The sequence below is a fragment of the Nocardiopsis sp. NPDC058631 genome (assembly GCF_042716955.1).
Lineage (GTDB): Bacteria > Actinomycetota > Actinomycetes > Streptosporangiales > Streptosporangiaceae > Nocardiopsis.
This window is the reverse complement of the sequence record NZ_JBHXQY010000038.1, coordinates 1-55,271: the sequence shown is the minus strand read 5'-3', so window position 1 is coordinate 55,271 and position 55,271 is coordinate 1. Positions and strand designations below refer to the sequence as shown.

Below are 55,271 nucleotides of genomic sequence, written 5' to 3'. Positions count from 1 at the left end.
CCCGTTCGTTGAGTGGAGCCCGGGATGAACAATCCCCCCAGTACGTCCGGAGGCGGGCCCTCAGGCTCGCGTCCGGCAGTCCTCCGATGGCTGGACAGGTCACTGCATGCGCAGGATTTCGTGGGACATAACGAAAGCGAACCTATGTGCCAGTGTTATGGCAACTACCAGCGTGGACTCGGCGTCCTGCTGGTATAACGAGTGATCCGTGCACCTGCATGGTGACAGCGACCGCAATGCTCCGCAGGAGGCCACCATGGCCGGTGAATGGACCCGTGGATAACCGTGTCCTCCCTAGACAATCCCCACACGCAGCGGCCCAGGGCCTCGCGCGCTTCCGCACGCCCGGAGGTAGCCGGCATGGGCGACTCCGGTCCTGAGGGACGCCTGCTCATGGGGCGCTACCAACTGGTGTCGGAGATCGCCAGGGGCGGTGTCGGCACCGTGTGGCGCGCCGTCGACCTGGTCATCGACCGCGAGGTCGCGGTCAAGGAGCTGAGGCTCCCCGCCGACCTGAGCCGCTCCGAGCGGGAGTCCCTGCTCCAGCGCACCACCCGTGAGGCCCGGGTCGCCGGGCGCCTCACGCACCCCAGCCTGGTCACCGTCCTCGACGTCGTGGACGAGGACGACCGGCCGTGGATCGTCATGGAGCTGGTCGAGGCCTCCACTCTGGAGGAGATCATCCAGGTGGGCGGCCCGCTGCCCTACCAGCGGGTGGCGGAGATCGGGCTCCACCTGATCGACGCCCTCAAGGTCGCGCATGCCGAGGGCATCGTGCACCGCGACGTCAAGCCAGAGAACGTGATGATCAGCGGTGCCGGACGGGTGGTGCTGACCGACTTCGGGCTGGCCGCCTGGAACGGCGAGTCGGCGTTGAGCGCCTCGGGCCGCATCATCGGCTCGCCCGCCTACATCCCGCCGGAGCGTGCGAAGGCCGGACCGGTGGGTCCGGAGTCGGACCTGTGGTCCCTGGGCGCCACCCTGTACGCGGCGGTGGAGGGCCACCCGCCCTACGACCGCAAGGGCTACATCAAGATCCTGCGCCAGGAGCAGCTGGACGAGCCGGCCAAGGCCGCGAACGCCGGTCCGCTGGCCCCGGTGCTCGCCGGACTGCTCAGGGTCGAGCCCAGCGAGCGGCTGACGACGGAGAACGCCGCCAAGATGCTGAGGATCGCGGCGCTGGCCCCGTGGGCGCCCGAGACGAACGCGGAGACCGCCGCGTCCGGCTCCCGTCCGGCCGAGCCGCGTCCGGGCGACGCGGGCGAGGACGACGAGGAGGAGCCGGACCGGGAGTCGGCCCGTGAGCACTTCAAGGCCGGCGCGCACGTGCTGGCGGAGTCCATCAACGAACGGCTGCGCAACAGCCCCGAGGCGATGAACTCGATCATGACGTCGATCAGGGAGTCCACGGACACGCTGGGGTTGACGAGTTCGGGCCGGCACGCGGAGAAGAGCATGCTGCCGGTGTTCGCCGGAGTCGCCCTCGGTGTGGTGCTCCTGCTGGCCATCGTGCTCTGGGCCCTGCTCGGCCGCTAGGGAGTCCCGGGGTCCCCCCGCGCCGACCGGACGGAGTCCGCCGGGCCCGGGGGCCCACCCGCGGCTCGGAGCCCGTGTCGGGGCGTGTGACGGGCGGACTCCGCCCGCCCGTCGACGTGCGCCTGGTGGGGCCGGCGGGATTCGAACCCGCACTGTACAGCACCTAAAGCTGTCGTCTCCTGCCAGTTGGACTACGGCCCCGTCGGGACAACTGTACCGGGGGCGGGGGCAGACCCGGCCGCCAGGCCCCGGAGGGTCGGACGCGGCCGGGCCCGGGCACCGGGGCTCAGACGCCGAGTTCCTTCTTGAGGCGGTCGACGTGACCGGTGGCCTTCACGTTGTAGAAGGCCTTCTCCACCTTGCCGTCGGTGCCGACGACGACGGTGGAGCGGATGACGCCCTGGACGAGGCGGCCGTAGTTCTTCTTCTCACCGAAGGCGCCGTAGGCGCGCAGGGTGTCCTTGCCCGGGTCGCCGAGGAGGGTGAACGTCAAGCCCTCCTTCTCCCGGAACGCGGCGAGCTTGTCGGCGGTGTCGGGGGAGACGCCCAGGACGGTGAGGCCCGCGGAGTCGAACCCCCGCAGGTTGTCGCGGAAGTCGCAGGCCTGTGTGGTGCATCCGGGGGTCATCGCCGCCGGGTAGAAGTACAGGACGACGCGCTGCCCGGTGGAGGCCAGGACCTCGCTGAGGGTGACGGGCTTGCCGTCGGCGTCGTCGAGGGTGAAGTCGGGGGCCTGGTCGCCGGGTGCCAGGCGGATCGGGTCGCTCACGTCGTGTTCCCATCTGCTCGTCGGCGGGGCCGTGGGGCCCCGCCCGCTCACTCCTCACTACCGTAGCGAGCGCGCGGGGTGCCCCGGGGGGCGACGCTTCGTGACCTGTGTCAGGCTGGGTCGACCGGCTTCGGTTGCGATTCCGGTTCGGTTCATCCGCTCCGGGGTTGACCAGCGGTTCGATCACCTATTGTTGACCGCACTCGTGCTTTCGGTCGACCCGCAGGTGACGCCTGACGCGCACCCGGGCGCCGCGACCCTCCGGTGGCGGTCGGCACGGCCTTTGGGCCGGAACACATCCGCTTCGTGTTGGGGAGTATTGGCGACGATGCCTGGATTCACACTCGACGAGGTTCGGGACCGCACGCTCAAGGAGCGCGACTCCTGGCTGACGGTCTCCCTCGTGGACCCGGTCGCGGTCCGGGCCGTCCGCCTGATCGCCAACCGGACCTCGATCACGCCCAACCAGCTGACCGTCGCCGCCCTCTTCCTGGGGCTCGGCGCGGCGGTCTGCTTCGCCCTGGGCTACCGGCAGTTCCTGGCCCTGGGCGCTCTCCTGTACGTCCTGTGCTTCCTCGTGGACTGCGTGGACGGCAAGCTGGCGCGGCTCACCGGTTCGGAGACCCTGTTCGGCTCGTGGATGGACTACGTGTCCGACCGGTTCCGGGTCCTGGTGTGCGCGGTCGCCCTCATGGGCGGTCAGTACGTCGTGGCCGAGGAGGTCAACCCCGACTCGAACCCCGTGTGGTTCGTGTGGCTGGCCCTGGCCGTGGTCTTCCTGGACATGCTGCGGTACCTGAACGCCCTCCAGGTCTACAAGGTGCGCAGGGAGATGCGCTCGCACCTGGCGGCCGCCCTGGAGCGGGCCCGCGCGACCCTGTCGATGCTCGAACCGGGGGAGGACGACACGGCCTCGGCCACCGGTGGCGGTGGACGGACGATGAGCGACGGCGGTGAGCAGGCGGTGCTCCGCCACGGCATCGGCGTGCTGGAGCAGATCCTGCACAGCCAGACCGAGCGGGAGGCGCGCAACCACCGCACGGCGGGCAAGCAGCCGGACCTGACACTGCCCAAGGTGGACCTCCACCAGGAGTTCAGGTCGCGTTTCCCGTGGTACCAGCGTTTCTGGGCGGCGCTCAGCATGCGTCGCATCAGGACCCACCTGGTGGGCGGCATCGAGTTCCAGCTGGCGGTGTTCGTGGTCGCGCCCCTGGCGGTCGCGGTCGTCGGAGCTCCGACACTGATCGGCTGGATCGCCGCCGTCACGGGCGTTTTGCTTCTCGCCTTCGAGATAGCCATCATCTATAAACTGTGGTTGTCCACGCGGGACTTCTTCCGCGTGGTCGACGGAATCGACGGCGCGCTGAGATTCTCCGGTCCGTCCGACGGCGCGGAGGAGAGCCGGGACTCCGGCTCGGACTCGGACCCGGGCTCTCAGACGACCCTGCGCTAGTGGAGAGAGGCGGAGCCCCATGACGGGACGCGACACCGAACCGCGCCAGACCCCGGCTGAGATCCAGGCCGAGATCACCCGCGAACAGCGGCGGCTGGCGGAGACCCTGGACGAGCTGAGTGAGCAGGCACGGCCCGCCAACATCGCCCGGAGACAGATCGGGAAGGCCCGTGAGCGCGGTGCCCGGATCGTCGACGAGGCGCGCGCCCTCGTGGTCGGCGGAGGCGCGGTGCGTGTGGAGAGCCGCCTCGTGGACCCCGAGGAGGGCAGTATCGTCATCAAGGGCGATGACGAGGTCGTGACCACTTACCAGTCGCGCCGCCAGCTGCCCCCGGAGGCACTGATCCTCGCGGTCGGCGTCGGCGCGGTCATCGCCGTGGGCGTGGTGGCCTGGGCGGTCCGCCGCCGCCGCGGGTAGCCGACCGGCGAGCAGAGGGGCCCGTGCGTGCGCGCACGGGCCCCTCTGCCGTTTCCCTGACCGGGTGCGCGGGTGCTGCTTCGCGCACGGACCGCTGCGCGGTCGGCGGTGGTGCGGTTGGGCCCGGTGTCAGAGGAAGGTCCGGCCCTCGCCCCGGTACGTGGGGACCGCGCCGACGTATTCGCCGGTGTCGGAGTCGACCAGGTGCAGGGTGTCGAAGCGTTCGCACAGCTCGCCCGCCTTGGCGTGGCGCATCCACACCCGGTCGCCGACGGCGAGCCCGTCCGCGGCGGGGCCCACGAGGGGGGTCTGGACCTCGCCCGCGCCCTCGTTGGCGGTGTAGGAGAGTCCGGCGGGCAGATGGGGGGTCGGCGGTCGGTGGGCGTCGGCGGGCCCGGACGCGGGGTAGCCCCCGCCGAGGGCCGTGACCACGCCCGGTGCGGGGCGCCGCACGACGGGAAGGGCGAAGAGGGCGGCGGGGCGGCCCCGGAAGGACCGGTAGTGGTCGAACAGGCGGGGTTGGTAGAGCCCGGACCCCGCCGCGAGCTCGGTCACGGCCTTCTCCCGGCCGGTGGTGTGGAGGCTGCCGGTACCGCCCCCGTTGACGAAGCGCAGTTCGGCGACGGTGCGGACGGCCCGCACGATGGCGGCTCTGCGTCTGGCCAGCTCCAGTGCCGATCTTCGCTGTACGGCGCGCAGTACGCGGCCGTACAGGGGGCGGCCCGGAGGGGCGTCCCCCACGCCGGCGATCTGGCCCTCGTAGGCCATGATCCCGTCCAGTTCCAGTTCGGGCCGGTCGACGACGGCGCGGGCGAGCGCGGCGGCCTGGTCGGGGGTGCGCACGGGGGAGCGGTAGGAGCCGATCCGGGCGCGGGAGCCGAACGGCTGCCAGCTGGTGTCGATGTCCAGGCACACGCGCACGGGCGGGGCCCCGGGGCCGCGTGAGTCGGCGGCGTCGGCGACGGCGGCGCTGATCAGGTCGAGGTGGGCGGTGTCGTCCACCATGAGGGTGATGGTGCGTGCGGCGTCGGGGTCCCCCGCGAGCCGGGCGAGGGCCTCCCGGTCGACGGTGGGGTAGGCGACGAGGATGTCGTCGCTCAGGGGGCCGCCGGAGTCGCCCTCGGCCAGCCAGAGCGCCTCGGGGAGGGTGAAGGCCATGACCCCCTCGTAGCCGGGGAGGTCGAGAGCGGTGCGGAGCAGGGCACGGCTGCGCACGGACTTGCTGGCGATCCTGATGGGCTTGCCGTGGGCCCGGCGGGTGAGGTCGGCCGCGTTGGCGCGGAAGGCGGCGACGTCGACCATGGCGAAGGGGGCTTGGAGTTCGCTTGTCGCGGCCTCGTACTTCTCACGCAGGCTAGTCATGCGTCTGAGGATGCCAGAACATGAATGTGTTTCATATTCCTGGCGTGACACGAGTTGTCGGCCGTGTGTCCCGGGCGACGCCCCGGAACAACCCCACAGGGTGGCACGGGTCGATATCCTGGGGCGTCACGGCTGATCAGCCGGTCCGACCCCAGGAATGGTTCTTTCCCATGAGTGAGCGCGAGTACGTCCTGACCCTTTCGTGTCCCGACAGCAGGGGCATCGTCGCGGCCGTGGCCAACCTGCTGTCCGACCACGGTTGCAACATCACCGAGAGTCAGCAGTACGGCGACCACTTCACGAGCCGCTTCTTCCTGCGGATGCAGTTCCTGGCGGAGCGGGGCGCCGACGGGGTGGTGGGCGAGGACGTGCTGCGCGGGGCGTTCGCGGCACTGGCGGGCGACTTCGGCTCCGGCTCGGGCGACACGTCCGTCGAGTGGACCCTCAGCCCCCGCGACGTGCGCCCGCGCATGATCGTCATGGTGTCGAGGTTCGGCCACTGCCTCAACGACCTCCTCTACCGCCAGCGCAGCGGGCTCCTGGACGTCGACATCGCCGCCGTGGTGTCCAACCACCCGGACCTGGAGTTCCTCGCGGACTCCTACGGTGTCGACTTCCACCACCTGCCGGTGACCGCGGACAACAAGCTGGAGCAGGAGACGCGGCTGCTCGAACTGGTCGACTCCTACGACGTGGACCTGGTCGTCCTGGCCCGCTACATGCAGGTGCTCTCCGAGCAGCTGTGCACGAAGATGTCCGGCCGGATCATCAACATCCACCACTCCTTCCTGCCGAGTTTCAAGGGTGCGCGCCCCTACCACCAGGCCCACGCGCGGGGAGTGAAGCTGATCGGTGCGACGGCCCACTACGTCACGTCCGACCTGGACGAGGGGCCCATCATCGAGCAGGAGGTGTCCCGGGTGGGGCACACGCACAGCCCGGAGCAGCTCACCGCGATCGGACGGGACCTGGAGTCGGTGGCGCTGGCGCGCGCGGTCAACTGGCACGCCCAGCGCCGTGTCCTCCTCAACGGGGAGAAGACGGTCGTCTTCGACTGACACCGGGGCCACGGTTCCGCGCGGCCACCTGCCGTCGGAACCGATTTTCGGACTCAGGGGGCGCCTCTTTGGGCGCCCCTTTCGTTTGCGTCCCGCGCGGGTTTCCTGTGCTGATGTGGGGCTCTCTTGAGAAGAGCCTTACCTTCTCTGACCAGCGAATCATTACTCAAGGTATCTTGTCGACTACACACAGTGTGTATATGGTGTGTTTAGTTCGGAACTCGTCTGGCCATTCCATGGCGCAGATACCGGGTTTCGGTCCGAAATCTCCGAGAGCAACGCGCTCGGAGGAAGGGGCAGAAAACATGGGTAAGCACTTCGACGACGCGTCCGGCAAGGCCAAGGAGGCCTACGGCAAGGCCGCGGGGGACCGCGGCAAGCAGGCCGAGGGCAAGACGGACCAGGCCAAGGCCGGCGCCAAGGACAAGGCCGACCAGGCCAAGAAGAAGTCCGAGGAGCTCAAGGACCGGGCCGAGGGCGCGACCGGGTCGACCGGCGAGAAGATCAAGAACGTCTTCAAGCGTTGACGACCGCTGTGACCACGGGGTTTCTGCACGCTGCGTAGGGGGGACCAGTGTCGGACTTCAAGACCGAAACGAAGGTGCCGGGTGCCCGCGAGGAGGGCCGTGGCGCCAGCTCCCGCAACGGGGGAGGGCGTACCCAGATCGCGGACGGGGTGGTCGCCAAGATCGCCGGGATGGCCGCGCGTGAGATCGGCGGCGTCTTCGCGATGGGCGGTGGCACGGCACGCGCCGTCGGCGCCGTCCGGGACGTCGTGACGGGCGGAGGCGGTGACACCGGTTCCGCCTCGCGCGGGGTCTCGGTGGAGGTGGGCGAACGCCAGGCCGCCATCGACATCGACCTCGTCGTCGAGTACGGGGCCGCCATCCAGGACCTCGCCGCCTCCGTGCGGCGCAACGTCGCCACGGCGGTGGAGCGCATGACGGGCCTGGAGGTCACCGAGATCAACATCAAGGTGGACGACATACACCTGCCCGACGACGACGGCGGGGACGACACCGGCGACTCCGGGCCCAGGGTCCAGTAGTGGTGCACGGCGGTGAGGATCCGGGCGAGGTGGCCCGGCGCGTGGCCGAGGAGGCCGTCCGCTTCCCGGACGTGGTGGAGCTTTCGTCCGGGGGGTTCGGAACGCTGGCCACCCCCGTACCCGGGGGCCGCGTACGCGGCGTCGCCGTGCGCGGCGACGGGGTCGAGGTCGGCGTCGTGGTCCGCTTCGGGAGACCGCTGCCGGAGATCGCCGCCGAGCTGCGCCGGGGGCTCGCCCCGCTGGCCGGCGGCCGCGCCGTCCACATCTCCGTGGAGGACGTGGTCGCCGGCCTCGGCCACGGCACCCGGACAGGTCGCTGAACCGGAAGCATCAGGTGCTGGACAAGAGGGGGAAGCCATGTGGCCCATCGTGGGTCTGGCCTACGGGACGGTGCTGGGTCTCGCCGCTGCCTTCGGCGGGTTCGCTGCGTTCGCGCTGGTCCTGGTTCTGGGCCTCGTCGGGTTCGTCGCGGGCAGGGCGATGGAGGGCGAGATCGACCTCACCGAGATGTTCTCGCGGCGCTCGGCCTGAGGTACGGCCCCCGGTTCGCCGAGGGCACCGCCGACGCACACGTCCTTGAGGGAAGGAACGGCCGTGGCCGGAGTGCGGACCGATACGGTCCCCAGACAGAGGGAGCGCCCGGGAGGTGGACGGGCCCACGGGCGGCACGAGCGGGACGGGACGCCGGGCGGTCGCACCGTCATCGAGGCCGACGTGGTCGAGAAGTCCGCCGCCCGGGCCGTCCGCGAGGTCGAGGGGGCCCGCGCCGCCACGTCGCGGGCGGCACGGGCGCGGGTGAGCGGTGACGTGGTCCTCCTGAGGCTGCGGATCACCGTCCGCTACCCGCGCTCGACGCGGGAGGTCGCCGCACGGGTCCGTGAGCACGTCAAGGAACGGATCGAGCGGATCACCGGTAAGCAGGTCCACCACATCGACATCGAGATCGCGGAGCTGGTGCGCTGACATGACCACCGTGGAAGAGGTGCTCGGCCGCCCTGACCAGGGCGTCGACCGTCGGGCCAAACGGGTGGCCGTCCATACCTTCCGGCCGAGGCGTTCGTGGCCGGCGGTGATCACGGGCTTCCTGATCCTCACCGTCGCCGTCGTGGCCGCCGCGGAGGTGATCTCGGCGCTCGCCGGGAGCCCGCTGCGGCTCATCCCCGTGGGCGCGGCCACGGAGTACGCCGGGGCCACCACCTGGTCGGCCCCGTCGGTGCAGATCGCCTCGGCGGTCCTGGCGCTGATCGGGCTCGCGCTGATCGTGGCCGCCCTCACCCCCGGACGCGGGCACTGGACCGCTCTGCGCACCGACGACCCCGCGCTGGTGGTGGGTCTGACCCGGCCCGCGCTGCGCCGGGCGGTGGCCGCGGCCGCGCACGACGTCGACGGGGTCGACGCGGTCAACGTCACGGTTCGGGGAAACAGGCTCCGGGTGCACGTGCGCACCGGGATGCGTGAGTCGGCGGGGCTGCCCGCGGAGGTGACCGCGGCCGTGGAGCGGCGGTTGGAGCAGTTGGCGCCGCTGCGCAGCCTGCGGATCGCCACCCACGTTCGTTACGCGGAGGGGTGACCATGGCACGAGACAGGTCCCGGAGGTCGGCCCGGGGGAACCGGTGGGGGTTGGCGGTCGTCGGCACGGTCCCGCTCCTCGCGGGAGCGGCGGCACTCGCCGCGGGGCGAGGGGTGTTCGGAGCCTCCTTCGCGAAGAGCCCTCTGCTGAGCGGGCCGGTGGCCGGGTTCCTCGACCAGCAGTGGGTGCCGTACGCGGCGGTCGCGGTGGCGGTCGTGGCCGGGTTCCTCGCGCTGCGCTGGCTGATGGCCCAGGGGCTCAACGACACCGTGGGACGCCTGGTCCTGGAGAAGAGCCACGCCGGCCGGGTGGAGATGTCCGAGAGCGTGGCCCGCGGCGCCCTGGAGCAGGAGGTCGCGGACTACCCGGGTGTGCGCCGCGCCCGTGCGAGACTGACCGAGTCCTCCGACGCACCGCACCTGCGGCTGACGCTCACCCTGGACGACGACGCGGACGTCACGGGGGTGTGGCAGCGGGTGCGCTCGGACGCGCTGGCGAACCTGCGCCGGTCGCTCGACCTGGAGAGGGTCCCCGCCGTCGTGCGGATGTCGATGACCGCTCCGGCCAAGAACCCGCGGCGCAGCCTCGCCTGAGAGGGCGCGGCGCCGATCCGGCCGACCGGTCGCCCAGAAACACCTGTGACGCGAGGGTCTCCGACCTCGATGATCTTGTACCTGTAGCGGGTTCGGGCGCCCGGAGCCGCTACAAGTACAAGGCCACGGCGGAGGGAGCGCGGGCCGGGAGCCCTTTCGGTCACCGCACTACGGCCGGGGGCCGTCCACGTGCCCGCGCTCGTGCCGCACGCGCCCGTCCCGCAGGACGGTGCGTACGTTGCGCTCCGGATCCGCGAGCACGCCGATGTCGGCGAGGGGGTCGCCGTCCACGACCAGGAGGTCGGCCCGGGCGCCGTCGCGCAGGGTGCCGACGACGCCCTCCAGGTCGAGGAGACGGGCCGCGTTGACGGTGGCCGCGCGCAGGACGTCGGCGGCGGGCTGGACCCGGCCGCGGATGGCGAACTCCCGGCTCTGGCGGTCCTGCATGCCGCCGAGCAGGTCGCTGCCGAAGACCAGGTTCACCCCGGCCTCGTGCGCCAGGCGCAGCGCGTCCATGCCCCGGGTCAGGACCGTGTCGACCTTCTCCTGGCTGGCCGCGGGCAGGCCGTTGGCGGCTCCCTGCCGGGACAGCTCCTCATAGGTCACGAGCGTGGGCACCAGGAAGGCGTCGTGCTCCAGGAACAGCTCGACGCTGGTCCGGTCGATGAGGTTGCCGTGCTCGATGCAGCGCACCCCCAGCCGGAGGCCGCGGTTGACGGCGCGGGCGGTGTAGGCGTGACCGGTGACGTAGCGGTTCGCGGCCTCGGCCTCCTCCACCACGGCGCGGATCTCGTCCTCGGACGACTGGGTGGAGTCGACACGGTCGGTGGGGGAGGCGACGCCTCCCGACAGCATGATCTTCAGATGGTGGGCACCGGTGCGCAGCTGCTCGCGGGCGGCCCGGCGGAACTCGACGGGGCCGTCGCAGACCACCCCGGCACCGGGGCAGCAGGCGTGGGTGTCGTTGCCCTGGCGGCCGGGGCCCCGGAAGTCCCCGTGGCCGCCCGTCTGGGACAGGGCCTTGCCGCCGAACATCAGCCGGGGCCCGTCGACCAGCCCCTCCTCCACGGCCAGGGCCAGCCCCCAGTCGCCTCCGGCCACGTCCCGGACGGTGGTGAAGCCGCGCCGGAGCATGGCGTTGAGGGAGCGGCCGGCGTAACTCGCGACGTAGGAGGGCGCGTGGTCCATGGCCGCGCCCAGGTCGGCGCTGAAGGCGGTCGCGTGGATGTGGGCGTCGATGAGCCCCGGCATGAGGGTGGCCCCGCCCAGGTCGACGACCTCGACCGCGTCACCCGTCTCGGGTGCGGGACCGCGGCCGCTGCCGGCGATGACCCCGTCCTCCACGAGCAGCCAGGAGCCGGGAGTCCTGGTGCCCGCCTCCGGGTCGAGGAGGCCGGCTCCGGTGAAGAGGAGAGGCGGCTGGGACTGACGGGTCATGTGTACCTCCGGTGGAACGGCTCCGCGTGTGGACCACGCATGTGCAATATATGTTGCATCAAAGGCGCGCGGGCGGCCAGGGGGTGGTATCGCTTGGGGGACGCGCGGCACGGGGAGCTCCGGCCGCGCCGCACCGGGACGGAGGGGTGATGGCGGACTGGATCGAGGCGGCGCTCGGCGACGGGCGCCTCGGCCGCGCGGCCGAACGCGTGGTCAGGGTGCTCAGGGACGAGCCGAGGTTCTCTTCCTACGCGAGCACCGCGGAGCTGGCCGACCGCGCCGGCGTCAACGTCGCCACGGTGGTCCGTGCCGCGCAGGCCCTCGGGTTCAGCGGCTGGCCCGCGCTCCGCGTCGAGCTGCGCTCGCGCTACCTCGCCTCGCTCACCGCGGGGGAGGTGCTCGCCGAGCACGCCGGGTCCGACGCGGATCCGGTCCGCGCGGCGATCCGCGCCGACCGCGAGGGCCTGCGGACCCTGGAGCTCACGCTCGAACCCGCCAGGGTGCGCGCGCTCGCGGCGGCCATCCACGCCGCCCGCAGGACCAGGGTCGTGGGCTCGGGGACGTTCGCGGCACCGGGTCTGCAGCTGGCGCACGCCGCCGGGATCATGGGTTACGACGTGGAGCGGTTCGAGGTCGGGGGAACGGCACTGGTCAACGCGCTGGCGAGGATGGGTCCGGACGACCTGCTGCTGGCCTGCGACCTGTGGCGGCTGCCCACCGCCCTGCGCGCGGCGGTGGGGGTGGCCGTGGAGCGGTCCGTGCCGGTCGCGGTGATCACGGACCGCAGGGACTCCCCCCTGGCGGAGGGCGCCGCACACCTGCTGCTCGTCCCCAGCGAGGGCGTGGGGATGTTCCCCTCGCTGACCCCGGTCATGTCGGTGATCCACGCCGTACTGGCCGAACTGGCACGGGTCGGCGGTGACGAGGTGCTGCGGGCGGTGCGTGACACGGAGCGCCTGTGGGAGCAGTCGGAACTCTTCTGAGTGACGGCCGGGTGGATGACCTGCGGCGACGGGATGACGCCAAGGTGATGTGATCAGGGTCACGTTCCATGCAATAAGTGTTGCACTTCACTGGTCGGGCTGCTTTCATGGCGGACGGATCACCTCGGTGGTCGCCCTCTTGTTCCCATCCCCTGAACCGAACCTCGCAGGTGGCCCATGCAGACGACCCATCTCGTGATCCTCGCCGTGTACATCCTGGCCATGCTGGGGATCGCCCTCTACTTCCTGCGCTCGGGCAAGCTGCGCGGCGGCGACGACTTCCTCTTCGCCGGACGCAGCCTCCCCCGCCCGGTCATGATCGCGACCATGCTGGTCACCTGGGTCGGCTCCGGAACGATCATCGGCGGCGCCAACTTCGCCTACACCTACGGCCCCACGGCCGGCCTGGTCTTCTTCGCGGGCACCCCGCTGGGCATCCTGGTGCTGCTCCTGGCGGCCCGCCGCATCCGGAGGGCGTCCAGGCACACCATCCCCGAACTGCTGGAGGTGCGCTTCGGGATCGGTGTGCGCACCGTCGCCGCGGTGGTCACCACCATCGCCTTCCTGGGCCTGACCGCCTCCCAGTTCGTCGGCGGCGGGTACGTCGTCAGCCTCGTCACCCCGCTGTCCCCCACCCAGGGGACCGTGCTCATCGCCGTGGTCGTGACCCTGCTGACGATCAGCGGCGGTCTCTTCTCGGTCGCCTACACCGACTTCCTCTCCGCCATCCTCATCGTCCTGGCCCTGTTCGTGTCGCTGCCGCTGGTGTTCGCCGCGGTCGGCGGGCCGGGTGCCTACTGGGACGGGCTGCCGGAACAGGCGAGGACCTTCAGCGGCGGGCTGAGCGCCCTCCAGCTCCTGGGCTACTTCCTCCCGCTCTTCCTGCTGCTCCTCGCCGACCAGAACATGTACCAGCGGCTCGCCGCGGCCAAGGACGAGCGCGAAGCCAGGTCCTCCACCGCGGGCATGCTGGTCGGCAGCTTCTTCGTCTTCGTCCCCGTCGTCCTCCTCGCCACGGCCGCCGCCGTCCTGATGCCCGGCATCAACGGGGACATGGCGGTCCTGAGCCTGGCCTCCGAGGGCTACCTGCCCGCCGTCCTGGGCGGACTGATCCTGGCCGGCGCGGTCGCCTTCGTCATCACCACGGGGTCGTCGTACATGCTGTCCGGGGCCTCCAACGTCGCCTACGACCTGTACGCCCGCTTCGTGGGGGACAGGGTGGGCGAGCGCCGCAAGCTCGTGGTCCAGCGGCTGTCGGTCCTGGGCATCGCGCTCGCCGGCATCGCCCTGAGCCTGTACTTCCCGACGGTGCTCGAACTCCAGATGTACTCCTACACGATCTACGGCGCGGCGATCACCCCGGTGGTCCTGTCGGTGCTGTTCTGGAAGCGCGCGACCACCGCCGGAGCCGTCGCCGCCCTGGTCGTCGGCGCGGCCACCACCATCGGCTGGCAGGTGGCCGGGACCCCAGGGGACCTGAACGGGGTCATCGTGGCGCTGCCCGCGGCCCTGGTGGCGCTCGTCGTCGTCAGCCTGCTCACGAAGGCGCCCGACCCCGGGAGGGTCGCCGCCGCCGTCGCGGCGCCCGCGCCCACAGGAACCGACGCCTGACACGGGCGGGGACCGCGCCCCACCGGGCGCGGTCCCCGTTGTCTTGCCCGTCCCCTGCGGTCGGACCGCCAGATCAGTGTGCTGGTGGCGGGGGAGTGTTCTCTCCCGGAGCCGGGACCTGGCCGGAGAACAGCATGGGTGCGAGAGCCTCGCGCAGGTCGTTCGTGGTGCGGCTGATCTCGGCGTGCAGGTGGGCCTTGTCGTCCAGGGCGTGGAGAGCCGCCCCGATGGCGCGTTGGACGGCCAGAGGTGGCAGGGCGGTCGGAAGTGAGCGCAGGGTGCGTTGCGTGATGGACTTGACGGTGCTCCCAGAGGCGTGTCTGCCGATCCATCTCTGCACCGGGGACAGAGCCAGATAGTGCGCCAGGTAGACCGGGTCGACCTCTGGTGAGGGACGTAGCCGCAGAATCTGGGTGCTGTAGAGCCAGCCCCGCTGCTCGGGTGCGACGACGGCGAACCGGCCCAGAGTTCCCGTCCTCGTGCCGACGATGTCCCCGGTTTCGAGCAGGTAGCGGTCCAGGCGTGCGGCGACCGCATCGGTTACGCGCACTGTTTCGGTCCCGTCGACACGCCGGGCGGCGATGTCCCTCGGCCGTACCAGAGGGGTTCCGTCGTCGGTGAAGCCCCGTGCGGACGTGCCTGCGCCGGAGGGCCCCGCCTGGACCTCGCAGACCTCACCGAGGGGCTGTTCATGCCAACCAGCGGGAAGAGGGCCGATCAGGGAATCCACCGGTGTACCTCCTGGAGCAGGTGGCGGGCTCTGGCATCGGTCTCGTGGGCCCGTGACTCCAGAGCGGTGAGTCGACAGGCCAGGCGGCCGAACTTTTCGGCCGCCCGCGCTTCGGCGTCCTCGGATTTGTGACCTGCCGTGATGTAGGACGGCGGATGGAGTGAGTGGTCCCGGTTTCGGATCTCCTCGATCCCCACGACGCGTCCCATATCGGACCACTCGTCTGCGAGGGTTCCCTCGTGCCTCCAGGACTGGTGGGCGGAGTGGATGGCGACGATGTCATGAGGGCGGAGTACACGGCGGGTCCGGGAGGCCATCGCGCCCACATCACTGGCGTCGATGAACAGCACCTCGGAACAACTTCCGGTGGGGTGGCGCAGCAGCCACAGGCTCACGGGGATGCTCGTCTTCGGGAAGAGCTGACCGGGAAACGCCACCACACCCTCCACGGCCCCGTCCTCGACCATGGCGGAACGGATCGACCGTTCGTCCTGGTGTTCGGAGAAGGCGGCGTTGGTCGGCATCAGGACACCGGCTCTGCCGTTCGGGGCGAGCATCGTCACGACGTGCTGGAGCCAGGCGAAGTTCGCGTTCGACTCCGGGGGGCGCCCGTAGGGAAAGTAACGGTCGCCCCAACGGGCGAGTGTGGGCCAGTCGAGTGGTGGGGCGTCCGGAGGACCGAAGACGATCGGCGGTCGCGCGTTGAACGGTGGGTTGGTGATGACGAGGTCAGCTCGGGGAAGGTCCGGGAGCAGCCCTGGCTCGACGGACCCTTCCAAGAGGTCGGCTTCCACGTTGTGGATGTGGAGGTTCATCCTCGCGGTCCACGTCTGATCGACGGTCTCTCCGGCACCGCTGAACCGTTGGGGTGAGGAGGGACCGGTTCGCAGCAGCCGCTCCGCGGCGAGCAGGAACTCCCCGGTTCGGCAGAACGGATCGTGGACATGGGTGGAAGACACGGTGTCGGTGACGAGCAGTCCGACGATCGCTTCCACCAGGCTGTCCGGGGTGCGCAGGATTCCTGTGGACCTGTCCTCCTCCAGGACCGCGAGTAGGAGGTCGAAGGCGGCGGCCAGTTTCTCCCGGCGGTCATCGCCGGAACCGATGAGCGTGATGTCCCTGAGGGTCGTGTACAGGATCTTCGCGCTCAACGCGTCGAGAGAACGGAGAAACCGAGGGTGGAGGACGGTCGCGACGTCGTCCGGCAGGTTCGCGGAATCGGTCTGGAGCTCGGTGTGTAGCAGTAGTCTGCGCCAGGCGTCCGTGTGCTCCGCGCACATGTACAGGAGGTTGAGAAGGGTGTAGCAGGTATCGGGGGAAGACAAGTGGCCGCGGAGCTCGTCCCGAGCATGCCAGAGCAGGCGCTCGACCTCTCGGACGGTCTCCTTGGAACCCTTCCCTTCCCCGTCGGGTGTGGTGGAGGGAGGAAGCCCTCCTGCGTCCTGGGTCCTGGCGTTGGCACGCACACGGTCGGCGTAGGTGGTACCGGCCGGCTCGTGCGGGTGGCGAGTGTTGGCGGGTACGGCGCGCGAGGAGAGCCAGTCGGCTACCTGGCCAAGGTCGAAGAGCTCCCGTTCGGCGTCCGCCGGTTCGGGGAAGTCGGGTCCGCGCTTGCGCCAGTTGGTGACCGCGGCGCGGCTGACCCCGGCGTACCTGGCCAGTTGCGCGCGTGACACGAGTGTCGGCCTGCTCTCGTCCACGGTGGTTCTCCTCAGTCGCTCGGCGGAAGGTCGCCCCGGCACATCTGCTCCTTGACCCGGAGTACTTCGGGGACCCGGTCCAGGTGCCTGATGCCGCTGGCCGCCTCCGGGTTGACCCAGGACAGGACGCGGTAGATCGTGCTGTGGTCCGCTTCCAGATGGCGGTGGTGGATGGGCTCGTGGTGCATGATCCGGTTGCGGAAGGTGCGTAGGTAGTCCACTTCCTTGCGCAGGTCCTCGCGGGGCCCGCCGTAGAAGGGGAAGGCGCTGTGCAGGGCCGTTCGCCAGAGGCTGCGGTCGTACCGGGCGACCAGCAGGAACGACCAGAATCCGAAGGACAGCTCGGTGACGATGTCGTCCGGAGCCGCGAGGGACCCCCTTCGGAGGCAGGTGTCCCTCGCCTGGTCGACGAGTTGGGAGCCCTTGGAGTGGAGCGGAGCCGCGTGCCACCAGTCCGCTCGCCCGAAGCGGTCGCACAACCGGTCGTGCATGGAGTTGCGCAGTGCCAGTTCGAGGACGTGCAGGGGCTGGTAGAAGGCGGCGGAGACGGCGACGTTCCAGTGGTACAGGTGGGCCGCCCTGGTGGCGTCCCCGTCGCAGCTGGCGATGTAGGGAGTCAGGCGCGGACGCGAGTAGACGGTGTACATCCACTCCGGCATGTCGTCGCTCAACAGGGCCTTCTTCCGTCTCGGCCTGGGGATGGGGGGCTGTCTGCTCCGAGTTCTGCGTGGTACTGTCGAGCACGTAAGCCCCGGGCCGCCTCTGCTCAGCACGCCACCCGGGGCACAGCTGTGTCCGGGGGCGTGGCGGTGCGGGCAGCCCTTCTGGTTCACGGGGCCCTCACGTCGTCCAACTGGTGTCCACGGTACACGTGCTCCCCAGAGAGGGCAAGCGCACTGTGGTGCGCAATTTTTGTTAACACCACATTGGTCGACTGGATCCGCGTCCACCCCTGTGATATCCGGCCTGGTCAACGGGGTTCAGGAGAGTGGAAGCCGTCAAAGCGCCGTTGTCCGCGAGTGTTCGCAGGGGTCATGCCTTCATGTTGTTAACAACGCGTGGAAGGGCGGCCGTGAGAAGCCCCAGGGCCGGGGTCGCAGCGGCGGCCCTCAGCACTCGATGACGTTGACGGCGAGGCCGCCGCGCGAGGTCTCCTTGTACTTGTCGTGCATGTCGCGGCCGGTGTCGCGCATGGTGCGGATGACCTTGTCCAGCGACACGAAGTGGCTGCCGTCGCCGCGCAGCGCGATCCGGGTCGCGCTGATCGCCTTCACCGAGGCGAGCGCGTTGCGCTCGATGCACGGCACCTGAACGAGACCGCCGATCGGGTCGCAGGTCAGCCCCAGGTTGTGCTCCATGGCGATCTCCGCGGCGTTCTCCACCTGCGCGGGGGTGCCGCCCAGCACCTCGGCCAGACCGGCGGCGGCCATCGAGGAGGCCGACCCCACCTCGCCCTGGCAGCCCACCTCCGCGCCCGAGATCGAGGCGTTCTGCTTGAACAGGATGCCGATCGCCGCGGCGGTGAGCAGGAAGCGCACCACGCCCTCGTCGCCGGCTCCGGGGCTGAAGTGCAGGTAGTAGTGCAGCACCGCCGGGACGATGCCCGCGGCACCGTTGGTCGGCGCCGTCACCACGCGCCCGCCCGCCGCGTTCTCCTCGTTGACGGCCAGGGCGTACAGGGTGATCCAGTCGCTGCCGCGCATCGGGTCGGGGTCCACCCCGGTCGGTGCCAACAGGCCGGACTCGTCGCAATTGCCGCCCAGCTGCCGGTACAGGCGGTGCGCCCGGCGCGGCACCTTCAGGCCGCCGGGCAGGCTGCCCTCGGTCGTCACCCCCCGGCGCACGCTCTGGCGCATCGCGGTCCAGATGACCAGGAGTTCGGCGCGGATCTGCTCCGGGGTGCGCCCGAACGCCTGCTCGTTGGCGAGCATCACCGCGCTGATCGACTTGCCGGTGTCGGCACAGATCTCCAGCAGTTCCTCGGCGCTGTCGAACGGGTGCGGGACGACGGTGACGTCCGGTGTGATCCGGTCGGCCCCCGCGGCACGCTCGTCCACGACGAAACCGCCGCCGACCGAGTAGTACACCTTCGCGGCGAGTTCGGCGCCCCGGGAGTCCAGTGCCACGAAACGCATCCCGTTCGGATGGTCGGGCAGGTTCTCCCTACGGCGGAAGTCCACGTCGACGGCCGGATCGAAGGCCACACGCGGCCCGTCCGGGCCGCCCAGGAACAGGGCCCCCTCGTCCCGCACCTTCTGGACGAGCGCGGGCACCGCGTCCACGTCCACGTGCTCGGGTGTGTGCCCCAGCAGTCCCAGCACCACGGCGGTGTCGCTTCCGTGCCCCTTGCCGGTGAGCGCCAAGGACCCGTACAGCTCGGCTCGGACGCGGGCCACGCCGTCGTCCAGGCCCGCCTCGCGCAGTCCGGCCACGAACGTGCGTGCCGCCTTCATCGGGCCGACCGTGTGCGAACTGGACGGTCCGATACCGATCTTGAACAGGTCGAACGCGCTGATGGCCATGGCTGTCCTCCTCATTGAGTACAGGGCCGGGAAAACGCCGTGCGGGGCGCGGAGCCCCGCACGGCGGGGCTCTACAGGTTGGGGTAGAGCGGGTACTTGGCGGTCAGCGCCTGGACCCGGCCGCGCAGTGCGGCCGCGTCGAACTCCGGCTTGAGCGCCTCGGCGATGACGTCGGCGACCTCGGCGAAGTCCTCGTCGCCGAGACCGCGCGTGGCCAGGGCCGGGGTACCGATCCGCAGCCCGGAGGTGACCATGGGCGGACGCGGGTCGTTGGGCACCGCGTTGCGGTTGACCGTGATCCCGATGCCGTGCAGGCGGTCCTCCGCCTCCTGGCCGTTGAGCTGGGAGTTCACCAGGTCCACCAGGACCAGGTGCACGTCCGTGCCCCCGGAGGCGACCTTGACGCCGACCTCGGCCATGTCCGGCCGGGTCAGGCGCTCGGCGAGCAGGCGCGCACCGCTGACGGTGCGGCGCTGGCGCTCGGCGAACTCCTCGCCCGCGGCCACCTTGAACGAGACCGCCTTGGCGGCGATCACGTGTTCCAGCGGCCCGCCCTGCATACCGGGGAACACCGCGGAGTTGATCTTCTTGGCGTACTCGGCCTTGGTGAGGATCATGCCGCCGCGCGGGCCGCCGAGCGTCTTGTGCGTGGTGGTGGTGACCACGTCGGCGAACGGCACCGGGTTGGGGTGCAGTCCGGCCGCGACCAGGCCCGCGAAGTGCGCCATGTCCACCATCAGCAGAGCGCCGACGGAGTCCGCGATCTCCCGGAAACGGGCGAAGTCCAGCTGGCGCGGGTACGCCGACCAGCCCGCGACGATCATCTTCGGCTGGTGCTCCTTGGCGAGCGCCTCGACCTCGTCGTAGTCGACGGTGCCGTCCTCGTCGCGCACGTGGTAGGCCACCGCGTCGAGGATCTTGCCGGAGTAGTTGATCCGCATGCCGTGGGTCAGGTGGCCGCCGTGGGCCAGGTCCAGTCCCAGGATGGTGTCGCCCGGCTTGAGCAGCGCGAAGTACACGGCCGTGTTGGCCTGCGCGCCCGAGTGCGGCTGCACGTTCGCGTGCTCGGCACCGAACAGCGCCTTGGCGCGGTCGATGGCGAGCTGCTCCACGACGTCGACGTGCTCGCACCCGCCGTAGTAGCGGCGGCCCGGGTAGCCCTCGGCGTACTTGTTGGTCAGGACGGTGCCCTGGGCCTCGATCACCGCCTGGGGTGCGAAGTTCTCCGAGGCGATCATCTCCAGGGTGTCGCGCTGGCGGGCCAGCTCCGCGTCGACCGCGGCCGACACCTCGGGGTCCAGTTCGCTCAGGGTCTGGTTGAGCGTGTTGTCAGTAGCCATCGGGGGCCTACTCCTCGCCTTCGGTCAGCTTCGTGTACTCCTCGGCGGAGAGCAGTCCGGAGGGTTCCTCGGTGATCCGGGCCCTGAACAGCCAACCGCCTTCGAAGGGGGCGGAGTTGACCGTCTCGGGTGCGTCCGCGAGGGACTCGTTGACCTCGACGACCTCGCCGCTGACCGGTGAGTAGATGTCGCTGACGGACTTGGTGGACTCCACCTCTCCGCTCGGCTCACCGGCGGTCACCTCGCCGCCCACCTCGGGCAGCTCGACGTAGACGATGTCGCCCAGGGCCTCGGCGGCGAACGACGTGATGCCGACGGTGGCGATCCCGTCCTCGACCACGACCCACTCGTGTTTGGCCGTGTAACCCAGCTCCGTGGGAACGCTCACTTCAACTCTCCTTGGAGGTGTTCCATTTTCCTGCCGTGCGCCCGTACGGCTGCCCGGCCCGGCCTACGCCCGGTCACGCCCCGTGTGTGCCGGTCCCCGGTCCGGGGATCCCGCCGCGCGGGGCGTACGGGCCTTCGGGGTGTGAAGGCCCCTGCTTCTACGACTGCCGCTTGTAGAACGGCAGTTCGACCACGTCGACGTCCTCGCCCCTGCCTCGCACGTCCACGGTGAACGCGCCGGCCGAGGTGTCGAGGTCGCCGTCCACGTAGGCCATGGCGATGGGACGGCCCAGGGTGGGGGAGGGCGCGCCACTGGTGAGTGTTCCGACGGTCACGCCGTCGCGGAGGACGTCCTGGCCCTTGCGCAGCGGGCGGCGCCCGCGCGCGACGAGGCCGATGAGGCGGCGGGGGCGGGAGGTGCGGGAAGCCTCCTCCAGGGCCGTGCGGCCCACGAAGTCGCCGTCCTTGTCGAACTTGACCACGCGGCCCAGCCCGGCGTCGAAGGGGGTGAGCCCGTCGTTGAGCTCCTGCCCGTACAGGGGCATCCCGGCCTCCATGCGCAGGGTGTCGCGGGCCGACAGCCCGGCCGGGACGAGCCCGTGCCGCTCGCCCTCGGCCATGAGGGCGTCCCAGACCTGGGGTGCCTTCTCGGCGGGCCGGACGAAGATCTCGAAACCGTCCTCGCCCGTGTAGCCGGTGCGGGCGAGCAGGACGGGCAGGCCGGCGACGGTGTGCTCGTAGCCCGCGTAGTAGCGGATGTCGTCCAGGTTCGCGTCGGTGAGCGGAGCCAGGATCTCGACGGCGCGCGGCCCCTGGACCGCGATCAGCGCGTGGTCGGCGGACTCGTCCGCGACCTCGACGTCGAAGCCCTCGGCGCGTTCGGCCAACGCGGCGGAGACCACGGGCACGTTGGCGGCGTTGGCCACGACGAGGTACTCCTCCTCGCCCAGCCTGTAGACGATGAGGTCGTCCAGGACGCCGCCCCCGGCGTTGGTGATCATGGTGTAGCGGGCACGGCCGACCTTGACCTTGGACAGGTGGCCGACCAGGGCGAAGTCGAGGGCCTCGGCGGCCTGCGGGCCTGTGAGGCGGATCTCGCCCATGTGGGAGAGGTCGAAGAGCCCGGCGGCCTCGCGGACCGCCTTGTGCTCGGCGGTCTCGCTGCCGTAGCGCAGCGGCATGAGCCATCCGGCGAAGTCGACCAGCGTGGCTCCGGCCTTCTCGTGGACCTCGCGGAGCGCTGTGGCGCGCGGCGCTGATGCGGGATCTGACATGGGCACTCCCGAGAGGATGGGCGTCGTGTCGTGCAGAGGCGTTGCCATCCTCCCCCTCTGTCATCTGTGCCTGAGAGCTTCACCGCGCGCTCGGCGTGGCTTGCACCTTCGGCGAGGGACACCGGTCCCTGCTTTCCAGAGTGGTCTCGCCCGTACGGTCCGCTGTGCCTGAGAGGTTGTCTTGGGGAGGGATTGCTCCTTCGGCGGCCCGCGATGGATACGCGGGCACTCTCCCGTACGGGGTCAGCAACACGTTCAGACTAGCAGCGGGCGAACACGGCACCCAAGAGAGCCCGTGCCGGGGGCGGGCCCCGGTACCGCGGTGCCGGGCGGCGGAGGAGCCGTGGCCCGGGCGCGGGCACTCCGGCCAAACCCTTCGCGTCGGGGAGCACCGCGGGTTAGCGTGAACCGGGAACGGGCTTCCTGCGTGGGAGGGATGACGGGTGCGAACCGACGGGCACGGGATCCGGACGACGGGCCGACCGCGGGAGACGGAGGATCCGGTGGCGCGGGTGAGGTCGCGGCGGACCGGCGCGGCGCTGCTCGCCGCCGGGTGCGCCCTCACCCTGACCGCCGGGACCGCGTGCGCGCAGGGCGGCGACGGTGGGACGGGGGCGCCGGACGAGGGCCTGGCGGGGGCGCGACCGCCGCAGCAGCGCGGCGACGTGGCCACGGTGGAGCGGGAGGACCTGGAGTCGGTGTTCGCCGAGGCGGGTGTGGAGGGCACGTTCGTCCTCCACGACACCCGGGCCAGGGAGTCGACGCTGGTCGGGGCGGAGGCCGCCCACGTGCGCGCGGTACCCGCGTCCACGTTCAAGATGGCCAACACCCTGATCGGGCTGGAGACGGGGGCGGTGTCGGGCCTGGACGAGGTGCTGCCCTACGGCGGGGAACCGCAGCGCGTCCAGGCGTGGGAACAGGACATGTCCCTGCGGGAGGCCTTCCCCGCCTCGAACGTCCCGGTCTACCAGGAGCTGGCCCGCAGGGTGGGGCACGAGCGGATGGCGGCCTGGGTGGACCGGTTCGAGTACGGCAACCGCGACGTCGGCGGGGAGGACGTGCGGGACCGGTTCTGGCTGGAGGGCCCGTTGGAGATCTCCGCCGTGGAGCAGACCGAGTTCCTGGCCTCGTTGGCCCGCGCCGAGCTGCCGGTCGACGCGGCGCACCAGGAGGCGCTGCGTGAGATCGCCCTCGTGGAGGAGGGCGACGGCCACACCCTCTACGCCAAGAGCGGCTGGGCGGGGGACGTCGACCCCGCCCACGGCTGGTGGGTCGGCTGGGTGGAGCGCGGTGAGGACCTGTACACCTTCGCCCTGCGCCTTGAGATGGACGGGGACGCCGACGCCGAGCTGCGCGAACCCCTGGCCCGTGAGCTGTTGGTGGAGTTCGGCGCGCTTCCCGGGGAGGCGGCGGGGGACTGACCCCGGGCGGCGCCCCGACCGGCCCCGCAGACCTGGGCGGGCGGGGCCGGTCGGGCGGGTGTGTCAGGCGGTGTTCTTGCGGCGCTGCCGCACGGCCTCGGCGAGCTGGGTCAGCACCTCGCCGGTGGTCTCCCACCCCATGCACTTGTCGGTGATCGACTGGCCGTAGGTCAGCTCCGCCGGGTCGCCGAGCTTCTGGGCGCCCTCGACGATGAAGCTCTCCAGCATGACGCCGATGATGCCCTTCTGGCCGTCGGCGACCTGGGCCGCGATCGCGGCGGCCACGCCGGCCTGGCGCTTGTGGTCCTTGCCGCTGTTCGCGTGGCTGGCGTCGATCATGAGGCGGCGGGGCAGGCCCGCGTTCTCGATGGTGTCGAGGGCGGCGCCGACCGGCTCGGCGTCGAAGTTGGGGCCGCTGCGACCGCCGCGCAGGATCACGTGGCAGTCCGGGTTGCCCTCGGTGACGACGACCGAGCCGGCCCCGGCCGGGTCGACGCCGAAGAAGGTGTGCGAGGCGGAGGCCGCCCCGACCGCGTCCACGGCGACCTGCACGTCCCCGTCCGTGCCGTTCTTGAAGCCGACCGGGGTGCTCAGGCCGCTGCTGAGCTGGCGGTGCACCTGGCTCTCCGTCGTGCGGGCGCCGATGGCGCCCCAGGAGACCACGTCGGCGATGTACTGAGGGGTGATCGGGTCGAGGAACTCGGTTCCGGCGGGCAGGCCGAGGGAGTTGATGTCGAGGAGCAGCTTGCGGGCGAGGCGCAGACCGTGGTGGACGTCGTAGGTGTCGTCCAGGTGGGGGTCGTTGATGAGGCCCTTCCAACCGACGGTGGTACGCGGCTTCTCGAAGTACACGCGCATCACCACGCACAGCTCCTCGCGCAGCGACGGCACCAGCTGGGCCAGCCGTCGGGCGTAGTCCATGGCGGACTCGGGGTCGTGCACCGAGCAGGGTCCCACGACGACCAGGAGCCGGTCGTCGTCGCCGTCCAGCACCCCCTTGACCTCGGTACGCGAGTCCTCCACCAGAGCGCTGCGCTCGGGGCCCAGCGGGAGTTCGGCGAGCAGGTCCTGGGGGGCGATGAGCGGCGTGTAGCTTGCCACCCGTGTGTCGTTCGTGCTCGGCATCGTGTAGTTCCCCTTGGTCCCGTCTGTCCTTGTGTCGCACTGACTGTCGCGCTGTCGCCACGAAGACACTAGCGCGGCCGTGTGTGCGGGGCGGTGCCACCCCGAAGGGCCGACGCGGGTCACAGGATGGGAAACACCACACCGGCCGAAGGGGGGCATGGGCGTCTCGGAACGTGAGACGTCATTTCCGTGGAGAGCCGCGGCAACGGCGAACGGAGCCGGTCGGAACCGCCCGCGGACCCCGAGCGGTCAACCCTTCGGGTCCGGGAGGTCCTCCTCCCAGAACTCGTGGGGGTTGCGCGTACCGTCGGTGACCGCACCGCGCTCGGACTCGGCCGTGCGCAGCTGTACACGTCGGATCTTACCGGACACGGTCTTGGGCAGCTCGGCGAACTCCAGGCGGCGGACCCTCTTGTACGGCGACAGCCGCGCACGCGCGTGGGCCAGGACGGCCCGTGCGGTGTCCGCGTCGGGCGGCACCCCCTCGGCCAGGGTCACGTACGCCTTGGCGACCGACAGGCGCAGCGGGTCGGGCGAGGGCACCACCGCAGCCTCGGCCACGTACGCGTGCTCGATCAGGACGCTTTCGAGCTCGAAGGGTGAGATGCGGTAGTCCGAGGCCTTGAAAACGTCGTCGATCCGACCGATGTAGGTGATGTGGCCGGTCGAGTCCCGGCTCGCGATGTCACCGGTGCGGTAGCGCCCCCGGCGGGTCAGTTCGCGGGTGCGGTCGGGGTTGTCGGTGTACCCCTTCATCACCCCGACGGGGTTCTGGGTCATGTCCACGCAGATCTGCCCGGTGTCGGACAGTTCGTCGGTGGCCGGGTCGGCCAGCACGATGTCGTAGCCGGGCATGGGACGCCCCATGGACCCGGGGCGGACCTCCTGGCCCGGCCCGTTGCCGATGATCAGTGTCGTCTCGGTCTGGCCGAACCCGTCGCGGACGGTCATCCCCCACGCGTCCCGCACCCGGTCGACCACCTCGGGGTTGAGCGGTTCCCCGGCGGCCAGGGCCTCGCGCAGCCCCACCTTCCACGCGGAAAGGTCGGACTGGAGGAGCATCCGCCACACCGTCGGCGGCGCGCACAGGGTGTCCACGCCGCAGCGCACCACCTCGTCCAGCAGCCGCCCGGGGTCGAACCGCTCCTGGTTGAGGACCAGGACCGTCGCCTCGGCGTTCCACGGCCCGAACACGCTGCTGTAGGCGTGCTTGCCCCACCCAGGAACGGACACGTTGAGGTGGATGTCGCCCGGGCGGACCCCCAGCCAGTACATGGTGGACAAGTGGCCCACGGGGTAGGACCGCTGCGTGTGGGTGACCATCTTGGGACGCGACGTCGTCCCCGAGGTGAAGTACAGCAGGAGCGGGTCGTCGGGATCGGCCCGGTGCGGTGGGTGGAACTCCAACCCCGCGTGTTCGGAGTCGGGGTAGCTCAGCCACCCGTCCATGTACCCCACGCAGATCCGCGTCCAGTGGCCCCGGAGCGGCGCGAACTTCCGGGTCTCGGCGACCGAGCACACCACGTGCGCGATCTCGCCCTGTTCCAGCCGGTCCACGAGGTCGCCCTCGGACAGGACGGTGGCGGTCGGGGCGACGACCGCGCCGAGCTTGACGGCCGCCAGGGTGGTCTCCCACAGCTCCACCTGGTTGCCGAGCATCACCATGATCCGGTCGCCGGCGCGCACACCCTGGCCGAGCAGCCAGTTCGCCACCTGGTTGGAGCGCTCCGACAGGTGGCGGTAGGTGTACTTGACCTCGCTGCCGTCGTCCTCCACGATCCACAGGGCGGTCCGGTCCGGGCGCCGCTCGGCGACCTCGTCGAAGAAGTCGAGCGCCCAGTTGAAAACGTCCGGCCTCGGCCACGTGAACTCGCGGTGGGCGGTCTCCTGGTCCGTGCGGTGCGACAGGAGCAGGTCCCGTGCGGCGCGGAACTCCGCCGCACCCGCGGCGGCCATCTCTTTCGACATGTCTGGCGACCTCCGGTTGAGAGGACAGGGCGCCGACCGCACTGTCCACGGTCTCCGCCCGGAGAGGGCGGAGGAACGGGTGTGCCCCGTTTGTCCTACCCGGGATGGGAGCCCCCGACGCCTCCCCTAGGGCTGCCCGGGCTGGCTCTAGGATGTGTGGACATGGAGGAACTGCGCGGACACCACGGAACCTGGCGGATCGACGACGAGGCGGTCCGCATCCGTTTCGGCTCCGGCCGCAAGGTACCCACCCTGTTCACATCCCTCGGAAGCTGCACGGTCCCGCTGGCGGCCGTCCGCGAGGTCGAGTTCGACCCGGGCGACCGCAGACGCGGGTGGCGGCTGCGTCTCGGACTCGCCGACGGTGTCGACCCCTACGCGGCCCTGGGCGCTCCCGGCAGGGGCGCTCCCACCCCGCTGCTGCTCACCGGCCCCCACGACGTCGAGCTCGTCGCCGAGTACCACTCCGAGCAGATCGCCTCGTCGGCCCGCTACGCACGGGAGACCCTCACCGGGGAGATCGTCGCCCAGGAGGTCGCCCGGGGACTGGTCGGCAAGCCCCCGCTCCAGGTCCGCACGGCGGAGGGGTCCGCCTCCTTCGACGGGACCCGGGTCCGCCTCCAGTGGGACGGCTGGCTGGCCGGCACGGCCAAGGAGAAGGAGAAGTCGCGTACCTTCCAGCTGTCCGAGATCCAGGCCGCCGAGTGGCACCCCCCGGTGGACGTCACCGAGGGCTACCTGCGGATCGTGCTGCGCGGCGCCACCCTCCCGGAGGCGGCCAAGCTCGACCACGACTTCTTCACGCTGGCCTCGCACGGGTCGAAGGGCAGCGACGAGACGCTGCTGATGGCCGCCACCATCAACGCCCACGTCCCACCCGCGGACGCGCCGGTGGAGGCCCCCGCGGCCCTGGGCGGGGGCGCTTCGGCGGACGACGACAGCGAGGCGGTCTTCGCCACGATCCGAGAACTCGGTCGCCTGCACTCCGAGGGGCTGCTCACCGACGAGGAGTTCAGCGCGAAGAAGGCGCAGCTCCTCGACCGGATCTGACCGGGCCCCGCACCCCCGCGTGGCCGCTCGGGGCCCGGCGTGGGGGACACCCGCCGCCGTCCCATGCCGACCCCGGAACCTCCGGGGCACGGGTCACCGCACCGTACGCCCCACGCACACCACCCTCCACCCCCGCCGGGAACGTCCGGCGGGGAAGCCACATCCAGGAAAGGGCTCACGCCTTGCGCACTCTGTACCCGCCCATCGAGCCGTACGACTCGGGAATGCTCGACGCCGGCGACGGACACCGCGTCTACTGGGAGCTGTGCGGCAACCCCGAGGGCAAGCCCGTGGTGTTCCTGCACGGCGGGCCCGGCGGCGGCTGCGTCCCCGACCACCGGCGGCTCTTCGATCCGGCCCGGTACCGGATCCTGCTGTTCGACCAGCGCAACTGCGGCCGCTCCACCCCGCACGCCGGACAGATGGACGTCGACCTGTCCACGAACACCACGTGGGCGCTGGTGGAGGACATGGAGCGGCTGCGCGAGATGATCGGCGCGGAGAGCTGGCAGGTCTTCGGCGGCTCCTGGGGGAGCTGTCTGGCGCTGGCCTACGCGCAGAAGCACCCGGACCGTGTCAGCGAGCTGGTCGTGCGCGGCATCTTCACGCTGCGGGACGAGGAGCTGCGCTGGTTCTACCAGGAGGGCGCCTCGAACCTCTTCCCGGACCTGTGGGAGGCCTACCTGGAGCCCATCCCCGAGGAGGAGCGCGACGACCTCGTCGCCGCCTACGCGCGACGCCTGGGCTCCCCCGACCGGGAGGTGCGGCTGGAGGCCGCCCGCGCGTGGAGCGTGTGGGAGGGGTCCACGGTCACCCTGCTGCCCGACCCGTCCCTGCGGGAGCACCACGCGGACGAGGACTACGCGCTGGCGTTCGCCCGGATCGAGAACCACTACTTCGTCAACAAGGGGTTCCTCGAACCGAACCAGCTCGTGGACGGGGCCGAGGCGATCCGGCACATCCCCGGGGTGATCGTGCAGGGCCGCTACGACGTGTGCACGCCGGTGCGCACGGCCCACGACCTGCACAGGGCGTGGCCCGAAGCGGAGTTCCACATCGTGGACGACGCCGGCCACGCGTTCAGCGAGCCGGGCATCCTCGACCGTCTCATCGAGGCGACCGACCGCTTCGCGGCGAAGTGACGCCGGTCCCGGAGAGCGCCCGAGCGGACGCCCTCCGGGACCGCTCCCGCGCAGGACGGCCCCGGAGCCGGGTCGGTCCATGCGGCCCGACCCCGGGAGGGCGTCAGTAGCCGGACGGGTACCGCTCCCAGCAGCCCGCGTTCCCCTGCTCGTCGATGTTGTCGAACAGTCCGGTCTCCAGGGCGCCCCGGTGCCGGGACAGGTTCCAGGACGCGAAACCCTGCCCGCCGGGATCGTCCAGGCGGTCCGCGAGTACGACCAGCGCGCACCCGCGGTCGTCGCCCTCCAGCTCCAGTAGAGCGGGCAGGGCGTCGGCGGACAGGTACCTCAGGTACCAGGTGTCGACCTGGGCCGACTCCAGGTCGTGGTGGCTCTCGGCGATGCGCAGGTCGGGGTTGCCGTAGGCGAACACGGCCAGGGCGACACCGGCCAGGGCCGTGGTGACGCGGGGCAGCCAGGCGGCCGGGCGGCCCAGGGTGTTGAGTACCCCGGCGGCGACGACCAGACCGAACACCCCTGCGCTCCACGCGATCCACGCCTCCGCACTGATCCGCAGCCGGGTCAGGCCGTAGGCGTCGATGTAGAGCTGGAGCCGCATCATGGCCGAGGCGAGGATGACCAGGGTGAGCACGCACAGGAGCCCGAGCAGGACGTTGCGCAGGGTGCGGACGGCCGCGGGCCGTGACGGCAGGACGTGCACGGCGACCGCGATGACACACAGCACCAGCAGGCTGACGACCACCAGCTGGAAGAAGCCCTGGCGCGCGTACTCGGCGTAGGTGACCCCGGCGACCCGCTGGACGTGGTCGTCGCCGCCGAACATGGCGACGGCCTGCACCCCGAGGAAGGCGGCGAACAGCAGGACCAGGGCGCCGAGCGGGATGGTCCACACCCACACGGGCAGGGGCGGGGCCTGGGGAGCGCTCGCGGGGCCGGGCTGGTCGACCGGAGCGGGCCGCGGTGCGCGGCGGCGCGTGGCGGTCAGCACCGCCGAGCCGGTGAACAGCACGGTCGCCAGCGTGGCGAACAGCCTGCCGAACCCCTCGGAGAACGTCGACCCCGAGAACACGCCCTCGAACATCCGGGCCATGTAGCTCGCGAAGACCGCGTCGGCGAACGAGAAGAGCACGCCGAAGACGAGCAGGAGGCCGCCCGTGACGGCCGTGGTGAGCAGGACGGGCCCCACCAGGCGGCGCCCGCGCCCGCCCTGCAGGGGCCGCATCAGGAACCGTGGTGTGGAGGGCAGGTCGCGGAACAGGCTGAACGCCCCGGTGAGCACGCCGACCGCGCCCCCGCGCGAGGAGGGGTTGCGGGCGGAGAACGCCAGCGACGCGAAGAAGAAGGACGAGGTGAGCGTCCAGAACAGCACCCAGCCCGCGTCGCGGAGGGCCGCCGTGAGGAGCAGGGCTGCGGCGATCACGCCGTAGACCGCCGACCAGGTGCGGGCGTGGCGGTCGGGCCGGTGCCCGGCGGTGTCCGCGACGACGGTGGGGGAGGCTTCCTCGCCGGGGGCCTCGGCCTCCGCGCCCGGGACCGGGTCGGCGCCGCCCTCCGCCGCCTCCCGCACTGACGCCCCGTCGGGGACGTTCTCGGCCGGGAGGACATCCGGGGCCCTCACGTCCCCGTCCGCTCCGGTGCCGCCGACCCCGTCGGTGCCGCTGCCCCCGGGGGCGGAGGGGCGCACCGTCAGGGCGGCCATGGCGGTCAGCCCCGCGACCGCGCCCGTGATCACCAGCCCGATCCCGGGACGGTCGAAGGTGGCCAGCAGGGCCGCCACCACCCCCACGCCGAGCAGCGCGACGGGCAGCCACGCGGGGGCCGCCGGTAGGGGGAGCCTGGGCCGCGACTGCCAGAAGTGGTGCTGCTGCTGGTACCGCTCCGCGTAGGTCTGGGCGGGAGGGGAGTACGGGCCGTTCCGCGGATGCGGCTCACGCGGGTGCGCCGGAAAGGGGTGGGGACCCGCGTCCACCGGAGGGGCCGTGACACGCGCCCCTGCGGGCTCTCCGCAGGACCCGTCCTCCTGCAGATCCCCGGAGGTCGCTCCGGGACCTGTTCCACCATCGGGGGACTCCGCGTCCCCACCGGTCGTGCGCTCGCTCGACATGCCACCCCTTTCCACGACGGCGCGGACGGCCCGTGCTGTCGTGCAGTGGGACAGCCCGATGACGCCAGAGGTTCACCAAAGGCCCGAATGATTCCCTGGAGTGCCCCGTCTGGCCTGATGGGGGAAACCCCCGCGCGCCGGAAAAGCGTCTCGGCCGATGCCGCACACTAGGGTCGGTCGTGCGCCGCCGTCCGAGCGAGAGGTGAACGAGCATGCGAGTCGAGGTCGACTACGACCAGTGCGAGAGCAACGCCCTGTGCGTGGGAGCGGCACCGGAGGTGTTCGAGGTCCGCGACGACGACCTCCTCCACCTGCTGACGGAGGAGCCCCCCGCCGCCGCCCACGACCGCGTCCGCCGGGCCGAGCGGCTGTGCCCCAAGCGGGCCATCACCGTGCTGGGGTGACCCCCGCCGCCGCCAGGGCCTCCTCCCACGAGGTCGGCCTCTCCAGCAGCCCCCGGTAACGCATCGTCCTGGGGGTGGAGCGCAGCCCCAGCACCCCGGTGAGCATCCCGCCCCGGCCGAGGAAGGCCACGAACTTTCGGTCCTCCGGGGCGCCGTGCACGAAGGCGACCTGATCGGCCGGAGCGCCCTGCCCCAGCAGCTGGATTTTCATCTTGTACTGGTCCGACCAGAAGTAGGGCACCGGGGTGAAAGGCGTCCGGCCCTCCCCGGCGAGCAGGTTGCGGGCCGCGGCCTCCCCCTGCTCGCCCGCGTTGGTCCAGTGCTCCAGCCGGATCCGGCCGCCGTAGCGCGGGTGCGGCCAGTTCGCGAGGTCGCCGACCGCGTACACGTCGGGGACCGACGTCGCCGAGTACTCGTCGCACGCGACCGCGCCGTCGCCCAGCAGCTCCACCCCCGACCCGCGCAGCCACTCCGTGTTCAGGTGCACGCCGATCCCGGCGACCACGAGCGACGCCTCCACGGCGCTGCCGTCGGCCAGCCGCACCCTCTCCACCCGGCCGTCGCCCTCGAAGCCGGACACGCCGACGCCGAGGCGCACGTCCACGCCGTTCTCGCGGTGCAGTTCGGTCAGGATGCCGCCGATCCGCGGGTCGACCACCCGGGTGAGCGGCGTCGCGGCCGCCTCCACCAGGGTCACGTCCATGCCCGCGGCACGGGCACTGGCGGCCACCTCGGCGCCGACGAAGCCCGCGCCCACCACCACGAGGCGGCCCCCCGGGGCGAACGCGGCACGGACCGCCTCGGCGTCGTCGAGCGTGCGCAGCACGTGGACCCCCGCCAGGTCGGTGTCGGGGCGCCGGGCCCGCGCGCCCGTGGCGATGACCAGACCGTCGTAGCGCACGGTCCCGGAGACCCCGCCCGTGCCGGACACGGCCACCTCGCGTGCGGAGGGGTCCAGGGCCACCGCCCGGGTGCCGGGGCGAAAGTCCAGGTTCAGGGCGTCGACGGCCGCGTCGTCGCGCAGCCGCAGTGAACGGTGGCCGACCAGCCATCCCGGGTCTCCCCCGGAGGGGTCCATCCCGATACCGGTCAGCACCTCCTTGGACAGCGGCGGACGCGAGTAGGGGCGGTGCGCCTCCTCACCGAGGAGCGTCAGCCGTCCCTCGAACCCGTGTGCGCGCAGCGCCTCGGCCGCGTGCAGTCCCGCCATTCCGGCGCCGACGACGACGATGTCGTTCAGGGTGTCCCGCACGGTGGTGTGCCTTTCGGTGGTCCCTCCCGGGGGAGGGGGACGTCAGAGCGGGCGGACCTCGCCGACGGGGGCGCCACCACCGTGGACGTCGACGCGCAGCCGGTCCTGGACGGGGGAGACGTCCACACCGAGGGTCCGCAGTGCGTCGAGTGCGACCAGGGTACGCGCCCGCTCCTCGGCGTCGCCGTCGCTGATCTTGACCGCGACGGTCTCGCCCGTGGCGGCGCTGAGAACGAGGACGCCGTCGGCGCCGATCTTGGAGACCAGTCCCGGCATCCGGGTCATCAGGTCGGTGTCGATCCGGCCGGGTCCCGACACGTACCCGGGGTGGGCGCTCATCGCGTCGAGGACCGCCCGCTCGGGGCTGCCCTCGGGCGCGGTGCGCATCCGCCACAGGCCCCGGGCCAGCCCGGCCAGGGTCACGGCGAGCTGGGGTGCTCCGCAGCCGTCCACGGCGGTGTGCGCCACCTTCTCGCCGCACACCTCCTCCATGGTCTCGCGGACGAGGAGCTGGAGGGGGTGTCCCGGGTCGAGGTAGTCGCCGGTGCTCCAGCCCCGGGCGACGCACGCGGCCAGCATGGCGGCGTGCTTGCCCGAGCAGTTCATCAGCAGGCGCTCGGGTTCGCGGCCCGCGCGGATGAACGCGGTGCGGGCACCGGAGCCGCCCGGGGCGGCGGGCGGACACCGGAGGGCGTCGGGCGCGAGACCCGCGGCGGCGAGGATGCCCCTCGCCTCGTCCGCGTGGAAGTCCTCCCCGCCGTGGCTGCCGGCCGCGATGGCGAGGGAGGGGCCGGTGAGGGAGGCGCCCGCGCGCAGCGAGGCCAGCGCCTGGAAGGGCTTGGCGGAGGAGCGCGGGAACATGGCCTGGTGCACGGGGCCGCGCGCGTAGGCGATCGCGCCGGACGCGGAGAGCCCGACGACCGCGCCGTAGTGGACGCTCTCGCGCATCCCGGACCGGACGGCCTCCGCCAGGGGGACGTACTCGGGTAGCGGGCTCTGTGGCATGCGGGCTCTCCTCGCCGTTGAGGTTCGGTGTGCGTGGGGTGTCCTCCGGCGGGTGGACACGCGTAAGAACGTTACATAACTCCCCTTTCTTCCGACCGTCCAGGTCACTCGGACGCCGTGGCGGCCGGTGGCCGTCCGTGGTTCGCCGGGGAGCGCCGCACGGGAGTCCGGGACGGCGTACGAGCGTGTTCCATGACACGACCGGTCTCCGTGATACGTGCTGGGGGTTCGCTGTCGGACGCGGGGAGTAAGGTCGTTGCCGGTACGCACCAGGAGAAACAGCCGTGTGGCACGGCGCTGACGAAGGAGTGGGGCACACGATGGGAACTCTGCGGATGGGCGCGCTGACCCGGCGCAGGGTCGGCCTCCGGGCGGCGGAGCTGGAGTACGCGGTACTCGACATGGAGACGACGGGGCTCGAACCGGGCTCGGGAGCGCGCATCGTGGAGATCGCGGTCGTGCGCGTGCGGGGCGACGGCAAGCCCGTCGAGGAGTTCAGCACCCTCGTGGACCCGCGCGCGAAGGTGCGGGGGCAGGAGTTCCACGGGATCGGCGACGGCGACACCATCGGTGCCCCCACCATCGCCCAGGTGGCGCCCCGTCTGGCGGAGCTGCTGTCCGGGGCGGTCGTGGTCAGCCACAACCTCGACTTCGAGCTGCGCTTCCTCGGCTCGGAACTGGTGCCCGCCGGGCTGCCGACGGGGCAGTCCGGGCTGTGCACCCTGCGCGCGCTGCGCTCCCAGATCGACCTCGACCGGTACTCGCTTCCCAAGGCCTCCTTCCGGCTCAGCGGCGACTGGCCGACCGGCCAGCACACGGCGCTGGGCGACGCCCGGGCGTGCGCCAAGCTCTTGGTGGAGATGATCGCCAACGCCCCGGGGGAACTGCGCTACAACGGCCCCGCACCGCGGACCCTGGACCTCCCGGAGCCCGCGCCCGAAGCGGGGCCGTGGGGCGTGGTCGAGCCCGTCCGCTGGAAGCCGCGCACGGCGTCGGTGCCGGGCGGGGCGGCGGCACTGAGCCCGTGGCGGGCGAACTGGCGGCCCCGCGAGCTGGACGCGCTGCTCTGCGGCGGGGCCTTCGGCACCACGGACCGGGCGATCGCGGAGCTGGCCGCGCACCGTGACACGCGCTTCCGGGACCGGCTGGCCACGGTGGCGGCCGTCACGGGCGGCCTCGCAGCCACTGCCGCCGGAGGTCTGCTGGTGCGTCTGGCGGGCAGCCGTGCGGGGGGTTCGGCGGGCGTCCGTCGGGCACGGACGGGTCTGGCGGCCGCGTTCAGAGACCGGACAGGGTGAGGAAGAAGGCCACGATCAGGGCGCTGCCGCCGAGCACGGCGAGCAGCGCCTTCCCCTGCTCGGTGAGCCGGGCCGATGCCATCCGGACGCGGGGGGCGGCCCTGGTGCGGTGCGCGGTGGCCAGGGCCCCGGGGCGGGCGGAGCGGACGGACCCGGGAACGTAGCGGGGCAGCTTGTTGAAGAGGGCGATCGACACCAGGACGGTGCCGACGACGAGCAGGACGAGGGACACGTCGGGAAGGGCCTCACACTCGGTCGGGTGGTCCGCCGCCCGGGAGGGGCGGGCCACCGATTCTTACCGATGTCGCGGTGCCGTTGCGAGCCCGTCTCCTCCGACCGGCGCGGGGGCACCCGTTACAGGTCGGCCCTTATGACCCGGAGTCGGTGCGATCTCACTCTGCGCGCTGGTTGCGAGGGGGTTGCGGGAGGACCGTGTCGATGGTTTCGGACTCCACCCCGAGCGCGCGGAGCACGAACCGGGTGACCAGGGCGTGGGTCTCGTCCAGGTCGATCTCGCCGCTCACGAGCGGGAGGCGCTGGGAGCCCACCATCGACAGGGTGAGCCGCGCCACGGGCTCGGCGGGCAGGGGCTCGAACTCGCCCGCGGACGTCCCCTCCTCCAGGATCTCGGTCAGCAGCCGGTGCATGGGGGCGACGTGGTCGGCGAGCGCCTGGTAGGCGTCGGGGCCGAGGCTGGCCCCCAGTTCGGCGGCGGGCGGGTGCGGGTGCGCCATGATGCCCTCCAGCTGGAGGCGGACGAACGCCGACAGCCTCCGCGCCGCGGACACGCCCGAGGGGAGCTCACGCCGGTACCGTTCCACGAACTCGCTGTTCACCTGCTCGGTGAAGGCCAGGAGCAGCGCAGGTTTGTCCGGGAAGTAGTTGTACAGCGCGGTGCGCGTGATGCCGGCGGAGTTGGCCACGTCGGTCATGGAGACGCGGTCGATCCCCTGGCTCCGGATCAGGTGGTCGACGGCCTCCATGATGCGCTCCCGTGTGCGGGCACGGTGGGCGGCGATGGTCGGCGCCGTGATCTTGGGCATCCCCCTATGGTGACACGCCGGTGGGGCCGGACCGGCATGGTCGGGCCCCACCGGGGCGCGGCGGACCGGTCCTCAGACCCCCGGGACGTGGACGCGGCCCAGGTCGGCGAACACCTCGGTGTTGAGCTGGTAGGCCAACCTGGTCTCGGCCACGAGGCGGGCTGCGGCCGCCTCGTCCAGCGGGAGGGAGTCGAGCCGCTCGCGGTAACCGGTGCGGAACCCGGGCAGGCTGCCGAGCCCGTCGAAGACGTAGAAGGCCACGCCCGCCCCGTCGGACAGGCCGTAGGACTTGGCGGCGATGCGGCGGATGAACTGTCCGCCGGACACGTCTCCCATGTAGCGCGTGTAGTGGTGGGCGACGAACCCCGCGGGGTGGTCGAGCATCTGCTCGATCCGCGCCACGTAGGTGCGGGTGGCCCGGCTCGGGGAGATCCGCTCCCGCCACCCGGCGCCCAGCAGGTGTTCCAGGTCGCGGACCAGGGCGGGGAGCCGTTCGAGCTCGGGGTAGTGGAACCGTCCGGCGACGGCGTCGCCGGACAGTCTTCTGCCGACGTCCTCCAGGGCGGCGTAGGCGAAGTAGTGCTGGGCGACCATCCCGGTGTAACCGGAGAGGGGGAGGGTCCCGTCGAGGAGGGCCCGGGTGAACCCGTGGTCCTCGGCGGCCTGGTGGTCGCTCCACGTCGCGGCCTTGAGGCGCTCGGAGAACAGCCCGGGTGAGCCGGGTGCGACCGTTGAGGGGGCCTCGGTCGTTGCGCTCATCTGCGCTGTCCGCCTTCCGTATCGGAAATATTATGACATCATGTCATTTAGGCGGCAGTTGCTGTCAAGGCGGATACGACATGGTGTCATGAAAAAATCCGCCTCCGCGTGTCGCGCGGCCCCGCCACCCCTCCTGACGCGCCCCCCAGCCCCTTCGCCACAGGGATCCGGTACGTGCTGCGGCGGTGCGCTGCACGTGCCCTTGCATGCGCATATGTCGGTTCCGGGTGGCTGTGCGGGTACCGTCGCACCGGGCGCCGGAAGAACGGGCCGGTGTCCCATGAGGGACCGCTCCGGTGGCGGTTGCGGGCGTCGGCGTCGCATGTGTCTCGTTACGCCTGCTGGTCAACAGGTCGCCGGGGCGATTATCGTTTGGGTGTCGTGTGGTCCGAACCGCCGGGAGCCGCCGAGGAGATCCTCGGGGCGCCAGGCGCGGCAGGTACCCGCGGACCGGCAGACCAGAGGCGATGAGTGGATACCAGGAGAACAGGGCACGATCCCCGGACGGCGATCGGAACGGGGGCGGCACGGGCCGCTCCCGCCAACGGCGCTGCCCCCGACGGCAGCGCCTTCCTGGGTGATGACACCGTCCTCAACGACCGGGTGGAGGCCACCGTCGAATCGCTTGACGTCCTGCTTGTCGAAGACGACGCGGGAGACGCCTTCCTCGCCGAGGAGCTGCTCGCCGACACCGCCCTGAACACCCGCATCACCTGGGTGTCCAGCCTGGCGGACGCGCGCGAGCACCTCAAGGGCTTCCGCGGCTGCGTGCTGCTCGACCTGAACCTGCCCGACGCCCACGGTCTGGAGCTGCTCCGCGAGATCCTGGAGGGCGCGCCCGCCGCCGCCGTCGTCGTCTTCACCGGACTCGACGACGAGCACGAGGGTGTCGCCGCCGTCGCGGCCGGAGCCCAGGACTACCTCGTCAAGGGACAGGTCGACGGCTCCCTGCTCGGCCGCAGCCTCCGCTACTCCCTGGAGCGCCGCCGCGCCGACGAGGGCGCCCGGCAGCTGCGCGAGGCGCGCATCCGCGCCCGGGAGAACATGCGCCTCGAACGCGGCCTGCTGCCCCAGGTCCTGCTCCAGCGCTCGCCGCTCAGCCACCGCGCCTACTACCGGCCCGGCCGCAAGCGCGCCCTGGTCGGCGGCGACTTCTACGACGCGGTCGAGAAGGACGGCACCACCCACGTCATCATCGGCGACGTCAGCGGGCACGGCCCCGACGAGGCCGCACTGGGGGTCAGCCTGCGCATCGCGTGGCGGGCCCTCATCATGGGCGGGGTCGACGAGGCCAAGGTGCTGCCCAACCTGGAGGCCATCCTGGTCAGCGAACGCGCCCAGGAGGAGATGTACGCGACGCTGTGCATGGCGAGCCTGGACACCGGCGACGACCGGGTCAGGCTCCGCGTCCTCGGACACCCGCCGCCCATGGTCGTCCAGGACGGGGACGTCGAGGAGACCCCGGTCACCCCGCAGCCGCCGCTGGGTGTGTTCCCGGTGGAGGAGACCTCCACCGACCATGTCGTCCTGCCCGTCGGGGCGAGCATGCTCTTCTACACCGACGGCCTCGTGGACGCCTACGACGGCGGCCCGCCCGAACGGCTGGAGGTCGCGGGCCTGCGCCGTATGGTCACCGGTGTGCTGGGGCAGGGCGTGTCCCTGGCCCGCCTGCCGGAACACCTGGTGGACGAGGCGGAACGCAGTAACGGCGGCCCGCTCCAGGACGACGTGGCGATGCTGCTCATCACCCACGGAGAGTTGGAGTGAGCCCGACCCGGAAGGGAACGGCCATGGACAGCGACACGACGGACTCCGGGACGGACCCCGGCCCCGTGCTGTCGGGGGCCGCGTCGATCGGCGGCGGCGACTTCGTCAACGGGGCGGACCGCGAGCGATCGAGTCCCTCGCGCGAGTCCTGGAGCCTGCGCCGCCGGGTCACCAGCCTGCTGACGGTCGTCGCCGTCGTCCTCGTCGTGGCCGTGTCCGTCATCACCCTGGCGGCCCTCAACGCCCGCGACAACCTCGCCCTCCAGGTCGACTCCCTGACCCCGGCGGTCAGTTCCGTCGACCAGACCCACTCGTCGTACCTGAGCCAGGACCACGCCCTGCGCGGCTACATCCTCACGCAGGACCGCGACTTCCTGGAGCCCTACATCGCCTCCCAGCTGACGCTGGCGGAGAACCAGGCGGCCCTGTCCGAACTGGCCGAGGAGAACCCCGAGGTCGCCTCCAACGTCGAGGACCTGCTCGCCGCGGGGCGGCTGTGGACCGACGAGTTCGCCGAGCCGGCGCTGGAGGAGGTGAGCAGCGGCCAGGAGATCTCGCGTGAGGACCTCCAGCGGGGCCGCGAGCTGTTCCTCGACCTGTCCCGGATCGCCGACGCCACCAACCAGCAGCTCCAGAGCGAGATCGACCAGGCGAGGGACGGGCTGACCCTGGCCACCCAGCAGGTCGTCGCCCTCCTGGTGCTGGTGGGGCTGGTCGTGGTGTTCCTGTCGGTGTTCTTGTGGGTCATGTTGCAGCAGTGGGTACTGCGCCCCCTGGAGGAACTGGCCGGACACATGCGCCAGGTCTCGGAGGGCTACTACGCGCACCGGATCTCCCTGCACGGACCGCCGGAGATCGTCCGGCTGGGCCGGGACGTCGACTCCATGCGCGAGCGGATCGTCCAGGACCTGGACGAGGTGGCGTCCGCGCGGCGCAAGCTCCAGGAGCAGTCCACGCTGCTGGAGCACCAGACGGAGGAGCTGCGCCGCTCCAACCTGGAACTGGAGCAGTTCGCCTACGTCGCCTCCCACGACCTCCAGGAGCCGCTGCGCAAGGTGGCGAGCTTCTGCCAGCTGCTCCAGCGCCGCTACCAGGGGCAGCTCGACGAACGGGCCGACTCCTACATCGACTTCGCGGTCGAGGGTGCCAAGCGCATGCAGACCCTCATCAACGACCTGCTGGCGTTCTCCCGGGTCGGGCGGACCAAGAACTTCGCCTCGGTCCGACTGGACGCGGCCCTGGACGACGCCCTGAGCAGCCTGTCCACCCGTCTGGAGGAGGTGGACGCGGAGGTCACCTGGGACCCGATGCCGACCGTGCAGGGCGACCGCACCCTCCTCACCCAGGTGTTCTTCAACCTGGTGGGCAACGCGGTCAAGTTCCGCGGCGAGGAGGACCCCCGGGTCCACATCAGTGTGGAGCGGCAGGGCGACGAGTGGGTGTTCTGCTGTACCGACAACGGGATCGGGATCGAACCGCAGTACGCCGAGCGCATCTTCGTGATCTTCCAGCGGTTGCATACGAGGGAGAAGTACACGGGCACGGGCATCGGCCTGGCCATGTGCAAGAAGATCGTGGAGTTCCACGGTGGCAGGATCTGGCTCGACACCGGATCCGTGTCCCCCGACGGGGCCGAAACCCCGGCCGAAGGCGACTCGGGCCAGACCGGAACCCGCATATGCTGGTCCTTGCCCGCGGATTCCGAACACGAGGACGCCCCAGCGTCCCTGGAGACGGGAACCGTCGGGAGCGTTCCGAGCGATAACGAAGAGGGGGGCACCGAGAACGCCGAGGCCACCCCCGAGACCTCGGCGCCGACGGCCGCACCACAGTCCACGGGTGACGGTGGTTTGGGAGCGGAGAGCACTGACCCGGACGACACGTCCGGGGACGCGTCCCCCGCCCCGCCCGCCGCCGGTGGCGGTACGGTTCCCCCCGACCATGAGGTGGAACCTTGAGTCAGGGGTCTGGAAGTTTGAGCGAGGTCATGTTGGTGCATCCCATCGAGGTGCTGCTGGTCGAGGACGATCCTGGTGACGTCCTGATGACCAAGGAGGCGTTCGAGGAACACAAGCTGGGCAACCGCCTGCACGTGGTCTCCGACGGCGTCGAAGCGCTCCGGTTCCTCCGCCGTGAGGGGGAGTTCGCCGACGCCCCCCGCCCCCACCTGATCCTGCTGGACCTCAACCTCCCCCGCAAGGACGGCAGGGAGGTGCTGGAGGAGGTCAAGAACGACGAGGACCTCGCACACATCCCCGTCGTGGTGCTGACCACCTCCGAGGCCGAGGAGGACGTGCTGCGGAGCTACCGCCTGCACGCCAACGCGTACGTGCCCAAGCCGGTGGACTTCGAACAGTTCATCAAGGTGGTCCGGCAGATCGACGACTTCTTCGTCACCGTGGTGCGCCTCCCCAAGGGGTGACGCCGCGGTCCGGGCGAACGCGCTGCGACAGGAGCGGGTGGCCGCAACGGTTTTTCGTTACGGTTGGGGTATGAGCTTGCCGGAACCCCGTGATCCCACCGGTCCCTACCGCGTCAGTGTGGTGTGCCTGGGCAACATCTGCAGATCGCCCATGGCCGAGAAGGTCCTCACCGCCGACCTCGAACGCGCCGGACTCGGCGGCCTCGTCGAGGTCGACAGCTCCGGCACGGGCCACTGGCACGTGGGCGGGGACATGGACCCGCGCGCCGCCTCCACGCTGCGCGTGCACGGATACCTCACCAGCCACACCGCCCGCCAGTTCGACCCGGCCGACCTGGCCACCCGCGACCTGGTCCTGGCCATGGACCTGGACAACCTCGGCGAGGTGCGGCGCTTCGTCGACGAGTACGGCGCCCAACACGGGTTCGACGAGTCGCGGCTGCGGCTCTACCGGTCGTTCGCGCCGGGCGGCGGAGCCAGCCCCGAGGTCCCCGACCCCTACTACGGCGGCGACGACGGATTCACCGCCGTCCTCAACATGGTGGAAGCCGCGGCCAAGGGCCTCACCGGCGAACTCGTCACCCGGCTGCGGGCGTAACTCGGGTGGAGGGGGGACCGATCGTGCGTGCCTTCGGCGGGGACGACGGCGACGGGCCCCAGGGGGGCCGCCGCCGGGACCCCGTCAACGGCACCATGGCCGAACGCCTGTCCGTCCTGCTCGGTAGAGAGGTCCGGCGTGCCGTCCGGGCCGACAGCAGCCACGACTGGGAGATCTCCTTCGCCGAGCTGACCGACGGCACCCGCCTCTTCGTCAAGTCCCTGCTGAGGGGAGCCCCGCCCAGCGGGGTGCTCACCGCCGAGGCACGCGGCCTCGCGTGGCTGGGGTGGGCCTTCGGCTCGCCCGCCATCGAGGTCCTCGCCTGGGACGACCGCCTACTCGTCCTGCCGTGGGTGGAGCAGTGCGAGCCCACCGCCGACGCGGCCGAGAGCCTGGGCCGCCGGCTCGCCGGGACCCACCTCACCGGTGCCGACAGCTTCGGCGCCGACTGGCCCGGTTACGTCGGACCCCTTCCCATGGACAACACCCCCTCCCGCGACTGGCCGCGCTTCTACGCCGAGCAGCGGCTCCGCCCCTACCTGCGCGACGCCCTCGACCAGGGCGCGCTCACCCCCGGCGACGCCCGCACCGTGGAGAAGGTCGTGGACTCGGTCGCCGACCTGGCGGGCGACCCGGAACCGCCCTCGCGCATCCACGGCGACCTGTGGAGCGGCAACGTGCTGTGGCGCACCCAGGACGCGGTGCTGATCGACCCCGCCGCCCACGGGGGCCACCGGGAGGCCGACCTCGCCATGCTCGCGCTGTTCGGGCTGCCCTACCTGGAGCGGGTGCGGGACGCCTACAACGAGGTGGCCCCCCTCGCCGACGGATGGCGCTCCCGCGTCGCCCTGCACCAGATGCACCCCCTGCTGGTGCACGTGTGCCTGTTCGGCGCCGCCTACCGGACGACGACCCTGGAGACGGCGCGCGCCGCCCTGCGCGGCGGCTGAGGAGCCCTCTCCCGTCCGCGGCGCCTCCCGAACCCCGTGGGCCCTGCCCCCCGGGAGAGGGGGCAGGGCCCGGTTCGCTCCGCCTGCCTCAGCCCTTGACGCTGCCCGCGAGGAGGCCGCGCACGAAGTAGCGCTGGAGCATGAAGAACACGGCCAGGGGCACGACCATCGACACGAAGGCGCCTGCGGTGAGCCGGTGCCAGGCCTCCCCGCGTGTTCCGGCCAGCTCGGCGAGCCGGACGGTCAGGGGTGCCGTCGCGGTGTCCCCTCCGGTGAAGATCAGGGCCACCAGCAGGTCGTTCCACACCCACAGGAACTGGAAGATCCCCAGGGAGACCAGCGCCGGGGTGATGAGCGGCAGCACGATCCGCAGGAAGATCCGACCGTGGCCGGCCCCGTCCACCCTGGCCGCCTCGAAGAGCGACTTCGGTAGCTGCGAGATGAAGTTGTGCAGCAGGAACACGCCCAGCGGAAGACCGAACACCGCGTGGGCCACCCACACGTTCGTGAACGCCATCGCGCCGGTCAGCTCCCACGCGGGCATGACCTGGACCCCGCCGACCGAGACGCCCTGCGAGAAGAACCGCAGCATCGGGACCAGCGACATCTGCAGCGGGACGATCTGGAGGGCGAAGATGCCCAGGAAGAGCCAGTCCCGGCCGCGGAAGTCGATCCACGCCAGCGCGTACGCCGCGAGCGCGGCCACCCCCAGCACGAACACCGTGGAGGGCAGCGTGATGACGAACGAGTTCACCAGGTGGCTGGCGAGCCGCCCGTCGTTCGCGGAGCCGAACAGCACGTCCCGGTAGTTGTCCAGGGTCACCTCGGGGGAGGAGAGGAACGTCCACCACCCGGTCGTGCGAATCTGCTCGGCGGGGCGGAACGACGAGATGAGCAGCCCCGCGGTGGGCACGGTCCACAGCACGGCGATCACCAGCGCGGCCAGGCCCGCCGCGGAACCGCTGAGCCTGCGGCGCACCCGTGCGGCCGCTCCGCCGGAGGGGCGGGGCCGCCGTTCGCCCCGGGCCGCGCCGTCCGCTCCGGTGCCCGTGGGGCCGCCCGGACGCGGGGGGTTCGTCGTCGGGGTCATGAGAGCTCCCTCGCCTTGCGGGTGCGGCGGATCTGTAGCAGCACCAGCGGGACGACCAGGACGAAGAGGAACACCGCGAGGGCGGATCCCTGTCCGACCTGACCCTGCTGGAAGGCCTGGCTGTACATCTCGTTCGCGATCACGCTGGTGCCGTAGTTGCCGCCGGTCATGGTGCGGACGATGTCGAAGACCTTCAGGGTCTGGACCGTGATGGTGATGAGCACGACCAGCACGGTCGGCCACACCGAGGGAAGGGTGATCCGGGTGAACAGCTGCCACGGGCCGGCGCCGTCGATGCGCGCGGCCTCGACCATCTCCGCCGGGATCGCCTTGATGGCCGCGGAGAGCACCACCATCGCGAACCCGGCCTGGACCCAGATCAGCACCAGGATCAGCAGGAAGGTGTTGAGGGGCTGTTCGAGCAGCCACAGCCGGGGTTCGCCGCCCGCCCACACGACGAGCTGGTTGAACAGTCCGTACTGTTCCTGGTCGGCGGGGCGGTAGGCGAAGACGAACCGCCAGATGATGCTGGCGCCCACGAACGAGATCGCCATCGGCATGAACACGAGGGACTTGGCGACCGACTCGAACCGGGACCGGTCGATGAGGATCGCGTAGAGCAGGCCGATGGCGGTGGCCATGACGGGTGCGAACACCACCCACAGGAGGGTGTTGCGCAGGACGAGGAGGATCTCCGGCCGCTGGAACATCCACACGTAGTTGGCCAGGCCCACGAACTCCTCGCCGGAGCGGTCGTGGAAGGACAGGAAGGTGGTGCGCAGCGCCGGGTAGACGAGGCCCCCGAGGAGGAGGACCAGCGCCGGTGCGAGGAAGAGGAACGCCTGCCAGCGGTCGCGCCGGGTACGGGGCACGTCCACGAGGACGAGCAGCAGTCCGATGACGGCCAGGAAGGCGGCGATCCCGAGGAGCATCCACACGATCTTGGGAAGCTCGTACAGGAACGAGTACTCCATGGAGACCCCTTGTCGGTACCAGGAGGTGTGACGGGGTCCGGCGGGACCGGGCCGGACCCCGTGGGGGCAGAGGGACGGGGGTTACGGCCAGGCGGACTCGACGGTCTCCAGGACGTCTCCGGTGGAGCTTCCGGTGATCCAGTCGATGAGGCCGCTCCAGAACACGTTGGTACCGACGGAGGAGGGCATCGCGTCACTGGCGTCGAAGTGGAAGACGGTGTCGGGGTCGTTGAGGACCTCGGCGGTGAACTGGTCCGTGGGGTCGGACAGGCCGGCGGGGTCCAGGTCCTGGTGGGCGGAGACCCACGAGCCCAGGGAGGCCCGGCTGTTGGCGAAGTCGCCGGAGGAGAGGTACTCGTGCATGGCCACGACCTCGGGGCGGTCGTCGAAGGCCACGACGAACTCGCCGCCGCCCATGATGGGCACCTCGGTGCCGGTCTCCATGGGGGGCAGGACGAACCCGTAGACGTCGGCGTCCTCGCCGATCTCGACGTCGTCCTCGAACTGGGCGCCGTAGAACGAGCCCATCAGGTACATGGCGCAGCCGCCGTCGAGCAGGGGGAGCCCGGCCTCCTGGAAGGACGTGACGGCGATGCTGTCGACGCCGCCGAAGGTGCCGTTGACGTAGTCCTCGTTGCGGATGATCCCGTCGGCCAGGTCGAAGGCCTCCTCGACCTCCGGGGCGTCGAAGGGGATGTCGTGGGCGATCCACTCGTGGTAGGTCTCGGTGCCCGAGGTGCGCAGCAGCGCGTTCTCGATCCAGTCGGTGCCGGGCCAGCCGGTGGCGTCGCCGGACTCGAAGCCCACGCACCACGGCTTGGTACCGGACTCGGCGATCGTGTCGCTGAGCTCGATCATCTCGTCCCACGTCTGGGGGATCTCGTGGCCGTTGTCGGCGAAGTACGTCGGCGAGTACCAGACCATCGACTTCATGTTGGCGCCCAGGGGGGAGCCGTAGAGGTCCCCGTCGACGGTGGCGTAGCCCTGCCAGTCCTCGCTCCAGCCGGACTCGACGTTCTCGCGCACCCCGTCCCCGACGGGGACGGCGTGGCCGTCGGCGGCAGCGCGCTCAAGAAGGCCGGGCTGGGGGATGAAGGCCAGGTCGGGGGCGTTGCCGCCGTCGAGGCGGATGGGCAGCTGGGCCTCGAACTCCCCACTGCCCTCGTACTGGACGGTGATCCCCGTACAGGCGGCGAACTCCGCCCAGGACTCCTCCAGGAGGTCGCCCTCCGCATCGCGGATGGACGCGTAGACGTCGACGGTGCCGCCGGTGTCGGCCCACTGCTCGTAGGGGGAGCAGTCCAGGTCGGAGGTGTCGACGGTGCCGCCGCCGCCCTCGCCGCTGAGGAATCCGCAGCCGGAGGCGACGAGGAGGACGCTTCCTGCCGCGGCCGCCACCGCCAGGGGGCGGCGGGGCCTGCGATCTGGTCTCGGCATGGGGGTTCTCCCTTGGTCCGGTGTGGGGGAGGCGGTGCCGCATCGGTACCACCGCCGGGGTCCGTGTGACCCACGGCATACCTGGAAACGATGCAAGCCCGCTTCTGTGTAAATGTCTACATATTTTGCAAAAACTTTCGTAACAATGCCGAAACGTGCTGTTCGGAGGGGGTAAGCCGGTTTCCGGCGGGGCGAGGCCCTAGATTGGGGACATGGCTGACGCACCCCATGGACCGGACCGGGCGGCGCCGGGAAACGGCGACCCAGGACACGACGGGCCCGAGCTGCACGTCGCCCTCCTCGGCTACGGCAAGGGCGGGGAGGTGTTCCACGCACCGCTCATCGACGCGGTACCCGGACTGCGGCTGTCCGCCGTCGTCACCGGCGACCCCGGACGCCGGAGCGCCGCGCAGGCCCGCTACCCGGGCGTCACCGTCTACCCCACCGCCGCCGACCTGTGGGCCGACGCCGACCGGTACGAGATCGCCGTCGTCACCACCCCCAACGACACCCACGCACCCCTCGCCCGGGCCGCTCTGGAGGCCGGGCTGGCGGTCGTGGTCGACAAGCCCTTCGCCCTCACCGCCCGGCAGGCGCGGGAGCTCACCGACCTGGCGGACAAGCTGGACCGGGTGCTCACCGTCTACCAGAACCGCCGGTGGGACGCCGACTTCCTCACCCTGTGGAACCTGATCGAGGACGGTGCCCTCGGGCGTGTGCACCGGTTCGAGTCGCGGTTCGAGCGCTGGCGCCCCCGGCCCAAGGCGACCTGGAGGGAGTCCGGCGGGGTGGAGGCCGGGGCGGGCCTGCTCTACGACCTGGGACCGCACCTGATCGACCAGGCGGTCAACCTGTTCGGCCCGGTCGGATCCGTCTACGCCGAGGTCGACGCCCTCCGGGAGGGGGCCGGCGCCGACGACGACGTGTTCCTCGCACTCGAACACGTCCGGGGCGCGCGCTCCCACCTGTGGATGGGCGCGCTCACCGCCCAGGACGGGCCGCGCTTTCGCGTGCTGGGCGACCACGGGGCGTTCACCAGCCACGGAATGGACGGCCAGGAGGCACGGCTGACGGCGGGGGAGAGGCCCGACGCCCCCGACTGGGGCGTGGTCCCCGAGGAGGAGTGGGGCGTCCTCGGGGTGGACGGGGAGACCCGCCCCGTACCGTCCGCGCGCGGCGCCTACCCGGAGTTCTACGCGGGTGTGCGCGACGCGGTGGGGGAGGGCGAACCCCTGCCGGTGGACCCCCACGAGGTCATCCACGGCCTGGAGGTCATCGAGGCGGCACGGCACAGCGCGCGTACCCGCACGGTCGTCGGCCTCTAGGGTCGCGTTCTCCTCGGGCCTGCGCTCCGCTGCGGGCTGCCGGGTGCGGCGAGCCGGCCGGGCCGTCTCCGGCACCCCCTCGTGGCCCTATGTTGGGGGGAGGTTGCCCCAGGGTTTCGTTCCGAAGACCGAAGGAGACGTGTCGTGGCCCAGGTCCTCGTGGTCGCAGACGACCTCACCGGTGCGAACGCCACCGGTGCCAGGTTCGCACGGACCGGGATGCGCGTGGCCACGGTGACACCGGAGCACGTGAGCCAGGTCGTCGGGGACTACGACGTGGTCGTGGCCAACCTGGACAGCCGTCACGTCCCCGCCGAGCAGGCCGCGGACCTGGTCACCGACGTGATCGAAGCCGTGTGGCCGGTGGGGTTGGTGGTCAAGCGCACCGACTCCACGCTGCGGGGCAACGTGGGCGCCGAACTGGAGGCCGCCTACGACGCGGTCCGCGAGCGGGTGCCCGCCGGGACGCGGGTGCGGGTCCTGTTCACCCCGGCCTTCCCCAGCTCCGGGCGGATCACCGAGGACGGGGTGCAACTGCTCCACGGCCTGCCGCTGGAACGCACCGAACTGGCGGTGGACCCGCTGTTCCCCATGGAGACCAGCGTCGTCGCGGACATCCTCGCCGTCCAGTGCGACCTTCCCGTGCGGCACGTCCCGGTCAGGCAGATCACCCAGACGATGCTGACCTCGGAGCTCCTCGCGGGGGACGAGCCCGTCGTGGTGTGCGACGCGAGCACCGAGCAGCACCTCACCGACATCGCCGAGGCCGCGGCCTCGGCACACCAGCGGGACGGCGTCGTGTGGGTGTCCGTCGACCCGGGGCCGACGGGGGCCCTGCTGGCGTACTCCTTGCGCCTGCGGGGCCAGGCGGGCTCGCGCGGGCCGCTGCTCGGGGTGGTCGGCAGTACCACCGACCTGACCCGGCGGCAGCTCGCCACGGTGGCGCGCACGGGCGCCGTGCGGTTCGTCGACCTGGACGCGGTGGCACTCGCCGATCCCGGGAGCGGCCACGCGGACGAGGTCGCCGCGGAGCTGACCGAACAGCTGACGTCGTCGGGGTTCCCCGAACTGTGCGTGCTGAGGCTGGTCACCACCGCCGAGCGCGTACGGGCGCTGCCCGGCCAGACGCGGGCGGAGCTGCCCGGCCGGGTCGCCCGCCTGGTCGCCGACGTCGTCAACGACGTGGCCGACACCACGGGACCCCACGCCCTGCCCAGCGGCCTCTACCTGACCGGCGGGGACCTCGTCGCGAGCCTGCTGGACGAGTTGGACGTGCACGCCTTCGACGTCGGCGGCGAGGTCGTGCCCCTGGCGGTGCACGGGCACCTCAGCGGGGGGCCGCTGGACGGGACCCCGATCGTGGCCAAGGGCGGCCTGGTGGGGGACGACACCACCCTGGTCGAGTGTCTGGCCAAGCTGCGGCGGGCGGTGCAGACACGGTTGCACCAGGTGCACTCGGAGGTGTCGGAGCACGTGGTCCCGACCGTGTCGCGCGACACGGGCTGAGGGCCGGGGGCAGAGAGGCTCCAGCCGAAACCCCCCCGGACACCACCATGGTGAACCAGCGCATCTTGTACTTGGGCGTCCGTCAGCAGGTCAGCGGAGGCGAGGACTCGGAGGGCGGTGTGCTCCCCGCGCAGGTGGGGATCGACCGGGACCAGGCGGGGAGAGAATGTCATGAGCGCGATGCCCATGGAACATGGGAACGGCCCCGGTCTCGGCCACGACCTCAGCGGGTACGTGCTCGTTCCCGCGAGATGGGTCGAACACCACGAGCGACTTCTCGAAGAGCGCGACGATGCCGAAGCCGTCCAGATCCTGGAAGATGTCAAGGCGGCTCGGGAACAGGTCTTCACCCATGACGAGGTGTGGGGAAACGACGGTTGAGTCGCAAGTACGAGCTTCGGTGTGAGGCGCGGAGGAGGTCCTCGGTGGCCCGTTCGGTCGAGGACGGCGTCACCGTGTTCGTTCCCTTCTGCGTTGAACTACAGGACGGCACCGCATGGTGTGGTGCCCGGCGACTGCGTCCGGGAGCCGAGGGCCGTGAGCGCACCCCCGACCACGCGGCCGGGGGTACGTGCGTACGGAGCCCGCGTCAGGCGGCCCGGGTCTGCGGCTCCAGGTGTTCGGCGGCGAGCCTGCCCACCGTCTGCGCGAGGAGCTTCGGGTACTCCAGCGGCCCCATGTGACCGGCGCCGGGGACCTCCCGCACCTCCCGGCAGTCCTTCAGCAGCGACCCGATGTGGTGCGCGTGCCAGGGCGGGGTCAGCTTGTCGTCGGCCCCCACCATCACCACCGTGGGCACCGAGATCAGCCGGGCGTTCTCCTCCGCCTCCAGCGTGCAGATCACCCGTCCCCACGAGCCCCGGGACACACCGCCGCACGCGTGCACCATCCTCATGCACAGCCGCACCATGCGCGGGTCGGCCGTCCTCCCCATCACCATGGGCCTCAGCACCGCCGTGGTGACGGTGTTGCGCGGACCCAGCGGTATCGGCGCCCGGAGGAAGACCTGCGCGCCGAGCGTGCCCAGCGGACCGGGCAGCGGGATGGCCGTCGACCGCAGCGGCAGTTCCTTGCACCCGGTGTTGGTGAGCAGTACCGCGGCGGCCCTCTCCCGGAACACCGGGCGCGCACCGGCCGACATGACGGTCATCCCGCCCATGCTGTGCCCGGCGACCACGGCCCGGTGCCCCTCGGGGACGGTCGCCTCCAGCACGGCGCACAGGTCGTCGGCCAGCTTCTCCGCGCTGTACCCCGCCCGGGTGAGGGGCGTCTGGGAGCGGCCGTGGCCGCGCTGGTCGTAGAGCACGACCCGCAGGTTCGCGTCGAGCTCGCGCACCACCGGCCCCCAGGAGGCCAGCGACGTCGCCCAGCAGTGGGCGAGGACCAGGGTCGGACCGTCCTCCGGTCCGCGGACCTCGGCGTGCAGCAGGGTGCCGTCGGCGGAGCGTACCTGGAGTTCGCGGACCTGACCCACGTGTCGGGTTGCCATCGGGGGTTGCCTCTCGCTCTGGGGGTGCGTCGGGGGCGCCGCGCCGTGGCGTCTTCGCCACGGCGTCCCGCGGGGTGTCCACCCAGGTCGGCGCGTGGCCCGGGGGACGGGGGTCGGATCAGTCGCCGAGCTCGTCGGCGTCGATCCGGGGGACCGCGAAGGGTGGGGACCCCGCGCCGTAGACCGGGTGGCCGCCCCACAGGTTGGGCTCGCCGAGGTCGCCGGCGCCCTCGAACCCGTCCGGGGTGCGGACCACGACGGTGCGTGCGCCGTCCCGGAAGGCCGAGGTCACCTCCGGGCTGGCGGACAGGCGCCCGCGCCACCTGTAGTCACCGGTCAGGGGCGAGAAGTTGCCCGCGAGGTGGGCGTCCACCTCGACGGCGGCGCCGCCCTCCGCTCCGTCCGGACCGGGCAGCACGACCGTGACGGTGCCCCGGTACTCCTCCTCGTCGTCACCGAACCCGCTCATCGGCACTCCTCCTCAGACTCCGGACCGCGGACGTCGGGCCGCCACGGTGGAACGGCGGGCGCCGCGCGTGCGCGCGCGGTCCACCCGCAGGTCGTAGTTGTGCGGGTCGAACCAGCGGGTGCGCAGCGCGAAGTTCCAGGTGAAGGTGGGCCACAGCGTCGTGTTGCGCCCCTCCTCGTTCAGGTACCAGCTGTCACAGCCGCCGGACACCCACACGGTCCCCTCCATCGCCTTGGCCACCATGTCGTTGTAGGACCTCTGGGCCTTCGGCCGTGCGTCCAGCCGGTCGAGCCCGTTCCTGCAGAGGTACTTGAGCGCCTCCATCGTGTACCGGATCTGCGCCTCGATCATGAACACCTGGGAGGTGTGGCCCAGACCGGTGTTCGGCCCCGCCAAGACGAAGGCGTTCGGGAACCCGGCGACCGTGGTGCCCCGGAACGCCTGCACGCCGGTGCCCCAGTGCTCGGAGAGGGAGCGCCCCCGCGCGTCGAGGATGCGCTGGGCGATGGGCGGGTCGGTGACGTGGAAGCCGGTGCCGAGGATGATCGTGTCGACCTCGTGCTCGGTCTCCCGGCCCGAGGCGTCCCGGGTGACGACCGCGTGGGGGCGGACCTCCACGATGCCGTCGGTCACCACGTCGACGTTGGGCTCGGCCAGCGCCGGGTAGTAGTCGTTGGACATCAGGATGCGCTTGCAGCCCGCGCGGAAGTCCGGGGTGAGTTTGGCCCGCAGCGCGGGGTCCTTGACGCTGCGGCCGATGTTGGCCCTGCCGAGCCGCTCCACGACGGAGAGCAGCCTGGGGTTCTTGGCGAAGCCGAGGATGTAGCTCTCCCGCCCCCAGTAGATGCTCTTGCGGGCGATCTGCTGGGTGATCGGGAGGTTCCGGTACAGCCAGCTCTCCGCGCGGGTGATGTCGCGGTCGTGCCGGAACATCACCCACGGGGCGGTCCGCTGGAACAGCGACAGCGTGCCGACCTTCGGCTGGATCTTCGGGACGAACTGGATCGCGGACGCCCCGGTGCCGATCACCGCGACCCTGCGACCGCGCAGATCGTGTCCGTGGTCCCAGTTCGCGGAGTGGAACACCTTCCCCCCGAACGTGTCCAGACCCTTGATGTCGGGGTAGGACGGGTCGGCGAGGGGGCCGGCACCGCTCACCAGGAACTGGGCGGTGACCGTGCCGCTGCCGGTCGTGATGCGCCAGCGGTTGTCGTCGGGCTCCCACCGCGCGGACGTCACGTCGCTGTCGTGGCGGACGTGCTCGTACACGCCGTGCTCCCCGGCGACCCGCTTCATGTACTCCCAGATCTCGGGCTGCGGGGAGAAGGTGCGGCTCCAGTGCGGGTTGGGCGCGAACGAGAACGAGTACAGGTGCGAGGGGACGTCGCAGGCGGCGCCCGGGTAGTCGTTGTCGCGCCAGGTGCCACCGACGTCGCCGGCGCGTTCCAGGACCACGAAGTCGTCCAGGCCGGCCTGCTTGAGTCGGACTGCCATGCCGATGCCGGCGAATCCCGACCCGATGATGGCCACCCGGAAGTGCGGTGGTGCTTCGGTCACGTTCAGGTCCCTTCGTGCGAACCGGCCAGGGGTGCTGCCGCGCGGGTCGGGGGGTGTGACCCCCCGGGGACGTGGCGCGTACGCCCCCGGGGGAGTTGCCGCCCCGAAGGCGAGGCGCGTTCGCCTCCGGGGAGTGCGGCTCCCGGGGACGTGGCGCGTACGCCCCCGGGAGGTCGGGGCCACCGCCGGAAGGACGTGGCGCGTTCCGTCTTCCGGCGGTGGATCTGTGGGGCCGAGGGCCCCGCCGCGGTGCGCGGCGGTCCGTCGGCGTCGGGAGGGGAGACCGGGGCCGGCGGGGTGCGGCCTCCGGGGGTGTCAGCCGAGCAGGCCGGCCTTGCGCCAGAAGTACGCGCCCAGGCCGGAGATCGCCCCGGCGGTGCCCAGGGTCGCGACGACCTTGCGCGCGGCCCAGGTCTTGGTACCGACCCAGTGGGGGTTCTTCCGCGCGACCCTGCCGGCCTCGTCCGGGTCGAGCCCGACCTGTGCGTACACCTTGGGGTTGATCAGCCGGGTGGCCGAGTAGTAGGTCACCAGGCCGAGGACGATGCGGCTGTAGGCCCGGTTGAGGGGGCCGCGGGTGACCCAGTCGCGCTGGAACTCCTCACGGGCGTAGCGCATGTGCCGGGCCTCCTCCACCACGTGGATGCGGGCGACCGAGCGCACCAGGGGGAGGATCTGCTCGTCGGGCACGGCCTCGCGCTGGAGCTGGTCGAGGACCTCCTCGACGAACAGTGCTCCGGCGAAGATCAGCGGCCCGTGCGCGATGGCCTTGAAGACCCGGCCCAGGTGGTAGGTGACGGGGTCCAGCCGGTGCGCCTCCCAGCCGAGCTTCTGCACCATCTTGGCGAACATGACGGTGTGGCGGCACTCGTCGGCGATCTCGGTGTAGGCGTACTGGACGTGGTTGGTGGTGGGGTCGTTGTGGTAGGCGTGGCGGACCAGCATCTGCATCAGGATCGTCTCGAACCAGATGCCGATGGTCGCGACACTGGCGACCTCCAGCCGGGAGAGTTCCTTGCGCTGGGCGTCGGAGAGCCGGTCCCACAGGTGGGTTCCGTAGAGGGAGATCCGCTCGGGGCGGATCGCCCACATGTCGGGGTCGACGGGGGCGTCCCAGTCGATCTCGACGAGGGGGTCGAAGGAGGCCTTCGCCGACCCGCGCAGCAGGCGTTTGGCGATGTCCTCCCGGTCGGTGAGCTTGGGCTTGGCCGTGGTCTTCGCGGTCATCTTGTCTCCTCCTCAGGACGCGTCGGACGTGGTGGCGGGGCTGCCGTGGCGCGAGTGGAGGCCCTGGGCGATCTCCGCGCCACCGAAGGCGCCGTCCGCGAGCAGCAGTCCGAGCTGGAGTGAGACGACCTGCTCCGTGGTGCCCGGGAAGTGTCTGGTCAGGTGCAGGGCGGCGGTGCCCAGGGCGGTCGAGGCCACGTCGCGGGGGGCGCGCCTCGCGGCGGCGGACCGGACCACGGCCATCACCGTGTCGCGCTTGCGCTCGGCGGGGACGAGGCCGTCCAGGGAGGCGCCGGTGGCCCGGGAGCTGTCGTGGATGGGGGTGTCGACGTAGCCGGGGAACACGGTCGTCACGCCGACGTGGGTCCCGTACTCGGCGCGCAGGCAGTCGGCGTAGGCGGCCACCGCGCGTTTGGAGACCGTGTAGGCGCCGGCGAGCGGGAGTTGGAGGTTGGCCAGCAGCGACGAGGTGACGACGACCCGCCCCCGGCTCCGGAGCAGGGAGGGCATCGCGGCGGCGGTGACCCTCCAGGTGCCGAGGAGGTTGACCTCCAGGGCCTGGTGGGCGTGGGTGTCGGGGGCGCGTCCGATGTCCACGGAGGGGCCGACGCCCGCGTAGTGGACGAGGAGGTCCAGGCGCCCTCCGAGTTGTTCGACGGCCTCCGCCACGCTCTTCCGCACCTGTCCGTCGTCGGTGATGTCGCAGTCGATGACGCCGGGGGCGGGCTTGCGGTCGATGCCGACGACGTTCACGCCGAGATGACGGAGGACGGCCGCGGTGGCGCTGCCGAAGGCTCCCGAGGCGCCGGTGACGATGGCGTTCTGGCCGGGCAGCCGGCGCAGGTGGCGCGGCAGGGGGGTCGTCATGTGATCTCCTCCACAGTCATTGCGGGAACGTTACAACGAGCATTGTCACAATGCAATGGGTGGAGATCGGAAATTTACTGGCGAGTAGGTTCCGTTCAGCCGAAGCCGGCCGTGCGCGGCGGCGCCTGTGGCCGCGGGGGGGCGGACGCGGCCCGGCCCCGGAGGTGGCCCCTGCCATGGTGCGTCCGGGCGCGCGGCCACTCCTCGGGGGTGCGGGACGGATTCCGGTCGGGTGGTGGGGGCGTCCCGGCGGGCGGGCGCGTGACGCCCCTCACTCCCGTTTCGAAAACGTTACAATGGCCGTTGTCATGGTGCAATGGTTCCGGGCCGCCGTTTTACTGACGGGTAACCTTCGGGAGGGTCTCTAGGCTGGAACCATGGCCGAATACCGCATTGACGAACTCGCCCGGCTTGCCGACACGACCGTCCGCAACGTCCGGGTGTACCAGGACCGAGATCTGCTCGCTCCTCCCCGCAGGGAAGGCCGCGTGGGCATCTACTCCGAGGCGCACCTGGCACGTCTGCGGCTCATCGGCCAGCTACTGCGGCGCGGGTACACGTTCGCCAACATCGGCGAGATGTTCCGGGTCTGGGAGCGCGGCGGAGACCTCTCCGACATCCTCGGCTTCGAGTCGGCGATAGGGGACGCCTGGAGCGACGAGATAGCCGACTACATCAGTCTCGGGGACCTCCGCGACCTCTTCGGCAAGGGCGTGACGCCCAAGACCATAAAGCGCGCCCTCGACCTGCGGGTCCTCGAACGCGACGGTCTGCGCTTCCGGGTCCCCAGCCCCCGGCTGCTGCACGCGGGTGTCGAGCTGGTCAAGCTCGGCATGAGCGTGGAATCGGTCCTCGACATAGCCGAGAGCCTGCGGGACAAGGTCGGGGACGTCGCCGAGCACATGGTCCGCCTCGTCTCCGAGCACATACTCGCCGAGCACGCCCCCGGAACGGTCGTCCGGAGCGAGGAGACCGCCGAGATGGCCGAGCTCATCCGGCGCGTGCGCCCCCTCGCCCAGCAGGCCGTGGACGCCGTCCTGGCCCAGGCGATGGCGGAGAACCTCACCACCGTCATGGGTGAGCACTTCGCCCTGGCGATGGAGCACCTGGAGAGGGGGCACGCGAGCCACCCGCGGGCCGAGGGCCTGACGGGACCGGCCTGACCGGCCCCTCACCGTCGGCGGGGGCCGGCGCCCCCCCGGCGGCCCCCCGCCCCGCGGCGCGACCCCCC

Annotated in this window: 53 protein-coding genes, 1 tRNA gene and 1 riboswitch; of the genes, 27 read left to right on the top strand and 27 right to left on the bottom strand. The window is 71.4% G+C overall.

Translation table 11 applies throughout. The features are described 5' to 3' along the window. Positions 1–360 precede the first annotated feature (360 nt). A complete protein-coding gene (locus ACFWTE_RS14905) occupies positions 361–1,536 on the top strand; it encodes a serine/threonine-protein kinase (protein ID WP_378779935.1) in 1,176 nt (391 codons plus the stop codon). A 123-nt stretch (positions 1,537–1,659) separates the two neighbouring features. Here ACFWTE_RS14905 and ACFWTE_RS14900 read toward each other — a convergent pair. Together ACFWTE_RS14900 and bcp are read right to left on the bottom strand one after the other, a co-directional pair. Beyond that, positions 1,660–1,737 (bottom strand) — tRNA-Leu (locus ACFWTE_RS14900). Between the two features lie 85 nt (positions 1,738–1,822). Continuing rightward, complete coding sequence (gene bcp / locus ACFWTE_RS14895; RefSeq protein ID WP_378779934.1) at positions 1,823–2,305, bottom strand: thioredoxin-dependent thiol peroxidase; 483 nt, start codon at positions 2,303–2,305, stop codon at positions 1,823–1,825. Positions 2,306–2,633: 328 nt separating this feature from the next. Between bcp and ACFWTE_RS14890 the strand changes: the two genes are divergently transcribed. Together ACFWTE_RS14890 and ACFWTE_RS14885 are read left to right on the top strand one after the other, a co-directional pair. Next, a complete protein-coding gene (locus ACFWTE_RS14890) occupies positions 2,634–3,758 on the top strand; it encodes a CDP-alcohol phosphatidyltransferase family protein (protein ID WP_378779933.1) in 1,125 nt (374 codons plus the stop codon). Between the two features lie 19 nt (positions 3,759–3,777). Further along, a complete protein-coding gene (locus tag ACFWTE_RS14885; protein WP_378779932.1) occupies positions 3,778–4,176 on the top strand; it encodes a DUF3618 domain-containing protein in 399 nt (132 codons plus the stop codon). A 129-nt stretch (positions 4,177–4,305) separates the two neighbouring features. On the opposite strand, the gene ACFWTE_RS14880 is transcribed toward ACFWTE_RS14885, so the two are convergent. Next, on the bottom strand, positions 4,306–5,538 hold the full coding sequence (locus ACFWTE_RS14880) for an amino acid deaminase/aldolase (protein ID WP_378779931.1): 1,233 nt from the start codon (positions 5,536–5,538) through the stop codon (positions 4,306–4,308). 170 nt (positions 5,539–5,708) lie between these two features. On the opposite strand from ACFWTE_RS14880, the gene purU reads away from it, so the two are divergent. The 8 genes from purU to ACFWTE_RS14840 all read left to right on the top strand — a co-directional run bounded on the left by purU (position 5,709) and on the right by ACFWTE_RS14840 (position 9,807). Then, on the top strand, positions 5,709–6,596 hold the full coding sequence (gene purU, locus ACFWTE_RS14875) for a formyltetrahydrofolate deformylase (RefSeq protein WP_378779930.1): 888 nt from the start codon (positions 5,709–5,711) through the stop codon (positions 6,594–6,596). 305 nt (positions 6,597–6,901) lie between these two features. After that, positions 6,902–7,123: a CsbD family protein gene (locus ACFWTE_RS14870; RefSeq protein ID WP_378779929.1), complete on the top strand. Its 222-nt coding sequence runs from the start codon at positions 6,902–6,904 to the stop codon at positions 7,121–7,123. Positions 7,124–7,170: 47 nt separating this feature from the next. Then, positions 7,171–7,644 carry an Asp23/Gls24 family envelope stress response protein gene (locus tag ACFWTE_RS14865; RefSeq protein WP_378779927.1) on the top strand — a complete coding sequence of 158 codons (474 nt, stop codon included), beginning with the start codon at positions 7,171–7,173 and terminating at the stop codon, positions 7,642–7,644. A 2-nt stretch (positions 7,645–7,646) separates the two neighbouring features. Further along, positions 7,647–7,964 carry a hypothetical protein gene (locus tag ACFWTE_RS14860; protein WP_378779937.1) on the top strand — a complete coding sequence of 106 codons (318 nt, stop codon included), beginning with the start codon at positions 7,647–7,649 and terminating at the stop codon, positions 7,962–7,964. A 37-nt stretch (positions 7,965–8,001) separates the two neighbouring features. After that, positions 8,002–8,175, top strand: coding sequence for a hypothetical protein (locus ACFWTE_RS14855; protein ID WP_378779926.1), 174 nt, complete (start codon positions 8,002–8,004; stop codon positions 8,173–8,175). A gap of 63 nt (positions 8,176–8,238) precedes the next feature. Further along, positions 8,239–8,607: an Asp23/Gls24 family envelope stress response protein gene (locus ACFWTE_RS14850; RefSeq protein WP_378779925.1), complete on the top strand. Its 369-nt coding sequence runs from the start codon at positions 8,239–8,241 to the stop codon at positions 8,605–8,607. Between the two features lies 1 nt (position 8,608). Continuing rightward, complete coding sequence (locus ACFWTE_RS14845) at positions 8,609–9,214, top strand: DUF6286 domain-containing protein (protein ID WP_378779923.1); 606 nt, start codon at positions 8,609–8,611, stop codon at positions 9,212–9,214. A gap of 2 nt (positions 9,215–9,216) precedes the next feature. Continuing rightward, positions 9,217–9,807: an alkaline shock response membrane anchor protein AmaP gene (locus ACFWTE_RS14840; protein ID WP_378779922.1), complete on the top strand. Its 591-nt coding sequence runs from the start codon at positions 9,217–9,219 to the stop codon at positions 9,805–9,807. Between the two features lie 168 nt (positions 9,808–9,975). On the opposite strand, the gene ACFWTE_RS14835 is transcribed toward ACFWTE_RS14840, so the two are convergent. Then, positions 9,976–11,244 (bottom strand): amidohydrolase family protein, encoded by a 1,269-nt coding sequence (locus tag ACFWTE_RS14835; RefSeq protein ID WP_378779921.1) that lies wholly within the window; start codon positions 11,242–11,244, stop codon positions 9,976–9,978. Between the two features lie 149 nt (positions 11,245–11,393). On the opposite strand from ACFWTE_RS14835, the gene ACFWTE_RS14830 reads away from it, so the two are divergent. Both ACFWTE_RS14830 and ACFWTE_RS14825 read left to right on the top strand, forming a co-directional pair. Then, positions 11,394–12,227 carry a MurR/RpiR family transcriptional regulator gene (locus tag ACFWTE_RS14830; RefSeq protein ID WP_378779920.1) on the top strand — a complete coding sequence of 278 codons (834 nt, stop codon included), beginning with the start codon at positions 11,394–11,396 and terminating at the stop codon, positions 12,225–12,227. Positions 12,228–12,404: 177 nt separating this feature from the next. Beyond that, a complete protein-coding gene (locus ACFWTE_RS14825; RefSeq protein WP_378779919.1) occupies positions 12,405–13,838 on the top strand; it encodes a sodium:solute symporter in 1,434 nt (477 codons plus the stop codon). A 73-nt stretch (positions 13,839–13,911) separates the two neighbouring features. On the opposite strand, the gene ACFWTE_RS14820 is transcribed toward ACFWTE_RS14825, so the two are convergent. The 7 genes from ACFWTE_RS14820 to gcvT all read right to left on the bottom strand — a co-directional run bounded on the left by ACFWTE_RS14820 (position 13,912) and on the right by gcvT (position 21,791). After that, a complete protein-coding gene (locus tag ACFWTE_RS14820; protein ID WP_378779918.1) occupies positions 13,912–14,568 on the bottom strand; it encodes a restriction endonuclease subunit S in 657 nt (218 codons plus the stop codon). Further along, positions 14,556–16,268: an N-6 DNA methylase gene (locus tag ACFWTE_RS14815; protein ID WP_378779917.1), complete on the bottom strand. Its 1,713-nt coding sequence runs from the start codon at positions 16,266–16,268 to the stop codon at positions 14,556–14,558. Before ACFWTE_RS14815 ends, ACFWTE_RS14820 begins: the two co-directional genes overlap by 13 nt. Before the next feature lie 11 nt (positions 16,269–16,279). After that, a complete protein-coding gene (locus ACFWTE_RS14810) occupies positions 16,280–16,939 on the bottom strand; it encodes a hypothetical protein (protein WP_378779916.1) in 660 nt (219 codons plus the stop codon). A 438-nt stretch (positions 16,940–17,377) separates the two neighbouring features. After that, complete coding sequence (locus ACFWTE_RS14805) at positions 17,378–18,790, bottom strand: L-serine ammonia-lyase (protein ID WP_378779915.1); 1,413 nt, start codon at positions 18,788–18,790, stop codon at positions 17,378–17,380. A gap of 71 nt (positions 18,791–18,861) precedes the next feature. Next, on the bottom strand, positions 18,862–20,130 hold the full coding sequence (glyA, locus tag ACFWTE_RS14800) for a serine hydroxymethyltransferase (protein ID WP_378779914.1): 1,269 nt from the start codon (positions 20,128–20,130) through the stop codon (positions 18,862–18,864). 7 nt (positions 20,131–20,137) lie between these two features. Then, positions 20,138–20,518 (bottom strand): glycine cleavage system protein GcvH, encoded by a 381-nt coding sequence (gcvH, locus tag ACFWTE_RS14795; RefSeq protein ID WP_378779913.1) that lies wholly within the window; start codon positions 20,516–20,518, stop codon positions 20,138–20,140. 157 nt (positions 20,519–20,675) lie between these two features. Next, complete coding sequence (gene gcvT, locus ACFWTE_RS14790) at positions 20,676–21,791, bottom strand: glycine cleavage system aminomethyltransferase GcvT (protein WP_378779911.1); 1,116 nt, start codon at positions 21,789–21,791, stop codon at positions 20,676–20,678. 145 nt (positions 21,792–21,936) lie between these two features. Beyond that, a riboswitch (glycine riboswitch) is annotated at positions 21,937–22,037 on the bottom strand. A gap of 257 nt (positions 22,038–22,294) precedes the next feature. On the opposite strand from gcvT, the gene blaOXA reads away from it, so the two are divergent. Then, positions 22,295–23,212 (top strand): class D beta-lactamase, encoded by a 918-nt coding sequence (gene blaOXA / locus ACFWTE_RS14785; protein WP_378779910.1) that lies wholly within the window; start codon positions 22,295–22,297, stop codon positions 23,210–23,212. Between the two features lie 63 nt (positions 23,213–23,275). Here the strand turns inward: blaOXA and ACFWTE_RS14780 are convergent, their stop codons facing one another. Both ACFWTE_RS14780 and ACFWTE_RS14775 read right to left on the bottom strand, forming a co-directional pair. Then, on the bottom strand, positions 23,276–24,337 hold the full coding sequence (locus ACFWTE_RS14780; RefSeq protein ID WP_378779909.1) for a 3-deoxy-7-phosphoheptulonate synthase: 1,062 nt from the start codon (positions 24,335–24,337) through the stop codon (positions 23,276–23,278). A 249-nt stretch (positions 24,338–24,586) separates the two neighbouring features. Next, a complete protein-coding gene (locus tag ACFWTE_RS14775; RefSeq protein ID WP_378779908.1) occupies positions 24,587–26,305 on the bottom strand; it encodes an AMP-binding protein in 1,719 nt (572 codons plus the stop codon). A gap of 162 nt (positions 26,306–26,467) precedes the next feature. On the opposite strand from ACFWTE_RS14775, the gene ACFWTE_RS14770 reads away from it, so the two are divergent. Next, a complete protein-coding gene (locus ACFWTE_RS14770; protein WP_378779907.1) occupies positions 26,468–27,355 on the top strand; it encodes a DUF4429 domain-containing protein in 888 nt (295 codons plus the stop codon). Positions 27,356–27,537: 182 nt separating this feature from the next. Next, positions 27,538–28,497, top strand: a complete 960-nt coding sequence (gene pip / locus ACFWTE_RS14765; protein WP_378779906.1) for a prolyl aminopeptidase — start codon at positions 27,538–27,540, stop codon at positions 28,495–28,497. A gap of 103 nt (positions 28,498–28,600) precedes the next feature. Here pip and ACFWTE_RS14760 read toward each other — a convergent pair whose 3' ends face one another. Beyond that, positions 28,601–30,601 carry a DUF4153 domain-containing protein gene (locus ACFWTE_RS14760; protein ID WP_378779905.1) on the bottom strand — a complete coding sequence of 667 codons (2,001 nt, stop codon included), beginning with the start codon at positions 30,599–30,601 and terminating at the stop codon, positions 28,601–28,603. Between the two features lie 212 nt (positions 30,602–30,813). Here ACFWTE_RS14760 and ACFWTE_RS14755 point away from each other — a divergent pair, with 212 nt between their 5' ends. Further along, complete coding sequence (locus ACFWTE_RS14755; protein ID WP_378779904.1) at positions 30,814–31,005, top strand: ferredoxin; 192 nt, start codon at positions 30,814–30,816, stop codon at positions 31,003–31,005. Here ACFWTE_RS14755 and ACFWTE_RS14750 read toward each other — a convergent pair. Then, positions 30,989–32,257 carry an NAD(P)/FAD-dependent oxidoreductase gene (locus tag ACFWTE_RS14750; protein WP_378779903.1) on the bottom strand — a complete coding sequence of 423 codons (1,269 nt, stop codon included), beginning with the start codon at positions 32,255–32,257 and terminating at the stop codon, positions 30,989–30,991. The two genes, ACFWTE_RS14755 and ACFWTE_RS14750, sit on opposite strands and share 17 nt — an antisense overlap. A gap of 42 nt (positions 32,258–32,299) precedes the next feature. Beyond that, positions 32,300–33,262 carry an asparaginase gene (locus ACFWTE_RS14745; RefSeq protein WP_378779902.1) on the bottom strand — a complete coding sequence of 321 codons (963 nt, stop codon included), beginning with the start codon at positions 33,260–33,262 and terminating at the stop codon, positions 32,300–32,302. 320 nt (positions 33,263–33,582) lie between these two features. Between ACFWTE_RS14745 and ACFWTE_RS14740 the strand changes: the two genes are divergently transcribed. Beyond that, complete coding sequence (locus ACFWTE_RS14740) at positions 33,583–34,560, top strand: PolC-type DNA polymerase III (RefSeq protein ID WP_378779901.1); 978 nt, start codon at positions 33,583–33,585, stop codon at positions 34,558–34,560. Here ACFWTE_RS14740 and ACFWTE_RS14735 read toward each other — a convergent pair. The 3 genes from ACFWTE_RS14735 to ACFWTE_RS14725 all read right to left on the bottom strand — a co-directional run bounded on the left by ACFWTE_RS14735 (position 34,541) and on the right by ACFWTE_RS14725 (position 36,362). Further along, positions 34,541–34,792: a hypothetical protein gene (locus tag ACFWTE_RS14735; protein ID WP_378779936.1), complete on the bottom strand. Its 252-nt coding sequence runs from the start codon at positions 34,790–34,792 to the stop codon at positions 34,541–34,543. The two genes, ACFWTE_RS14740 and ACFWTE_RS14735, sit on opposite strands and share 20 nt — an antisense overlap. A 160-nt stretch (positions 34,793–34,952) precedes the next feature. Beyond that, positions 34,953–35,603, bottom strand: a complete 651-nt coding sequence (locus tag ACFWTE_RS14730) for a TetR/AcrR family transcriptional regulator (protein ID WP_378779899.1) — start codon at positions 35,601–35,603, stop codon at positions 34,953–34,955. Positions 35,604–35,675: 72 nt separating this feature from the next. Beyond that, positions 35,676–36,362 (bottom strand): heme oxygenase (biliverdin-producing), encoded by a 687-nt coding sequence (locus ACFWTE_RS14725; protein ID WP_378779898.1) that lies wholly within the window; start codon positions 36,360–36,362, stop codon positions 35,676–35,678. Positions 36,363–36,833: 471 nt separating this feature from the next. On the opposite strand from ACFWTE_RS14725, the gene ACFWTE_RS14720 reads away from it, so the two are divergent. The 5 genes from ACFWTE_RS14720 (at position 36,834) to ACFWTE_RS14700 (ending at position 42,099) form a co-directional block, all read left to right on the top strand. Next, positions 36,834–38,129, top strand: a complete 1,296-nt coding sequence (locus tag ACFWTE_RS14720; protein ID WP_378779897.1) for a PP2C family protein-serine/threonine phosphatase — start codon at positions 36,834–36,836, stop codon at positions 38,127–38,129. A gap of 23 nt (positions 38,130–38,152) precedes the next feature. After that, positions 38,153–40,087 (top strand): ATP-binding protein, encoded by a 1,935-nt coding sequence (locus ACFWTE_RS14715; RefSeq protein WP_378779896.1) that lies wholly within the window; start codon positions 38,153–38,155, stop codon positions 40,085–40,087. A gap of 29 nt (positions 40,088–40,116) precedes the next feature. Further along, the gene (locus ACFWTE_RS14710; RefSeq protein WP_378779895.1) at positions 40,117–40,551 is read left to right on the top strand and encodes a response regulator; all 435 of its coding nucleotides are present in this window, start codon (positions 40,117–40,119) and stop codon (positions 40,549–40,551) included. 70 nt (positions 40,552–40,621) lie between these two features. Continuing rightward, entirely contained in the window at positions 40,622–41,149 is a 528-nt protein-coding gene (locus tag ACFWTE_RS14705; protein WP_378779894.1) for a low molecular weight protein-tyrosine-phosphatase, read from the top strand. Positions 41,150–41,154: 5 nt separating this feature from the next. Then, the gene (locus tag ACFWTE_RS14700) at positions 41,155–42,099 is read left to right on the top strand and encodes a fructosamine kinase family protein (RefSeq protein ID WP_378779893.1); all 945 of its coding nucleotides are present in this window, start codon (positions 41,155–41,157) and stop codon (positions 42,097–42,099) included. 88 nt (positions 42,100–42,187) lie between these two features. Here the strand turns inward: ACFWTE_RS14700 and ACFWTE_RS14695 are convergent, their stop codons facing one another. The 3 genes from ACFWTE_RS14695 to ACFWTE_RS14685 form a co-directional block, all read right to left on the bottom strand. Continuing rightward, positions 42,188–43,189: a carbohydrate ABC transporter permease gene (locus tag ACFWTE_RS14695; RefSeq protein ID WP_378779892.1), complete on the bottom strand. Its 1,002-nt coding sequence runs from the start codon at positions 43,187–43,189 to the stop codon at positions 42,188–42,190. Next, positions 43,186–44,163: a carbohydrate ABC transporter permease gene (locus ACFWTE_RS14690; protein WP_378779890.1), complete on the bottom strand. Its 978-nt coding sequence runs from the start codon at positions 44,161–44,163 to the stop codon at positions 43,186–43,188. Before ACFWTE_RS14690 ends, ACFWTE_RS14695 begins: the two co-directional genes overlap by 4 nt. Positions 44,164–44,244: 81 nt before the next feature. Continuing rightward, positions 44,245–45,600: an ABC transporter substrate-binding protein gene (locus tag ACFWTE_RS14685; protein ID WP_378779889.1), complete on the bottom strand. Its 1,356-nt coding sequence runs from the start codon at positions 45,598–45,600 to the stop codon at positions 44,245–44,247. Positions 45,601–45,812: 212 nt separating this feature from the next. Between ACFWTE_RS14685 and ACFWTE_RS14680 the strand changes: the two genes are divergently transcribed. The 3 genes from ACFWTE_RS14680 (at position 45,813) to ACFWTE_RS14670 (ending at position 48,812) form a co-directional block, all read left to right on the top strand. After that, positions 45,813–46,925 (top strand): Gfo/Idh/MocA family oxidoreductase, encoded by a 1,113-nt coding sequence (locus ACFWTE_RS14680; protein ID WP_378779887.1) that lies wholly within the window; start codon positions 45,813–45,815, stop codon positions 46,923–46,925. A 144-nt stretch (positions 46,926–47,069) separates the two neighbouring features. Next, positions 47,070–48,431, top strand: coding sequence for a four-carbon acid sugar kinase family protein (locus tag ACFWTE_RS14675; protein ID WP_378779886.1), 1,362 nt, complete (start codon positions 47,070–47,072; stop codon positions 48,429–48,431). A gap of 171 nt (positions 48,432–48,602) precedes the next feature. After that, a complete protein-coding gene (locus ACFWTE_RS14670) occupies positions 48,603–48,812 on the top strand; it encodes a hypothetical protein (RefSeq protein ID WP_378779885.1) in 210 nt (69 codons plus the stop codon). Between the two features lie 208 nt (positions 48,813–49,020). Here the strand turns inward: ACFWTE_RS14670 and ACFWTE_RS14665 are convergent, their stop codons facing one another. The 5 genes from ACFWTE_RS14665 to ACFWTE_RS14645 all read right to left on the bottom strand — a co-directional run bounded on the left by ACFWTE_RS14665 (position 49,021) and on the right by ACFWTE_RS14645 (position 54,040). Then, on the bottom strand, positions 49,021–49,920 hold the full coding sequence (locus tag ACFWTE_RS14665; RefSeq protein ID WP_378779884.1) for an alpha/beta fold hydrolase: 900 nt from the start codon (positions 49,918–49,920) through the stop codon (positions 49,021–49,023). A 118-nt stretch (positions 49,921–50,038) separates the two neighbouring features. Next, positions 50,039–50,389: a DUF4873 domain-containing protein gene (locus ACFWTE_RS14660; protein WP_378779882.1), complete on the bottom strand. Its 351-nt coding sequence runs from the start codon at positions 50,387–50,389 to the stop codon at positions 50,039–50,041. A 12-nt stretch (positions 50,390–50,401) separates the two neighbouring features. Beyond that, on the bottom strand, positions 50,402–51,946 hold the full coding sequence (locus ACFWTE_RS14655; RefSeq protein ID WP_378779881.1) for a flavin-containing monooxygenase: 1,545 nt from the start codon (positions 51,944–51,946) through the stop codon (positions 50,402–50,404). Positions 51,947–52,261: 315 nt separating this feature from the next. Then, positions 52,262–53,173: a diiron oxygenase gene (locus tag ACFWTE_RS14650; RefSeq protein WP_378779880.1), complete on the bottom strand. Its 912-nt coding sequence runs from the start codon at positions 53,171–53,173 to the stop codon at positions 52,262–52,264. 12 nt (positions 53,174–53,185) lie between these two features. Further along, positions 53,186–54,040, bottom strand: coding sequence for an SDR family NAD(P)-dependent oxidoreductase (locus ACFWTE_RS14645; RefSeq protein WP_378779879.1), 855 nt, complete (start codon positions 54,038–54,040; stop codon positions 53,186–53,188). A 377-nt stretch (positions 54,041–54,417) separates the two neighbouring features. Between ACFWTE_RS14645 and ACFWTE_RS14640 the strand changes: the two genes are divergently transcribed. Further along, on the top strand, positions 54,418–55,203 hold the full coding sequence (locus tag ACFWTE_RS14640; protein WP_378779878.1) for a MerR family transcriptional regulator: 786 nt from the start codon (positions 54,418–54,420) through the stop codon (positions 55,201–55,203). The last annotated feature ends 68 nt before the right edge of the window (positions 55,204–55,271 follow it).

Excerpts from the sequence above, each read along its gene's own strand:
- ACFWTE_RS14695 (WP_378779892.1), bottom strand. The coding sequence starts at position 43,189 with ATGACCCCGACGACGAACCCCCCGCGTCCGGGCGGCCCCACGGGCACC.
- ACFWTE_RS14645 (WP_378779879.1), bottom strand. The coding sequence starts at position 54,040 with ATGACGACCCCCCTGCCGCGCCACCTGCGCCGGCTGCCCGGCCAGAAC.
- ACFWTE_RS14770 (WP_378779907.1), top strand. The coding sequence starts at position 26,468 with ATGGAGGAACTGCGCGGACACCACGGAACCTGGCGGATCGACGACGAG.
- ACFWTE_RS14705 (WP_378779894.1), top strand. The coding sequence starts at position 40,622 with ATGAGCTTGCCGGAACCCCGTGATCCCACCGGTCCCTACCGCGTCAGT.
- ACFWTE_RS14855 (WP_378779926.1), top strand. The coding sequence starts at position 8,002 with ATGTGGCCCATCGTGGGTCTGGCCTACGGGACGGTGCTGGGTCTCGCC.
- ACFWTE_RS14740 (WP_378779901.1), top strand. The coding sequence starts at position 33,583 with ATGGGAACTCTGCGGATGGGCGCGCTGACCCGGCGCAGGGTCGGCCTC.
- ACFWTE_RS14730 (WP_378779899.1), bottom strand. The coding sequence starts at position 35,603 with ATGCCCAAGATCACGGCGCCGACCATCGCCGCCCACCGTGCCCGCACA.
- purU (WP_378779930.1), top strand. The coding sequence starts at position 5,709 with ATGAGTGAGCGCGAGTACGTCCTGACCCTTTCGTGTCCCGACAGCAGG.
- ACFWTE_RS14905 (WP_378779935.1), top strand. The coding sequence starts at position 361 with ATGGGCGACTCCGGTCCTGAGGGACGCCTGCTCATGGGGCGCTACCAA.
- ACFWTE_RS14885 (WP_378779932.1), top strand. The coding sequence starts at position 3,778 with ATGACGGGACGCGACACCGAACCGCGCCAGACCCCGGCTGAGATCCAG.
- ACFWTE_RS14775 (WP_378779908.1), bottom strand. The coding sequence starts at position 26,305 with ATGTCGAAAGAGATGGCCGCCGCGGGTGCGGCGGAGTTCCGCGCCGCA.
- ACFWTE_RS14870 (WP_378779929.1), top strand. The coding sequence starts at position 6,902 with ATGGGTAAGCACTTCGACGACGCGTCCGGCAAGGCCAAGGAGGCCTAC.
- gcvT (WP_378779911.1), bottom strand. The coding sequence starts at position 21,791 with ATGTCAGATCCCGCATCAGCGCCGCGCGCCACAGCGCTCCGCGAGGTC.
- ACFWTE_RS14680 (WP_378779887.1), top strand. The coding sequence starts at position 45,813 with ATGGCTGACGCACCCCATGGACCGGACCGGGCGGCGCCGGGAAACGGC.
- ACFWTE_RS14725 (WP_378779898.1), bottom strand. The coding sequence starts at position 36,362 with ATGAGCGCAACGACCGAGGCCCCCTCAACGGTCGCACCCGGCTCACCC.
- ACFWTE_RS14745 (WP_378779902.1), bottom strand. The coding sequence starts at position 33,262 with ATGCCACAGAGCCCGCTACCCGAGTACGTCCCCCTGGCGGAGGCCGTC.
- ACFWTE_RS14890 (WP_378779933.1), top strand. The coding sequence starts at position 2,634 with ATGCCTGGATTCACACTCGACGAGGTTCGGGACCGCACGCTCAAGGAG.
- ACFWTE_RS14650 (WP_378779880.1), bottom strand. The coding sequence starts at position 53,173 with ATGACCGCGAAGACCACGGCCAAGCCCAAGCTCACCGACCGGGAGGAC.
- ACFWTE_RS14670 (WP_378779885.1), top strand. The coding sequence starts at position 48,603 with ATGAGCGCGATGCCCATGGAACATGGGAACGGCCCCGGTCTCGGCCAC.
- ACFWTE_RS14880 (WP_378779931.1), bottom strand. The coding sequence starts at position 5,538 with ATGACTAGCCTGCGTGAGAAGTACGAGGCCGCGACAAGCGAACTCCAA.
- ACFWTE_RS14760 (WP_378779905.1), bottom strand. The coding sequence starts at position 30,601 with ATGTCGAGCGAGCGCACGACCGGTGGGGACGCGGAGTCCCCCGATGGT.
- ACFWTE_RS14685 (WP_378779889.1), bottom strand. The coding sequence starts at position 45,600 with ATGCCGAGACCAGATCGCAGGCCCCGCCGCCCCCTGGCGGTGGCGGCC.
- glyA (WP_378779914.1), bottom strand. The coding sequence starts at position 20,130 with ATGGCTACTGACAACACGCTCAACCAGACCCTGAGCGAACTGGACCCC.
- ACFWTE_RS14710 (WP_378779895.1), top strand. The coding sequence starts at position 40,117 with ATGTTGGTGCATCCCATCGAGGTGCTGCTGGTCGAGGACGATCCTGGT.
- ACFWTE_RS14755 (WP_378779904.1), top strand. The coding sequence starts at position 30,814 with ATGCGAGTCGAGGTCGACTACGACCAGTGCGAGAGCAACGCCCTGTGC.
- ACFWTE_RS14835 (WP_378779921.1), bottom strand. The coding sequence starts at position 11,244 with ATGACCCGTCAGTCCCAGCCGCCTCTCCTCTTCACCGGAGCCGGCCTC.
- ACFWTE_RS14665 (WP_378779884.1), bottom strand. The coding sequence starts at position 49,920 with ATGGCAACCCGACACGTGGGTCAGGTCCGCGAACTCCAGGTACGCTCC.
- ACFWTE_RS14825 (WP_378779919.1), top strand. The coding sequence starts at position 12,405 with ATGCAGACGACCCATCTCGTGATCCTCGCCGTGTACATCCTGGCCATG.
- ACFWTE_RS14780 (WP_378779909.1), bottom strand. The coding sequence starts at position 24,337 with ATGCCGAGCACGAACGACACACGGGTGGCAAGCTACACGCCGCTCATC.
- ACFWTE_RS14830 (WP_378779920.1), top strand. The coding sequence starts at position 11,394 with ATGGCGGACTGGATCGAGGCGGCGCTCGGCGACGGGCGCCTCGGCCGC.
- ACFWTE_RS14715 (WP_378779896.1), top strand. The coding sequence starts at position 38,153 with ATGGACAGCGACACGACGGACTCCGGGACGGACCCCGGCCCCGTGCTG.
- ACFWTE_RS14640 (WP_378779878.1), top strand. The coding sequence starts at position 54,418 with ATGGCCGAATACCGCATTGACGAACTCGCCCGGCTTGCCGACACGACC.
- ACFWTE_RS14845 (WP_378779923.1), top strand. The coding sequence starts at position 8,609 with ATGACCACCGTGGAAGAGGTGCTCGGCCGCCCTGACCAGGGCGTCGAC.
- ACFWTE_RS14660 (WP_378779882.1), bottom strand. The coding sequence starts at position 50,389 with ATGAGCGGGTTCGGTGACGACGAGGAGGAGTACCGGGGCACCGTCACG.
- ACFWTE_RS14690 (WP_378779890.1), bottom strand. The coding sequence starts at position 44,163 with ATGGAGTACTCGTTCCTGTACGAGCTTCCCAAGATCGTGTGGATGCTC.
- ACFWTE_RS14805 (WP_378779915.1), bottom strand. The coding sequence starts at position 18,790 with ATGGCCATCAGCGCGTTCGACCTGTTCAAGATCGGTATCGGACCGTCC.
- ACFWTE_RS14840 (WP_378779922.1), top strand. The coding sequence starts at position 9,217 with ATGGCACGAGACAGGTCCCGGAGGTCGGCCCGGGGGAACCGGTGGGGG.